Here is a 56,537-nt window from a genome sequence, read left to right on the forward strand (position 1 = left end):
AACCCCTGGCAGACGTTCTGGCGGGTGATGGTGCCGCTGGCAAAACCGGGAATCATCGCGTTGGTCGTGTTCACCGTGCTGTGGTCGTGGAATGATCTGCTGTGGCCGCTTGTGGTGACGACGGACCCGGCGAGGATGCCGCTCTCGGTGGGACTCGCACAGCTCGTCGGATTGCACGGCACCAACTATCCGGTGCTGATGGCGGGCACATTGTTGGCGACACTGCCCATGCTGATCACATTCATGATTTTGCAGAAGCAGTTCATTCAGGGCATCGCGTTCTCGGGATCGAAGGGTTAGTCCATGGAGGATCACTTGTCAGACCGAGAGTCGGGCCACGAGACGACGCCCCCGAAAATCGAGAAGCGCCCGACGCTGAAGATGGTGGCCGAGGCCGCCGGAGTGTCGACGGCGACCGTGTCCTACGTGCTCTCGGGTCGTCCCGGCGGCGACGCCCAGGGATCGGGCATCTCCGAAATCACGGCGCGCACCGTTCGGGATGCCGCGGCGCGGCTGCGCTACCACCCCAATCGTTCGGCGCAGGCGATCCGCACCGGCCGCACCGGCGTGGTGCTGCTGTCGCTGCACATGCTCAGCGACCCGTGGTCGCTGGCCGTCGCCGATGCGGTGAACACCGAAGCCAACAAGCACGATCTCACCACCATGATCCTCGCCGACGGCGATTGGTTCGGGGCGTTGGAGCGGCAAGCGAGTGACATCGCATACATCTACCATGTGGGCTCGGATGCGGCAGCTCCGGAGAAGCTGGCAAGCCTGGCCGCGCGCGGCCAACGTCTAGTGGTGTTCAGCGAGACCCTCGAAGCCGACGGCTACGACACCATCCGTTCGGACGCCATCCCCGGCTGCTATCTCGCGGTGGACCATCTGCTCGAGCGGCACACGAAGATCGCCTGCCTGGCCACCGAGGAGGAGGTCACCGGCGTCGGCGTCACCCGCTACACCCCGTATGTCGAGCGGCTCACCCACGCCGGCCTCCCGATCAACCCGCGCTATGTCGAGCTTTTCAGCGCGACACAGGCCAGTGCGTTCTCGGCGGCGATCCGGTTGCTCAGCCAGCCGGACCGGCCGACGGCGGTCTACGTCACCACTGACTTCGCGGCGATCCAGACCATCAACGCTGCGCACCGGCTCGGTCTGCGCGTGCCAGAAGACATCGCCGTGATCGGCGTCGGCAACACTCCGGATGCCCAGCTCGTCACCCCCACGTTGAGCACGGTCGGCCCCACCGACTTCTACGAGCGGCAAGCCGAGATCATCATCGGGCAGTCGTTCGCCGACGTGAGCGAGCTCGGCACCGTTCACGAGTTCGAGTGGACGCTGCACGCGGGCGAATCCACCGGTCTCGCGGTCGACGGCCTCCCCTCCTAGAAGCCTCTACTCACGCGCCCAGCACCCGTACCGCGCACCGCTTTCGACGCGCCCGCACCGCCGGCGCTCCCTCCGCAGCGCCCAAAAACGGCGCACCGAACCCAAGGAAACCCCATGGACCTCAGAATCGGCATCATCGGCTTCGGCGCTCGCGCCGGACTCTGGCGTGAAGCTCACCACCCCGGGCACGGCTCCCGTGTCACCGCAATCTGCGACACCAGCGAACGCTCCCGCGCCGACGCGGCATCCGTGCTGCCCGACGCCCTGATCACGGCCGATCTCGACGAGCTCCTCGCCTCCGGCGTCGATGCCGTGTTCGTGCTCACCCCCGATCATCAGCACGCCGAGGTGGCCATCCGCGCCCTCGATGCCGGCGTCGCCGTCTTCTGTGAGAAGCCGTTGGCCATCACCATCGCCGACGCCGACGCCATGCTCGAGACCGCGAAACGCACGGGCAGCCGCCTCTACATCGGCCACAACATGCGGCACATGTCGGTGATCACGCTGATGCGCCGCTTGATTCAGGAGGGGCGCATCGGCGAGGTCAAGGCCGTCTGGTGCCGTCACTTCGTCGGCAACGGCGGCGACTACTACTTCAAGGACTGGCACGCCGAACGTTCCAAGACCACCGGGCTGCTGCTGCAGAAGGGCGCCCATGATCTCGACGTGATCCATTGGCTGGCGGGTGCCTACAGTGAGAGCGTTGCGGCGATGGGTTCGCTCAGCGTCTATGGCGACATCGACGACCGTCGCGATCGGTCGAACGAGCGGATGTACGACTGGTTCAGCCTCGGGAACTGGCCGCCGACCGCACAGACCGGGTTGAACCCGGTGATCGACGTCGAGGACATCTCAATGGTGAATCTCCGGCTGCAGAACGGCGTGCTGGCGTCGTACCAGCAGTGTCATTTCACTCCCGACTATTGGCGCAACTACACAATCATCGGCACCGAGGGGCGGATCGAGAACCTCGGCGACGAGAGCGGCGACGAGGTGCGCCTCTGGAATCAGCGCCACACGCGGGCAGCCGAAGCCGATGAGACGTTCATCGTGCCGGAGCTGGACTCCGACTCCGGGCACGGCGGCGCCGACGGCCTGCTGGTTGCCGAGTTCCTGCGCTTCGTCAGGGACGGCGGGGTCACCGAGACGTCGCCGATCGCCGCGCGTGAGGCTGTGGCCGCCGGCATCCTGGCCACCGAATCGCTGCGTACCGGTGGCGGCGCCCTCACTGTGCCGCGCCTCGATCCCGCTCTGGTCGCCTACTTCGAGGCTGGCCAGCCCTCGCAGGTCTCGGCCTAGAGTCACCCCATTTGTTCGTGAGGTGCCAGCTTGTGCTCGTCGGCGAAGCCCGCAACTAGCACAAGTTGGCCCCTCACGGGCCTCGCTGCGTCGTCGGGCGAGGCGACACAATCGGGCGAGCAGCGGCGCAGTCCCGCAGAATGAGGTCATGTCCTCCTCGAATGCCGGTGCGTCGTCTGAACCGCGCACGCGCGTCGACGCGGGTGCTCACAGCCCCGCGCTCGCCCTCGTCGCCATTCCGCCCGGTGCGCTCGAGATGCGCGATGCCCGCTCGGAATCCTCGCGCCATGTCACCCTGCGCGCGTTCGAGATCGGACGGACTCCGGTCACACGAGCCGAGTGGGACGCGGTCGCCGGCAACTCTGCGTCGGCCGGTGCACCATCCGGCTCGACCTCGGCCTCGACCTCGACATCGACATCCACATCGACGCTCGCACCGGCGCATCCGGTGACCTGGTTTGACGCGGTGCGCTGGTGTAATGCGGCGTCTGTCGCCGCCGGCTTCTCCCCCGCCTATGGCGTTGACGGACGCGATGTGAAATGGCACGTCGACGCAGATGGCTACCGACTCCCGACCGAGGCTGAATGGGAGTGGTCAAGCCGCGCCGGAACGCTCGGCCCCACGTATGGGCCTCTCCCCGAGATCGCGTGGACGGCAGTCGATGACGTTTCGGGCCCGCAGGATGTCGCGCTCAAGCAGGCGAACGCGTTCGGACTCTTCGACACGATCGGCAACGTCTGGGAATGGTGCTGGGACTACGCCGATACCGCGCGCTATGCCGACTACCGCAGCCTCCGCGGTGGCGGATGGGCCGATCAAACGTGGAGCTGCCGGGCGTCGGTGCGCCGGGGAAGCGCGCCAGATGCCGTGCTCGAGGACGTGGGCTTTCGCGTCGCGCGTGGCCCGGTCGGCGAGGCGAACTCCCATGCCGCGCAGGGCTGGTCGCGGGTGGCGGACCTCAGCCGGGCTGACATCCGAGGCCCGCTTCCGGTCGGCTGGACTCCCCTCCGCCCACCGACCTCGTGAGGTGCCACGTTGTGCTAGTTGGGAGCGCCTCGCACTAGCACAAGGTGGCACCTCACGGACTCCGCGGTGCAGCGGCTACTACTCGGCCGACGGCCGCTGCCGGTTCCGTTTCGTTTCAAATCGCTGCCCCTTGGCGGCGAGCCGTCGTCGGTTCGAGCCACGTGTGGGTTTGGTCGCACGACGGCGAGGACCATCGGGCGCCAACCCCGCGGTCACCAATTCGGCGAGCTTCGCCAAGGCGATCTCGCGGTTGCGCAGCTGGGAGCGCTGTTCAGACGCGGTGACGGTGAGTGCCCCGGCGACGAGGCGACGCGCGAGACGCGAGAGCAGCAGCATCCGTTGCTCCTCGGATAACACCGCCGAGTCGGCGACACTCCAGATGAGTTCGACGCGACTGTCAGAGGTGTTCACGTGCTGGCCACCCGGCCCCGACGACCGCGAAAAGCGCCAGCCGAGTTCCGATGCGGGGATCGTCAGCGCGGGTGACACCTCCAGATCCATACCTCTAGGGTCGCACGACCACGGTCCTGTGATGTCCCCCGGACTAACTTGAGCAAAACAGAATGCGCTCCCCCTCGGCGTGGGCATCCTGCTGCTTGTCGCCGATTCGTTGCTCGCCTCCCGACGACGGGCACGTGCAGACTCGCGCGCCTGATCCGTCGCGCCGGGCAACATAGCTTGACGGCGCAGCACGCCCTGGCAACACTAGGGTGACGGGCCCCGAACACCGATTCCCAGCGCGGGACGACGGTGCGCCACGGCGCATCTCTATCCCAGTCTGAGCGGCGTCCCGCGAAGAGGAGGACGTCATGAGCGACCGAGTCGGCGCGACTGCGGGGCCGGCTTCGGCCGCTCCCGACACCTGGTTCTCGCTCTCCCCTGAACAGGTGGCCAGCCAACTGCAGGTCGATCCCGCCCGCGGGCTGACCGCGGCTGATACCCAGCAGAGGTTGCAACGGTATGGCCCGAACGTGTTGGCCGCCGCGAAGACGGAGCCGACCTGGAAACGATTTCTCAAGCACTACCGGGACTACATGCAGATCGTGCTCGTGGTCGCCGCGCTGGTCAGCCTGCTGATTCAGGAATACGGCACCGCGATCGGGCTCTTCGTGCTGACGCTGTTCAACGCGTGGCTGGGCTATCACCAGGAGGGCAAGGCCGAGGCGGCTGCGGCATCCTTGGGAAAAATGATGAAGTCGGTCGCCAAGGTGCGCCGCAACGGTGAGATCGCCGAGATCTCGGCCGAAGACATTGTGCCCGGCGACATCGTGATGGTGGATGCCGGCGACCGGGTTCCCGCCGACGGCCGAATCATCTTGGCGGCCACCCTCCAGATCGAAGAGGGTGCATTGACCGGCGAGAGCGTGGCGGTCGAGAAATGTACCGAGACCATTGACCGGCCCGACGTTGCGCTCGGCGATCGACTCAACATGGCGTTCATGAACACCAACGTGACTCGGGGCCATGGCGAGATCCTCGTCACCACCACGGGGATGGGGTCGGAGGTCGGCCGCATCGCCACCTTGTTGGCCGAGCAGAAGGTGGAGAAGACTCCGCTCACCAAGCAGGTGGACCGGTTGACGATCTTCATCCTGCTCGCCGCTGGATTCGCTTTCCTCGCGATCGTGGTGATGGGGCTCATCCAGGGCGAATCGTTCACGGTGCTGTTCGGCATCGGCGTGGCACTGGCCGTCGGCTCGATCCCCGACGCCCTGCCGGCCGTCGTGACCACGATCTTGTCCGTCGGCTCACTCAACATGGCCAAGAAGAACGCCATCATGAAGGTCTTACCGGCCGTCGAAACGCTCGGCTCCACCTCCGCGATCAACTCCGACAAGACGGGCACGCTCACTCTGAATCAGATGACGGTGCGCGAGATCTCGACCGTGCAGCACCGCTACACCGTGAGCGGTGAGGGCTACAGTTTTGACGGCCAGGTGCAGCGCACGGCCGGCGACCCCGAACGTGACCTCGACTACGTGATGTTCTCGTGCGCGCTCTGCAACGACTCCGACATCCAGAACGGGGCTGTCGTCGGCGATCCCACCGAGGGCGCCCTCTACGTGCTCGCGCAGAAGGGCGGCGTTGATGTGCGCGAGTTCCGCCGGAACAACCCCCGGGTGGCGTCGGTGCCGTTCGACTCCGACTACAAGTTCATGGCCACCTTCCACCGGATGCCGGGCGCCGACGGCCGGCCCGTCATCCGTGCGTATGTGAAGGGTGCGCCCGACGTACTGCTGGGCCGCTCGGCCTCCGCTCGACTGCCGGGCGGCAACACCGCCTCGCTCACCGCGGAGATGCGTACGCAGGTGCTCACCGAGAACGAGCGCATCGCCAGTCAGGGCATGCGGGTGCTCGGCCTCGCTCAGCGCGAATTCGACCCGGCGACGTTCGATCCAGCCGGTGATCTGATGGCGCTGATGCAGAACCTGGAGATGTCCGCGTTGATCGGCGAGGTCGATCCCCCGCGCGCCGAGGCCGTGGCCGCCATCGCCGAGGCGAAACGGGCCGGCATCCGTGTGCGGATGATCACCGGCGACCACGCCGTCACCGCTGCGGCGATCGCCGCGGAACTCGGCATCGAGGGCCGCGCGGTGACCGGCGCCGAATTCGCGGAGATGACCGACACGGAGGCGGACCGCCAGGTGGATGAGATCGGCGTGATCGCCCGGGTCGCCCCCGAGCACAAGGTCAGACTCGTCGAGGTGCTCAAGCGTAAGGGCAACATCGTCGCGATGACGGGCGACGGAGTGAACGACGCGCCCGCCATCGGCGCCGCAGATATCGGGATCGCCATGGGCATCACGGGCACGGATGTCGCCAAGGGCGCGGCGAAGATGATCCTCGCCGACGACAACTTCGCGACGATCATCAGTGCGGTCGAACAGGGCCGGCTCGTCTACGACAACCTGCAGAAGTTTCTGCGCATCCAGATCGCCAACCTGTTCATGTTCATTCTCGCTTTTCTCGGATCGTCGGCGTTCGCGATCGCCGGCACGGCCCTGCTCAGCCCGGCCCAGGTGCTCTGGATTCACATGGCCGTCGTCGCGCCGATCGGCGCGGTGATGGGCCTCGACCTTGCGACGCCAGGCATCATGGATCGCAAGCCCCGGCCGTTCAACCAGCCGATCATCGTGAGGTCGATGATGGTGCGTCTGTTCATCGCCGGACTGTTCATGGCTGCCGCGACACTGGTGCTCGTGCAGATCGGCAAGGTCTCCTACGACTCGCTCGAAGTCGGCCAGACCATGGCACTGGTGGGTCTCAGCCTGATGAACATCAGCGTGGCGCTCAACCTGCGGTTCCCTCAAGAAAGCGCCTTCGGGCCCTCGACTTTCTCGAACCCCAAGCTCCTCTGGGCCTTCGCCTGGGCCTTCGTCGGGGCGATGCTCATCACCCAACTCGACGTGTTGCGGAATGTTTTCGGCACCCTCCCGCTGACCGGCTGGCAGTGGGCGATCTGCCTCGCACCGGCGGTGCTGCTGTTGCTGCTCGGTGAACTGGGCAAGGTCGTGCTGCGGGCTCGGCGCCGGTAGCGCGCGGTGCGGCGGCAGTTACAACCTGAATTTGTGCTTCGCGAACTGTGCCCAGGCGAGCCGGAAATCCGTCTCGGATGCCGCCGCCCGGCTTGCTTCCAGGGCGTGCAGACGTCCGTAGCTGAAGCTGCTCTCTCCTCGCAGCTGTGCCGTCGCTGCCATGCGCAGCAGAAGGTCTCGTGCGACGATGCTGTCCTGGTGGTCGCCGAGAATGGATTGCAGTTCCTGAGTTGAGTTTGCCAACCGGCGAGCCGCTTCCCCGTACACCGGCAAAGCCGACTCCGCTGCATACCGGAGACGTTTTGCGCGCTTGCGCACCTCGTGCAGGGCCAAATCACGCACGTGGCTGCCCGCTGGCGCCGCCTCAGCGGCGCGGACGAGCGTCCTCAGTTCGTGCCATTCCTCCCGGATAAGCCCTGGCACAATCTTGCGGGCTGGCCTCCCCGCAGAGTCGACCAGCGGCGGCGCGATCATGAAGGCGTCAAGCGCGTCGACGAGGCGAACGTAGCGCACGGAATCGAGCGCGGCCACGCCCTCACGTCGGGCCTCCTGAAAATCGGCCTCAAGCTGTTCGGTGATCCGCTGCCTGATTGGTCCGACGATGACTTCTGGTCGTTCAGCGGCAAGCTGAACCGTGAGTCGTTCCCGAATGACCTGGATGTCCCGGGCGGAGCCTAATACTCCGGCGAGCCAGCGCAAGTCGGCCCGGAGCTGCTGCACCGCCGTGGCGTCCAGAAGGGAGCGGTAGGTGGTCAGGGTGGAACGCAGACGTCGGCACGCGACACGCATCTGGTGCACCGCATCCGGCTCGCCCTCGCGCACCCGCGGATCCTGCAGCTTGAGCTTTCCCACGTGCTCGTGCACGTAGCCGAGCAGCACGTCGGCAGCGGACTCCGTGCGGTGCGGGTTCGGCGGCTTCGCGCCTTCGGCCGAGATCGTCATGCGTTAATACTGGCCGGTCGTTGCGCCCCGGGCGCGTCAAAACGCAAAAGGACGCGATTTTGTACACGCGTGCAACGCGAAGGCGCCCCACCCGCGAGGGTGGGGCGCCTTGATGACGCTACGGCCTAGGCTGCGCTACGGCGCCGGCGGATGGCTCCGCCAAGCATGAGCAGCAGAGCGCCGGCGATCGCGAGACTCGCACCGGTCGCCGCTCCGAAACCGCCGTCAGCGCCGGTCGAAGCGAGGGCTGTCGAACCGACCTTCGCGGCGGGAACAGTCTGCGGGGCCACTGGGGTGGCGGGCGCAGGCTGCGGGTCAACATAGGCGACGGGCTCGGTGAGCGAGACGGCGCCGATGGTGCCATTGCGCAGCACGGTGAACCAGGCTGTCGAGGTCGCGGCAGTGCCGTCCAGAGCGATGCCTTCGAACACGAGGCGGTGAGCGCCCGCCTCCGCGTTCGCGGGGATGCGACCCTTCAATACAATCGTGCCGTCAGCCAGCACCGTGCCGGTCGCCAAAACGATCGGCGTCGAGTGCATTGTGATGGTTGCCGTGCTACCCGGAAGGAGGTTGCTGGCGGTTACTTCGAACGGTGCGTTTGCTGCCGCATCACCCGCCTTGAATCCGAGATCGATGACGATGGCGGGGGTCGGTGCCGTCTGGCGCGTCACGACGATGGTTGTCGTCTTCGTCGTCCCGTCCTGTGCCGTCGTCACGAGGGTGATCGAGTTCTCCCCGACAACGAGCGGAACGATAGCCGATGTCACGGATGTCGCGATCTTCCCGTTGATCGTCAGGCTGGCCGTCGCATCCGCGACCGAGGCTCCGACCGTGATCTGCTCGGTGAGGTAGTCCACCGTGGCCGTGTAGCCCGTGGTTGTTGCCAAGAAGGCAGGCGCAAGGGTGCCGTCCGAGAGCGTGATACCGCTCAGGTCGGCGTCGGTCGACGCAGCCTGTCGCGCAACGGCGACCGTGTACTGACGCGACTCGCCATGAGCCGCGGTCACCGTGACCGTGATCGTGCTTGACCCGACGGGAACTGCAACCGTCGATTCCTCGGTCTCGGTGCCGTCAATCTCGAGCGTCCAGTCCGGCTCAACGGCGGATGCCGCGACGTCGACCGAGGAGACCGAGAACGGCAGTGCAAGCGTGTACGCGGTGGTGTCCGCGTCGAACGCCGGCGAAAGCGTGCCGCCGGTGACGGTGAGAGCGCTCAGGTCAAGATCGGGTGCCTCACGGGTGACTGTGAGAGCGCGAGTTGTCGTCGAGACGCCGTCTTCGGCGGTCGCGGTGACCGTGATGGTGTTGGCGCCAACCACGAGGGCAACCGGTGCGGAGGCTGCTCCGGACACCGTGTCGTGACCGTTGACGCGAAGGATGGCTGTCGCATCCGCCGTGGTCGACGTGACCACCGTCGATGTCGTGAGATACGGGACGGTTGCGGTATAGGCGGTCTCGGAATTCGAGAATGCCGGCGACAGGGTGGCGTTCGAGAGCGAGAGGCCAGTCAAGTCGGCGTTCTGCGACGGCTGGTCGCGCGTGATTTCAACAATGTAGGTCTTCGTCACACCGTTTGCTGCAGTGACGGTGATTCCGAGTCCGTTGCTGGAGTTGAAGTTGAGGCGTACGGTCGCGGGCTCGCCCTCAACGACCGGCACATTGTTGATCGTCAGCGTGTTGCCGGGTGTCGACGCCGTCAGCGTGATCTGAACCGTTCTGTTGGCATACGGCACGGTTGCGGTGTAACGCAGGGTTGCCGGATCGAAGGCCGGGCTAAGTGTGCCGTTCGACAACTGGATGCCGGCGAGGTCAACATCCGCGGTGGGTGCAGGACCGCGCGTGATGATGACGTTGTATTGCTTCGAGGTGCTGTCTGGGGCGGTCACGGTGACGAGTGCCAAGTTGTTGCCGATTCCGAGGCGAATCACCTCGCCGACCTCTTGGCCACCGTTGGTCACGACGACCGTGTTGCCCGCAGCGCTTGACCCGGGAGTGACGGTGATGCTGGTCGTCGTGTACGGAACATCGACGGTGTATGCCGTTGTTGCGCTGTCGAAGGAGGGGCTGAGAGTGCCTTCGGAGACGGTCAGACCGTTGAGGTTGACGTCGGCGGGCGGCGGAGCCGCCTGCCTCGTGACAAACATGGTGTACTGCCGTGTTGTCGTTCCATCCGGTGCGGTGACCCCCGCTGTCATGATGTTCAGTCCGACCCGCAGAAAGGCGGGGGTGGTGGCCGTTCCACTCGCGGTCGAGGCGAATCCCTGACCGTTGTACGAAATTATGGTCGCAGCCGAATCATTCGCTGTCGGTGTGAACGCGAACGAAGACACACTGTTGGGAACAGTGACCCGGGAGATGACGTCCGAATTCGAGTCAAAGGGAGCGTCAAATGTGCCCGCCGAGACCGTGAGGCCGCTGAGCGTCGCGTCGTTCGGGAGGGCGGCCTGCGCCGCTGGTGCGGCGACGAGGGCCACCCCGGCGGCAAGCGTGAGTGAGAGCGCCAGCGCTAGGGCGCGGCGGAAGGGTTTGAGGGTCATGGCGCTTAGCCTATTGAAATCGCTCGGCCGGGGCGCTCCCCTTTTCAGGTGTCATCTGCGCTTTTACTGAGGATTCTCCGCCATGAACGGCTCCCAAACGGGGGTGGAACGGGACCTACTCCGCCACGAATCCGTTTGGCACGTTGCCGCTTTGGTGGCCTTCCGGCGTCTCGACGTACGTCGCCTGACCCAGGAGATACGTCGCCAGAACAGTGTTCGTCGGGATGAGGGCGGGCGCCTCGGACCGAGGGTCGCGGGCCAGTATGGCGAAGTCGGCGCTGTTGCCCACCTCAAGGGTGCCCCAGGGGTGCTCGGTCGTGTCGGCGAAGGCTTGGTATGCGGTCCCCCGGGTGTAGAGATCCATCGCCGACTCGAGGGGAAGGATCTCCTCGGGCATCCAACCACCGACCGGGTCGCCGTCGACGGTCGTGCGGGTTGCCGCGATCGCGATGCCCTCCCGCGGGTCCGCGGAGGAGCACGGCCAGTCGGAGCCGAAGGCGACCCTCGCCCCGGAATCGGCGAGCGTGCGCAGGCGGTACTGCCGATCGGAGCGTTCTGGCCCGAGACGAGGAACGGTGAGCACCGTCATGAGCGAGTCTTGCTGCGCCCACAGCGGCTGCATGTTCGCGATGACGCCAAGCTCGGCGAAACGGGCGAGGTCGATGTCTTCGGCCAGCTGCACGTGGGTGACGACCGGGCGCGTGTCCAGCTCGCCGAGCACGTGCTTGGCGGCCTGCATCGCATCGAGTGCGGTGCGCACGGCGTCGTCACCGATCGCGTGAACATACGGCTGGAAGCCTTCCGCCTGAACCGCGGTCACCGCGTCGGCAAGGTGCTGCGGCTGCCACACTCGCATCCCCCGGTGGTGACCGGTGCAGTACGGCTCCAGCAGGGAGCCGGTCTCATTCTCAATCACGCCGTCTGCGTAGAACTTGATCGTGTTCGCGGTGAGAAGCGGATGGTTCAGGGCACGCACACGGTCACGGGCCGCAACAAGCGCCGCAAGTCCCGAGGGGAACTCTCGGGGATCAGCGAGGAAAGCCAGATTCATCCGCACGCGCAGCATCCCGCGTCGGGCCGCCTCCAGGTACACGTCGACGTCACCGAGCGGCACCAGGGAGTCGTGCACATAGGTGATGCCCAACGACGTGAACATGTCGATGGCCCGGCCAAGAGCCCGAATCCGTTCCTCGAGCGGATGTCCCGGACTCACCTTCAGCATCAGGTCAAGAGCACCCACCTCGCGGAGCGTGCCGAGCGGTTCGCCGTCTGCGCGCCGTGGGATCTCGCCCAGCACGGGCTCCGGAGTGTTTCGGGTAATGCCGGCCCGGCGGAGGGCTTCGGAATTGCACCAGAGCGTGTGGTAGTCCCAGGCGTAGAGCACGACCGGCCGATCGGACACCGCGGCATCCAGCCAGCGAGCGTCAAAGAGGCCACCGTCGACGAGCGAACCGTTGTACGACGCCCCGAGAATCCACTCGTCCTCGGGATGTGCGACGGCATAACGTCGCACTTCGTCGACGATGGCCTCGACGCTCTCGAGACCCACGATTTGGGGACCGCGCTGCTCCAGACCTCCATCGATCGGGTGTGAGTGGCCCTCGTTGAAACCGGGCATCAGAAATCCGCCGTCGAGGTGCACCCGCGCGGCGTCAATCTGATCGGCACGTTCGGCGGCGGCCGCATCGAACGCGGTGATCACGCCGCCTTCGACGAGCACCGCCGTGTGCTCGGCCTGGTTCGTTCCCGACCAGATCGTGCCGCCGTGAAAATAGGTTGCGGGTGCGGTTGCAGCCATGGTTATCGTGTCTCCGTTGACTCGGATGTGGTCTTTCAGGTGGTCTTAGAGGCGGCGCTCGGAGTACCAGTGCGGCTGGCTCGTCAGCCCGTGCTCGATCCACACGTGCTTGGCCTCGGTATAGGCGTCGAATCCTTCTTCGCCGAGTTCGCGGCCGAGGCCGGCCTCACGGAAACCGCCGAAGGGTGCTGCGTAGTTATCGGGCAGCGGGTTGTTGATCCAGACCGTTCCGACCTTCAGCTCCCAGGCGGCCTTCATCGCCAGGCCGAGGTCGCCGACCAGAACGTTGCAGCTCAGGCCGAAGCGGTTGTCGTTGGCATACGCGATGCCTTCCTCGAATGTGGCGATCGGCACGATTGGTGCGACCGGCCCGAAGATCTCGCCGAGCTCGTTGATCTGCTCGTGGTTCAGGCCACGGATGAGCGTGGGCTGGAAATACGCGCCCGCTCCGTCAATCGGTTCCCCACCAAGCAGAAATTCAGCGCCGGCCTCACGGGCGCGACGGCAGTAGTCGACCAGACGCGCCTGGTGCGCGAAACTCGCCAGCGGCCCGACATCCGTGCCGGGGGCAAGCGGGTCGCCGACGAGGAGAGCGCTCATTCGAACGGCCAGCTTCGCGGTGAATTCGTCGACGATGGTGTCGCGCACGAAGAATCGCTCGGCCGCGGTGCAGACCTGGCCGTTGTTGGCGAACTTCGCAAACAGCGCGGCCTCGACCGCGAGGTCGAGATCGACGTCGTCCCAGACGATCATCGCGTCATGGCCCGACATTTCGACCGAGCAACGCTTCGCATCCTGGGCGCAGAGCGCCAGGATCTTCTTGCCCACCGCGGAGCTGCCGGTGAACGCGATCTTGTCGATGCCGCGGCTGAGCACGAGGGCCTCGCCGATGTCGGCGCCGCCCTGCAGAATCTGGTGCACGCCCTCCGGCAGATCCAACGCCGCGACCAGGAGCGGCAGTGACAGCATCGTCTCCGGCGACGGCTTGGCGATGATGGTGTTGCCCGCGGCCAGTGCGGGGGCGGCCTTCCACGACCAGAGCAGTAGCGGGTAGTTCCAGGGCAGGATCGCTCCGACGACACCGAGCGGTTCCTTGATCACCAGGCTCGTCGAGGTTGGAGTCGCCTGGGGTGCGAGCCGGCCACCTCGGGTGCGTGCCAGGCTCGCGTAGTAGTCGAAGACATCCGCTGCGGCCGCCACCTCGAACTCGGCCTCCATCAACGGCTTGCCGCTTTCGAGCGTCAACGCCCGGGCCACCTCACCGGCGACGGCGCGCATCTGGGCCGCGCAAGCCTGCAGCACGTTCGCACGCTCAACTGGGGTCTGGCTGGACCAGTTCTCGAACGCGTTGCGGGCGATGACGACGGCGGCCTCGACATCGCTCACGGTGGCCATCGGAACCTCGGCGATGAGCGCCCCATCGATGGGGCTGATCGCCTGGGCGGTGTGCTCGGAAATCAAACTCTGGGTCATGACTCACTCTTTCTGCGGCTGCACGGCAACGATGTAGGTTTCCGAGCTCTGGTGTTTGCCAGCTACTCGGGGTGAAGCAAGTTTGGCCGGGCTGTCAGTCAGCAGTGATGACAGGTCCAGATTCAGTAGCATATCCCTCACACGCGCCCTCTCAGTGGCGCAAACTGCAGCCACACTCGTGCTTCACCGGCGCACTCGCTGATCTCATCACGTTGCCGACCCTGTTCTGGGGGCGAATCAGGTTGCCATCTAGACAGCTGGTGGTGCGGTTACAAACGGTCGAGGTGTCTCCGGAGTGTGTCGCGGGATCCCGATGGTCGAGCTAGTCGAGTCACTGCATGGATGGCGACTGTGTCGTTGGTGGAGGAGGTCGCAACGACGTGGACTATGCCCTTTCCGGTGGTTGAGGAGCAGCCGACGGAGGAGGCCGCGTCTCGAAACCACGCGAGCCGACCTCTGAACCTGGGGTGCGTCTGAGGATCGGCCGGCGGTGGTCACTTCGACAAGCTCAGTACATCGCTCGAGACGGCCGCGGGCGGCCTCCTCGACCAGCGAGAGGGTGACGTCCGCCTCGGTCAGACCCGTTCCGGTGGTCGAGCTTGTCGAGACCGGGTGAGTGATTCTCGACCATTTCGGTGGTTGAGGAGCAGCCGACGGAGGAGGCCGCGTCTCGAAACCAAGCGAGCCGAGCTCTGAACGTGGGGCGCGTCTGAGGGGCGTCCGGCGGAGGCCACTTCGACAAGCTCAGTACATCGCTCGACAGGCTCGACCACCGGTCAGCCGGCCCGTCGGGCGGGCCGCGTCGTGGGGTGCTTCGGCGGGAAGAGTTCCAGCATCAGCGGGCTTTTGCTCGGCATCGGGATGGGGGTCTGGTCGGCGTCGAGGGCGGCCGGTGGGATGAGCCAGTAGTCGGCTCCGGTACGCCGGATGTGCCAGCCGTTGTTGTGCAGCAGCAGGTGGTGGGCTTTGCAGAGCAGGATGCCGTCGGCGAGATCGGTTTTGCCGTGTTCGGCTTTCCAGTGGTCGATGTGGTGTGCTTCGGTCCAGGAGGCGGGTTTGTCGCAGCCGGGCCAGCGGCAGCCGCCGTCGCGGGCGGCGAGCCCGACGCGTTGCCGTGCGGTGAAGAGGCGTTGGTCACGGCCGACGTTGATGCACTGACCGTCGTCGTCGAACTCGATGCCGGTGAGGCCGGAGCAGAGCAGGCGGTTCACGGTTTCCATCGAGACCGGGTCGGGGTGCCCCTCGATCTGTCCGTGCCCGGGAGGGAACGGGACGTCTCCGGGAGGGTCGGTGCAGGTGGGGGTCGGCCCGGTTGAGGATCTGGTCGGTGGGGATCCGGTCGATGGGGATCCGGTCGATGAGGATCCGGTCGGTGGGGATCCGGTCGGTGGGGATCCGGTCGGTGGGGATCCGGTCGGTGAACCGGTCATGTCCGATCCGACCGCGGCCGCTCCGGTCGGTGCAGACCCGGTTGAAGAATGGCCGGCCGAGGATCCGGCGGGCGCGTGACCGGCGGGTGTGCGACCGGCGGGTGTGCGACCGGCCGGGTTCCGGAAGGCCGGGCCCGGGATCGTCTGGGCGAGGTCACGTTCGGTGACGAGCACCCGCACGGTCGGCCGGCGGCCGAAGAACACCGTGTTCGGGTCGGCCTCGGCCGCGATCTGCAAGAGCGCGAGGATCGTGTCCGCGGCGATCTGCTCGATGCTGCGTTCGTCGTCGCGGAGCGCGTCGGCGCGGGCCTGGGTGCGCGGGTCGACGAAGCGGGGTCCGCCGCGGCGCGGCGACGTGGCGCCGTCGACGATCAACTCGACGAGGCGGCCGTCTTCCGGTGGCAGCAGCGCGGACACACGGTACATGCCGTCGGGTTGGCGCCAGATCCGGAAACTGCGCGCGTCCCGCTGGGTCTTCTCCCGCCGGGCGATCCCCTCCGCATCCAACTGGTCGCGGAGCCGCCGGGCCCGGCGGAGCAACTGGTCCGCGTTCAGCGTCCCGGCCTCACCGAGCAGGAACTCCGCGGCGGCCGCGAGCTTGTCGGCGGGCACGCCCGGGTCGATGTCGCCGAGGCCCTTCCGGATCGCCTCCGCCGCATCGACGGACAGAGTCCCGGACCGGACGGCCCCGGCGACGACGGCCAGCCACGGGGCGGCCAGACCGGCCAGTGCGGCCCGCTGCTCGTCGGTCAGCGAGTCCGGGTCGGCCTGCCGCAGCTGGTGCTGCAACTCCTCGTCGGCCTCGGTCTGGGTGAGCAGGGTGCCGACCGCGACCAGTTTCACGGCCTCGGTGCGGGTGCCGCCGGTCGCCGACTGGATCAACTCCACCGGGGAGAGAAACCCGTTGCGCTGCGCCAAACCCGAAAACCCGAGCTCCCGGGTGGAGCGCCGGGCGATCTCCCCGGCCGCCCACGCCGCATGCGTCTCAAACGACCGGCGAATCAGGCCAAGCTGCGTCTGCGACTCCAGCAAGTCCGCATCAGAAAGTGCCGCATACCCGGCCGCGCCATCACCGATCCGCGCGACCGCCGAGGCGGCGTCCCGGAGTTGATCAGGCAGAGGCTGATCGGTGAGATTTTGCATACTCCCAGACTAGAAAAAGGGGGAGAGTCGAAACCCGGATACTTCACATCCGTGAGTAACTTCTCGAACAGCCCACCTGTGGAGGAACGTTCCGGCACCGCGCCGATCGACCGGCAGACCGTGGTCGAGCCGGTCGAGAGAACGCACCCAGGTCTCGAGGCCGGCCCACCGGGTCTCGACGAGCTCGACCACCGAGGCATCCGAGGCAACCGAGGCAACCGAGGATCTCGTCGGCTCACAGTGCACAATCCGACCTCAAGACCGGCCCACCGGGTCTCGACAAGCTCGACGATCGAGATGGTCGCCGCGATCGCGGTTCGGCAGGAACCGAAGCGCGTGCCGGACCCAAGCTCCGGCCACGAGCAGGCGCGAGCTACCGTGCCGACACCCCACGCCGAGAACGCCGCAACCCGACCATGTACGGCAAGCCCAGACCGGCCGCCGCAAACGTTCTCCCGAGGCGTCCACGCCACGACGGCCCAGGCAACGGCGGGAGCGGGTCGTCGAGATCTTCGACGTCGACAAAGTACGCGCGCACGGTTCCGATCCCCTCGAGCTCGTGCGAGATCTCCTGCACAGTATCGGGCACCAGCGTCTCGCCCGTGCTGTAAAGCTCCTCGGAGAGCAGCACGTACTCCGGTATGTTCACCGGATTCTTTAGAAGGCGGTGCACAAGGATGACGTCGATCCCGACGAGCTTGCGCCGTTGCCGGATGGTCTGGGTCGCCACATCCCCGACGTGTGCCACGAACTTCAGCTTCAAATTGTCGGCTTCCTTGCACCCCGCGCACGGGCAGAGGTTTGTCGCGACATTCTGCCGCTCAAGATGGAATGCCCGATGCATGGCGACGGCAACCTGGAGAATCTGCGTGACGGTGGTGTCGGGATCGCTCGTGTCGGCCTGACGTGAGAGAAAGGCCGCATCACCCTCGATTTCGATGAGATCGTAGCCTGGAGCGGCGTCGATCATCTTGTCGAGCATCCGTGCGGTGTTGACTTCGGCGTGCGCGAGACTCATGCGGTGACTGCTCATGTAGTCGGTGTACCCACCAATGTCTGCGATCAGCAGCACTGCGCGCCCGGAATTCATGCCCCAAGGATCTACCCAAAGCCGGCGTTACTCAACCAGCGAGGCCCTGACGACCACGACCACGACAGCGACGACTCCTACTGTTTCGGCGCAGGCGGCGCCGGCGGCGGATCCTCGAACGGACTCTTCGGGTCAAAGCGATCCAACAGCACGTCGACGGCCGTCGACGCCTGCTGAGCGCTCGGCGTGTAGCCGAGCACAACGGGGAGGAACCGGTCCGATTCCAACGCCTGCAGCCGCAGGTCGCTTCTGGCCACCACGGTGGCCGTTCGGCGGGTGCGGCGAAGCAGCGCGATCTCACCGAAGCCCTCCCCTGGTCCGAGTGTTGCGATGACCCGACCGTCGCCCATCACATCCGCCTTCCCCGACTCGATCAGGTAGTACCGGTCGCCGATGTCCCCCTGGGCGAACACCACGTGACCCGTGGCCACGCTGACCGGTTCCAGACCCCGGGCCAGCCGCTCGACAGCGGGTAGCGGCAGAGGGCGGAACATCGGCACCCGCTGCAGCAGTCCGGTATCCAGGTCCAGGATGTCCACGGAGCGGTCGAGGGATCGCAATCGTCGCCAGGCAGCCGCCGCCAGAACCGGGCACACCAGTCCGATCGTCACGAGCGCGGTCTGCACACCGAACCAGTCGATCATCAACGACGCGACGATGGCCCCGATCCCGATGAACACGGTGACCAGACTCTCCAGCACGCCGAAGACCCGGGCCAGCACCTCGTCGGGGGCCATCCGACCGATCAGGGTGAACCCGGCGACATCGATCAGGGCATTGCCGACCCCGACTAGGGCCAACAGGCCGAGAGCCGCGGACTGCTGTGGCACCAGCCCGACAAGGGCGATCGGCAATCCCCACAGGCCGACCCCGACGGCGAACCACGCGCCCAGTCGTCCGGTTCCGACGAGAAGCGAAGCCGCGAGCGACCCCAGAACCGCGCCCACCCCGACGGCGGCCATCAGTGCACCCACGCCGGGCTCGCCGGTTCCGAGCAGCTCGATCGCCACCACAACCGAGAGCACGGTGAGCGCGCCCCGGGTGAGGGCCTGGGCCGCAGCGAGACCCAGGATGAGCGTCAGGTCACGATTCTGCGCAACTGCCCGAATCCCCTCAGCTGCCTCCCGAACCAGATTGGGGCGCCGCGGCGCCGGAGGTCGCGGTGGGGCGTCGTACCGCAGCCGCAGGAGCAGGGCGGCCGCCCAGAATGACGACGCGGCCGCGACCGCGAAGACGACGTCGACGCCGGTGAATTGGAGCAGCACCGCTGCCAGCAGCGGACCCACGAGGGTGGCTGCGGAGTCGAGCAGCCCCCGCACGACATTGGCGCTGGCGAGCTCGTACCCGGTGCGGCAGAGCGATGGCAACAGCGCAGAGTGCGCCGGGCGGTAGAGGGTGGCCGCGATCGTCGACAGCACGGCAAGCAGGTAGATGACCATCGGCGGACCCGCCACCGCAGCGACCACGGCGGCACCGGCGGTCGCGACTCCGCGAATCGTGGACACCAGGATGAGCACCCTCTCTCGGCGCCCGCGGTCGGCGATCGGAGACAGCAGCGGGGCGAGGATCGCGGACGGCACCATCCGAAGCAGTCCCACCAGCCCGAGCGCGGTCGCTCCGCCGTCGCGGTAGGCGACGATTCCGAGCGCGACGGTGAAGGCCCACTCGGCGGTCCAGGCTCCGAGAAAGCTCATCTGGGCGCGGCGCAGGTTGGGGTTGCGCGCATTGCTCGTGAAGGCAGCGGCTGCTTGGCCAAGCCTGCCCCGGCGTGCGTCGACTCCCATGGGGAGATCCTAGGCTGGTCCGCCGACGCTGTTGAGGCTTGGGCATGAAGGAAGGCCAAGGTCTCGGTGCCCTGAATCTCGAGCGTCCAGTCCGACTCGACGGCGGATGCTGCGACCGTCCACCGATGAGACCGGGAACGGCAGCGCGCGCGCGTGGTCGCAGCAGCGGTGATCTGCACCACGGCGATCGCAGCGATCGTCGTGGTGTTCGAGATACTGGGTGCATGCACACCACCATCGCCACGCAACGAGCCGGACAACTCACTTTCGACACTGCCGAGGGTTACGCCGACGACATCACTTTCCAAACCGACAACGGTCCTGTCCGGACGTGGTTGCATATCTTCGATGCCGTGAGCGACGACGACACCCTTCTGCTCCAAGTCAGCGACATCCTCGACGCATTCCCCGAACTACTTCGAACCGGCAACGATGCCCTTGAGGGTGACCTCGTCAACGGCGGCCAAGTGCTTCCCTTCGTCGAATTCCACGCCGAGGAACTGACCCGCCCCCACCTCGACGCCACCCTGCAGGACTTCCGCACCGGCCGGATCAACGCAGAACAAGTCATCACGCTGTTCATCCCCAAGTCGTTCGTCCTGACGCGCGACGACTCAAACCAATTGGCGTGCTGGATCGACTTCATTCTTCCCCCGTTCGAATCCGACCAAGTCTTGGCCGTCAAGTTCACTCCCGAGCGGACAGTGAAAAGCATCGATTGGGAGAGCTGATCACGACGATGCAGAGCAACAGGGGGCACGAAATGCTCACCAGCGATGCGATCGAAGGTCGCGGAGGAGCATGATGACCGAACCTGAATCCCACGCAGCACCCGGAGACGTCTTCGCGTTTCCGCTCGAGCGGATAGCACGATTCGGGGCGTGTCAGGTCGTCGCGATCGACGAGAACAGGGGTCTGGCGACCGTCGCGGTGCTGGCATGGACGGGAACCGCGGCGCCTGAGATCGCAGAGGTGGAGGGCGTGCCGCGGATGGTGCGGGACTTCATGTTCTGGCGCCCGGAGGAGATCCTCAAGAACGTTCCCCTCGCAGTGCCGGCCGCATACCGGCGAATCGGCACACTCCCGGTGACGGGCGAAACAGTCTCCCGCTCCTCCGCCTCGTGGGACTTCGCACGCCAGGTCGAGCGCCAGCATCGCTGGGACTCGATCCCGAGCGACACCAGGTCGGCGTTCAAGGCGGTGGTGGACAGCGAGGAGACGGCAATCACTCCGGGGCTCACCTACTCTCGCGAGCCGTACGCGGCCCGCCTGGGCGCGGCACTCAGCTTCAGCGATGACGCGGGGTACCAGATCGGTACCGACTTCCGCATGGATGCATTGCTCGCCTGGCCCGCGCTCCACCAGGTCACACTCCACTCTTGGCGCGATGATCTCCTGCAGTTCCTGGAGTCGTCACCCTTGGCCACAGAGCTGACCCTCACCGGACATAGCCAGCGTGAACTTGATTTCTCCCGTACGAACCTCAACCGGCTCTCACTGGACATCACGGGGCTCGAACGGCTCGTTCTTCCCGCGAGCCTGGACCTCCTTATTCTGCGCGGCGCGGGTGCCCCGTCCGACCCTGCGCTGCAGGTCAGGGCTGAGCAGGATGGTCGTTGGGTGTCCGTTCACCTCACCGGAGCCGTTCCGCCCGTACGTGGGCTCGACCGCGTGGAGGGACTGCGGATCGGGGCGATCGAGGCCTTGAGCCTCTCGGACGTGTCCGAATTCTTCCCCCTCGTCTCCTGGCTGCACCTCTTCGGTGCGCCGGGGCTCCTCGACGAGCTTTCAGAGCTGCGAGCGCTGCAGAACTTAGAGACTCTGTGGATGTGCGATCTATTCGGCTACGAGCCCAAGTCCTTCCCGAGCCCGGCCGAACTCCCCATGCTGACGAGCCTCGACCTCGACAGCGTGCCCGTCGATGTCGCCGCGAGCGTGCGCGCCGCGTACCGGAAATCTCCCCGCGTCGAGCTGACCGTGCGCCGACCCCGCAAATCCGAATGGCTGGCGGAGAACCTGCACAACCCGCTGCGCCGCTGGGACGGACGCGAGGGCATCCCTGATGCCACGGCGAAGAAGGCCACTGCCGCGTTCGTTGCTGCGCTACGGAAGGTGCGCGAGGCCGACACGACCCTCACCGATGTCACGGAGTATGCGACGGCCGTGGTCGCAGCGGTAACCGACTTCCTCGACATCATCGCCGCTCTCAACAGCAAGCGCCACTTCCTCTTCACTCTGGAGCGCGACGAGGCGATCGATGCAATCAACGTTCTCACCGCCGGCCTCTCCCCCGAGGCCTACCGCGCCCTCGAACCGCTCATCGAAGGAGCTCTCGACGACTGAGCGGCCGCGAGTTCAGGCTCGCGGCTGCGATCACGGCGCGCACGGTTCCGATTGTGATGCTGGCTCCGGACCCGACGCATCAACTTCCGGGCACGTTCCCCATCCAAGCGATGGGAATTCCACCCGTCGGAAGCGGCCGCCGATCTTCATCGAACAACGGGTTCGCCTTGCCACTTTCTGAGAAGGATGCGCGCAGGCGTTCTGCCCTGCGCCGAGCCCGAACTTCTCGGACGACTATGACGACGCCCCGGGCCAGCAGCGCAGCACCGCCGATCACTTCAAGCACCGGCAGCGCGGTAATCGATCCTGTCGTGAGCTGAGAGATGCCGAACGGCAGCAGGAACCATGCGCCCATGACAAGCACGATGCCGAGCACAATGCGAAGAGTGCCCAAGCGGAGTGCTCGAATTCGTCGCTCGTCCTCGACCAGTGCACGAGCTATGTCGGCCTGAGCCATGAGGACACTCTCCAGTCGTCATCCCTCGATTTCGAGCACGAGATTTTCGAAACACTGTGTGAAGTTCTTGCAGCCTACTGCCCTGGTGCGCCCGATCCACCTCAAATTTCTTTACCCGAGTTGAAGAGTTCTCTAGCTCGATAGCATCATCGGATGGCGAATCAAGCACAGCTGGTGGATCGCATACGGAAGTTGAACGCTGAGCGGGGTCGGATTGTGATTGGCATCTCCGGATTCTGTGGATCTGGAAAATCGACGCTTGCACGCGAACTCGCATCGCAATCGCCGGACTGGGTTCGGCTCCGCGGCGATGACTTCCTTGACCCCCAGAGATCTCATCGACGTTCGAGCGATTGGGACGGAGTTGCTCGCGAGCGACTGGCCGAGGACGTAATTCGACCGTTCGAATCGCATCGGGAAGTTCGGTTCCAGCGATACGACTGGACTCAGAGTCGGCTTGGCCCGTTCACGGTGCTTCCGCCGTGCGAGGTGCTCATTATCGACCTGATCGGACTGTTCCATCCAGATTGTCTCGAAATCATCGACCTGAGCATCTGGGTGGATGTCGACCTCCAGCGTGCGGTCGCTCAGGGTAAAGCTCGGGACAAGGATCTCGGTCGCGACCACGATCAGCTGTGGGACCGGGTCTGGGCTCCGAACGAGATTGATTTTGCTGAACGGTTTGACCCGCGCTCTTCGGCCGACGAGTTGTACGACTGGGTCGCCAACGTTCGCTCTGACGCTACGTAGTTGAGACAAATAGAGCCCCAATAACGGGTCAAACAGATCACGACTCCACAATTGGAGCGAATTTCAGAGGTACGACGGTTGAATGGATGTCTCTGTGCTCAACGAGCTTGGGAGGGCCGATAGGTATTGATCACAACACCAGAGGGCAGGGCGAGACTCTCGGCCAAGGAAAACCGAGTAAACGGAAACCCGTCGGAAAACAGCTTCTTGCCGGTGCCCAGCACAAGGGGGTAGACGACGAGGCGGTACTCGTCGATCTGGTTGTGTTCGGCCAGCGACTTGATCAGTTGGCTGCTCCCCCAGATGCGAATCTCTCCACCTGGCTGTTCGCGCAGCTTCGCAACTGCGGCCGGCACATCGGAGCCGAGGAGATGTGAGTTCTTCCAGCCGAGCTCGGTCAGCGTGCGCGAAGCAACGTACTTGGGGATGCGGTTGTATAGCCGAGTCAGCTCGCCCTCGAAGCCCTCGGCGTTCTCGTCCCACAAGCCCCACGCTCCGGCGAAGATCTCATAGGTCTTGCGCCCGAGCAGCAACGCTTCGGTCTTGCTCTCCCATTCTGCGACGATGCCGCCGCCGGCATCCCTGTCTTGCCACCCGCCGTACGCGAAGCCATCTTCCGTGTCTTCTTCCGGACCACCGGGTGCTTGGACGACGCCGTCGAGGGTGATAAACGATTGGACCACTACTGAGCTCATGTCGGTTCCTCCTTGTGTCGTGGCGGCACATCCCCGACCATATTCCGACATCACATTTCGTGAAATGACCTTGCCCCGACACCGCTCCATATGGTTCCGACTCGCTTGTCGAACGTCGGAGATGCTTCGCCTCTCAAGCGTCGGGAGATGAATCGTCGCCTTCAGCATGACTTTGGCGCACATGCGTGATGCGTTCGTTGAGAACGGAGACGATCGTCGCGCTGGCCGTGCCGATGATCGCGATACCGCCCGCCATTAACACCACCGCCAGCAATCGGCCCGTAACGGTGACGGGCGTATAGTCGCCGTAACCAACCGTGGCTACGGTCACACAGGCCCACCAGATCGAGTCTCCGAAACTCACGATCGTCGCATTTGGCGCATCGCGTTCGACCGCGAGCACCGCCAGAGCGATCACGTAGATGAAGAGCGTCGCGAATGCGAGCGCGGCCACGACCAGGCGGGATCGCACCGAGCCACCGCTGTTCCCCCGGAACCAGCGGAGGCGTGGCAGCAACGTCAGCAATTGAAACGGACGAAATATGGGCACCACGGCGGATGCTACCTCCGCACTATGCGTTCGGAGGAACCGTGTCCGGGAGCGTCGCGGAGTCAGCGACACCCGCACAATCAGGTCAACGATGTACGCCACCCAGATCAGACCGAGGATGACGGTCAGCGCGACCTGCCATGCTTGCGCCAGTTCGGGCACAAGCACCAAAACGGAGTACCCGAACAAGAAGAACGCCGACGCAATCAGAAGTGGCGTCCCGGTTCGGTTCTCCCACAGCTGCCGCCGGGCCGCATCCACTTTTTCGGTGTTCACCGGGGCAGCCTCCGTTTTCTAGCCGCCACCGCGCGGGGCGGGGCGGGAACGTTCATACGGAGGGCTGACCCGGCGAACTCTACGGGCAGAAGCCCGAGACCAAAGGTTGGTCTGGCGTCAAGCGTTTGCCAGCGTTTTGGACTTGAGTGCGTCGTACTCGGCTTGGGTGATCGCGCCCGAGTCGAGCAGTGACTTGGCCTTCTCAATTTCGGCGGTCGGACTCGAGGTGCTCGCAACCGTTCGAATGTAGTCATCCGTCGCCGCCTGCGATTGCCGCATCTCACCCGCTCGGCGCTCCGCCATACCCCGGCCGCGCGCGATCAGATAGATCAAGGCAGCCAAGTACGGCACGAGCACTAGGAAGATGACCCAGAGCGCCTTCTCCCAGCCGTTCAAGGTCCGGTCGCGGAAGACATCGATCATGACCGTGATGAAGATCCAAATGCAGGTGACGAAGATGTAGAACCAGAAAAACCAGACGAGGTAGTCCCAAAAACTCATGTGCTGCTGCCTTCCGCTTTGCGGCGTGCACCGCACGCCGAGTTTGACTGAATTCTTCGGGGCGGCCAGCAACCCTGCCTCATCCGAAATGGATGATTCCGGGGCCGGCTACTCCTCGTCGAGATCGTCCTCGAGTTCGGCAATCTCGATTTCGGCCGCAAGAGCCTCGACGATGTTGCTCGTTGCCTCGGCGATACGGGCAGTGCCGACAATCGGGGCGATGGCGGTGAGAACGCCGCGAAGGTCATCGGAATCGAGGCCTACTTCCCCGCCGGCCGAGAGGTTCAGCGCATATGACACCGGTGGCGCACCAACTGCGACCAGCGCGGCCACCCGCACAAGCATGAGGGTCTCGGAGTCGAGTACCGATGCTTCGACCGATGCCGCCGTCATGCTGGCCAGGAGGTCGAGAACCGGAGTGTCAAGTGTCGAATCGGACATTTTTTGCTTCCAATCGGTCGGTGATTCATGGGGCGACGACGCCACCCTCGATCATTGGAGCTTGACGCTCTGCGGCTTGCATCCTGCAAAGAGGGTGAGAAGCGGTCTCGGTCCTAGTAGTGATGCAGCTTGTACTGGTCAGTTGCTACAACTTGTGCTAGACATGTGGCACAACAAACGAAAGGTGTCACCGTGTCGTGGAGCACCATCTCTTCTCTCAGCCCGGGCGAACTTGTGGCTGCCGCCTTCACGCTGCCGCTATTTTCTCTGGCTGTCGCCTCACTCATCGTCACGGTTGTTCATCTCATGAGGCGGCGGCGCAACCGGCGCGCTCGTCTTGTGACGCGGACCGACGCCGGGAGTCCGTCGAACGCGGCGCGATACGTGCTTGAGCATCGCGCACTCAGCGTCGGCGCAATCGGGGTGATCCTGGTTTTCGCCATCGAGAACATCGTGCGCGGATACCTGTTGAACCTCGTCAACGTCGTCGAATGGTGGCAGTATGCCACCCCGGTGTTCGCCGCATCCCTCAGTCTCGCTATCACGCTGGGCCTCATCGTGTTCAGGGGTACGACGTATTCCGAACTACCGGTCGTGCCGACCGCACCACGAACTTGGACGAGCTTCAGCCCCCGCGCTGGGCTCATCGGCGCCGGCGCTGCGCTGGTCACCCTCCTCACGACGACCATTACCGCCGGAATGGCATCGTCAGCGGATGATGCCGGCCGGTACATCTATCTTGAAATCCCTGTGCCGAACGTGCCGATCGAAGCACTGCGCCCCTGGTTCTACGGATGGTCGTTCGGAGTGCCAGTCATCATCTGTCTCGCTGCACTCATTGCCGTGACGTGGGCGACGCTTCGCAGCAATGCGGCACGCCCCTACTTTCGGCCGGATACGGTTGGCGCCGAAAGGAAAGCACGGGTCGGGATCGCGACCGATGTAGTGCGAATCGCGACCGCTGGCATGCTGCTCGCACTCGGCGGCGCCTTTCGATTCATCGACCGGAGCGGCACGATCTCACGAATGATTGTCGAGCGTGACGGGCAAAGCAATTCGTATGACACCACGTGGCGGTATGCGGAGTTCGCGACAGCGGCAGGCTGGCTGGCTCCGGCGCTCGAAATCACGGCGTTCGCGCTGTTGCTGTTCGTCGCATGTCGTTCGTTTCGCGTGAAGACTGTCGGACTGCCGCAGGATCGCGTTGAGCGCAGCCCGGAATCGGAGTCCGTTCGATGAGCACGCAGCCCATCCTGCCGCCGGCTGACGAGTCGAGTCCTGCTCTCGACATTTACCGCCAGTTCCGCGGCCTGATTGCATCCGGCCAGCTCGGGGCTGGCGAACGATTGCCCACCGTGCGACAGACCGCAAGCGACCTCGGAGTGGCCCCCGGCACCGCGGCGAAGGCCTACAAGCTACTCGAACGAGACGGACTGGTTGTCACTCGCACTGCCGCCGGTACGCGTGTCGCCGCGTCAGCGGCCGTGCTCCCCGGGTCCGTCGTCCGGCGCATTCGCGAACTCGTTGCCGAGGCCGAAACGGTCGGCGCCAACTCTGACGATGTCATCGACGTATTGCGCGTCATCTGGCAGGCCGGATCTCACGCATCCGCGCCGCCGGACGCGGAGTCTCCCGTCCCTGGTTGAAGGTACAGCCTTGGTCAGCGCCGCCGACTATTGCAGCGCCGCCACCGACCCGATGAACCTGGACGGGCTCGCATAGTGCGATGATGCCATCACGGAAGGCAGAGGCAGAGTCGAACTCTGGAACCGCGCGTTCAACCGAGAAGCGGCTTGGCCAGGAGCGCTTGGCCGCAGACCAGTGATCAGGATGAGCGTTTGGGCCTCGCCCCCTACAGCCTTACCCATGCCGGAGTTAGTCAGGAGCGGACGAGTCGACTGATCGCGTCGCTGGCTTCCTTGATCTTAGCGGCGGCCTCGTCTTCACCGAGCTTCGCCGCGTCGAGAACGCAGTGCTTGAGGTGATCGTCGAGCAGGCCGAGCGCGACGACCTGCAGCGCACTGGTGAGTGCGCTGACTTGGGTGAGGATGTCGATGCAGTATTTCTCATCGTCGATCATCTTGGAGATTCCACGAGCCTGACCCTCGATGCGCCCCATGCGCTTGAGGTACTTGTCCTTGTCGCTGATGTACCCGTGGGTTTCTGCGGAGGTCTCGGAGGGTGACATCGTACGTTCCTAACGTTCCAGCGATCAGAATGGGCAGGGTGCGGGTGGAGTTGTGAAGTTCCCGGGGCGACGTTGCGGTCATCCCTGTGGTGACAGACTATCTGCCGCCCTGTGCCGCTTTCTGCTGATCTACGCGCTTCTCGCGTCGGGGTCCGCGGCACCAAAATCTCAGACCGCGAACCCCGCATCCGCGTGGTTACGCCATGTTGGCGGCGTACGTGGCCGGATCCGAGTCGAATGCCGGCCCGCAACCGCCGCAGCAGAAGTAGTACCGCTCGCCCTCGTAGTCGCGATAGAGACCGGTCGCTTCGGCCGCCGTCTTACTGACGGGGTTGCCGACCATGACCGGGCAGGTCGTCATGTCGTCAGCTGCGCCGCTGGCCATCAGGTTCTCGCTTGCGTCGCCGGCCGCAGTAAAGGTGGATGTGCTGGTGCTGGTGCTGGTGCTGGTGCTGGTGCTGGTGCTGCAGCAGCTGGAGGTCGCCTCGAGGTCGTTCGTCATTGTGGGTGATTCCCTTCGTGTTTTCTGTGGGTGGTGTGGGGTTGGTCGAGCTATTGCTTTGCGACACTCTTGAACCCGCGCAAGCGCAGGCTGTTGCCGACAACGAAAACGCTGGAGAGCGCCATCGCGGCCCCGGCGAGCATGGGGTTGAGCATTCCGAGCGCTGCGACAGGGATTGCCGCGACGTTGTAGGCGAACGCCCAGAAGAGATTGGTCTTGATGGTTCCGAGCGTCTTGCGGGAGAGCCGGATGGCGTCGACCGCACTGCGCAGGTCGCCACGCACCAGGGTGATATCGGATGCTTCGATCGCGACATCCGCGCCGGTGCCCATCGCCAGACCGAGGTCGGCCTGGGCCAGCGCGGGGGCGTCGTTGACGCCGTCGCCGATCATCGCGACGATCCGGCCTTCCTTCTGCAGCCGGACAATCACATCGACCTTGTCCTTCGGAAGAACCTCGGCGATGACTTGCTCAATGCCCACCTCGGTGGCGATTCGCCGGGCGACTGCCTCGTTGTCGCCGGTGAGCAGGATCGGTGTCAACCCGATCGCCTTGAATTGTGCGATCGCTTCGGCGCTGGTCGGCTTCACCGTGTCGGCGACGACGAGGATGCCTCGTGCCTGGCCGTCCCAGCCCACGGCAACCACCGTCTTGCCTTCGCCCTCGGCGCGCGCCTTCGTCGACGCGAGCTCACGGCTCAGATGCAGCGACCATTCGGCCAGTAGCGACTCGCGGCCAACCAGTACGGCGTGGCCATCGACAATGCCCTGAACGCCCTTGCCTTCGATGTTCGCGAAGCCTTCAGGAGTCGGCAGCGTTCCCACTTCCTGCGTCGCGCCCTTCGCGATCGCCTGCGCGATCGGGTGTTCAGAGGCATCCTCCAATGCTCCGGCCAGACGCAACAGTTCGGCGCGATCGATGCCGGCTTCGACGAACACATCGACGAGAGTCATCTTGCCGGTGGTGACCGTTCCGGTCTTGTCCAGCACGACGGTGTCGACGGTGCGGGTGGATTCCAGCACTTCCGGGCCCTTGATGAGCACGCCCATCTGTGCCCCGCGGCCGGTACCCACCAGCAGCGCCGTCGGCGTCGCCAAGCCCAGCGCGCAGGGGCACGCGATCACGAGCACCGCGACCGCCGCGGTGAATGCCGCAGTCACCGGAAAACCGGCGCCGAGCCATCCGCCGAGCGCAGCGAAGGCGATCACGATCACGATCGGCACGAACACGCCAGAGATCCGGTCGGCGAGGCGCTGTACTTCGGCCTTGCCGGTCTGGGCATTTTCCACGAGCTGGGCCATCTGCGCCAACTGCGTGTCCGACCCGACTCTGGTAGCACGCACCGAGAGCCGGCCGCCGACATTCGTCGTGGCCCCGGTGACGCTGTCTCCCTCGGCGACCTCGACCGGCACCGCTTCGCCGGTGAGCATGGATGCGTCCACTGCGCTCGACCCGGAGACCACGACGCCGTCGGTGGCGATCTTCTCCCCCGGGCGAACGATGAATTCGTCACCGACGTGCAAGTCCTCGACGGGGATCTTCGTCTCCACCCCACCGCGCAGCACCGACACCTCCTTCGCGCCGAGCTCGAGCAGTGCGCGCAATGCTGCGCCGGCCTGCTTCTTCGAGCGCTTCTCGAAGTAGCGGCCGCCGAGGATGAACATCGTCACACCGGCGCCCACCTCGAGGTAAATGTTTGCCGCGCCATCGGAGGGCGCCAACGCGAACTCGAACGGGTGCGTCATCCCCGGGGTTCCGGCGGTGCCGAAGAACAGCGCATACAGCGACCAGAGGAACGCAGCGGAGGTACCCATGGAAATCAGGGTGTCCATCGTCGCGGCGCCGTGCTTGAGATTCGTCCACGCCGCCTTGTGGAACGGCCACGCCGCCCACAGGATCACAGGGGCAGCCAGCGCGAGTGACGCCCACTGCCAGTAGGTGAACTGCAACGCGGGGATCATCGCCATCGCGATCACGGGAAGGGTCAGCACGATCGAACCGATCAGCCGATTGCGCAGTGACAGCAGCTCCGGGTCTGCGTCGTCGGCGTCAACGGAGCCCGCGCCATCCTTCGTCTTGCCCTTCGGGGCGGGCACCACGGCGCTGTATCCGGTCTTCTCGACCTCGGCGATCAGCAGCGCCGGGTCGTACCCGTCGGGCACAGTGACCTTCGCCTTCTCGGTTGCGTAGTTCACGGTTGCGGTGACGCCGTCGAGCTTGTTCAGCTTCTTTTCGATCCGCATCGCGCAGGAGGCGCAGGTCATCCCGCCGATCTCCAACTCGATGCCTGTGCCCACACTCGGGGGCGCTGTTGTGCTCATGTGCTGTTCCTTCTGCTAGCTGTAGAAAGGCGAGACCTGACGGTCAGTGCCCCTCCGGATGCGTTGCGCTCTCGGTGTTCGCGGATCCGTCGCTGTGGGCGTCGGTGGGAGCGGCGGCGTGGCCGGCGTCGAGCACGAACTCGGCGGTATGAACCTCGCCGTCGACCTGAAAGTCCAGGTACAGCAGGTATCGACCCGCGGTCGGAGCCTCTGCGGCAAACTCAATCTGCGGCCCTGCCGTCTCGCCCGCGACTGGTTCTTCACCCTCGGCGTGCACGTGCAAGAAGGCGAGGTCGCCCTCACGCAGCGCAACGAGGTGGCCGAATGCACCCAGGTAGGGCTCCAACGTTGTGACCGGTGCACCGTCACGGTCGACGGTGATCGTGAGCTCGCTGGCCGAGCCCGCCACCATCTCGCCGTCGAGTGAAACAGTGAAGCCGTCGACCTGATCGACCTGAATCGGCTGCGGCACCACCGGAGTGAACGCTCCGGCCACCTGCACGGTGCGGGTGAGCGTCAGAGCGGATGCGTCGGCAGTCGTGAAGTCCGCAAACACGCGGTAGCTGCCGGCTTCAGCCCATTCCCACGGCATCGACCACGTGCCCGTTGACTCATCCAACGTCGGGTGGACGTGACGGAACTGGCCGCCATCCGACCGCGCAACGATCAGATGCAGCTCCTTATCGTGGGAGGTCGTGTACGTCGCGACCGGAGCGCCGGAGGCATCCTGAATCTGGAAGCTCAGCTCACCGGGGTCGCCGACCGTTGCGGGTGCCTCGACCGGCGACAGCACATACCCGTCGGCGCCGAGCGCGAGGCCCTTCACGGCTGCCGCGACCGCTGCACTAATTGCGGTTGCGTTTGCGACTGCCGACGCGGTGCTTTCGGGATCGTGACCCTTGTTATGACCGTTCATTTCGCTTCCTTTCGTCCACCCTGTGACGACGCTGTCGGGAACGACAGCGCCGGCGATGCCGAACGCACCGCCACAGGCCACGACGAGTCCGAGCCCGTAGATGGCAAGACGTGCGCCAGTCTTCATGCAGCTCGCACCGCCCGGTAGCCTGCCTCCTCCACGGCGGCCAGAACGTGGGCATCGTTGACCGCATCGGAGCCCGTCACAACGAGCGTGCCCGTCTGTGCACTGACCTGAATGTCCTCAACCCCAGCGATCTCGCCGACCTCTTCACGGATCGACATCTCGCAGTGCCCGCAGGTCATCCCTGTCACCTGGTACTCGTTCGTAGCCATCGCGCATCCTCACTTCTTGGGTACCCCTACCGGGTATCTGTAAAGGTCACCGTATACCCCACCAGGGTATTAAGCAAGCTAAAGGTGACCGGTTGAAACATGTACCCCCCAGGGGTATAAGGTATACCCCTACCGGGTATTACCGGCCGTTTCTCAGGAGGAAAATCACACATGTCAACCCATCCACCCCTCTCACCGGCGAAGCGGTGGCTCGGCCTCGTGCTGATCGCCACAGCGCAGTTCGTTGTCATCATGGACACCTCGATCATCGGTGTCGCCCTGCCCGACATTCAACGAGATCTCGGCTTCACGCCGGAGTCTCTCTCGTGGGTGTTCAACGCCTATGTGGTCGCCTTCGGTGGCCTCCTCCTGCTGGGCGGTCGTCTCGCCGATGTCTTCGGCGCGCGCAAGATCTTCGTTCTGGGCTGGCTTGTACTGATCGCCGGATCGTTGATGGCGGGAGCCGCCAGCACGATCGGCCTCGAGATCGCGGGCCGCGCCATTCAGGGTGCCGGTTCAGCACTGATCGCGCCGGCGGCTCTGACCCTGCTGATGATGCTCTTCGGCGGCACATCTGACCTTCCCAAGGCCTTCGCCGTCTATGGCGCAGCAGCTCCAATCGGTGGCACCGCCGGAGTCTTCCTCGGAGGCGTGCTGACCGAGTACGCGAGCTGGCCGTGGGTGTTCTACGTCACGATTCCGATCGCGGTCTTCGTGCTCGCATTCACCGCAACGGCACTCCCCCGAACCGTGCGGAAGGCATCGGGTTCTATCGACATCGGCGGCGCCCTCACCGTGACAGCCGGCCTCGCCGCAATCGTCTATGCCGTCGTCAACGCCCCGGATGTTGGTTGGCTCACCGCGCAGACCCTCAGCGTGCTGGCCGTCGGCATCGTGCTGCTGGTGATCTTCTTCATCATCCAGGCACGGAGTCAGAGCCCCCTGCTGCGTCTCGGACTGCTTCGCACACCCCTGCTTGCGGCCGCCAACAGCGCCCAACTCCTCCTGGGTGCGGCATGGGTATCGATGTGGTTCTTCCTGAACCTGTACCTGCAGCAGGTACTCGGCGCGTCTGCCTTCGCCGCCGGTGCCGCACTTCTCCCGATGACCGGCCTTGTCGTAGTCGTCATGATTGCGTTGGCGCCACGGCTTCAAGCGAGATTCGGCGCGAAATCGCTGATTGTCGCCGGCCTCCTTGTGCTGTCGGCCGGACTCCTGTGGCTTTCCCTGGTGCGTCCCGACGGAAGTTATGCCGTCGACGTTCTTCCCGCCTCGCTCCTGGCGGCCCTCGGAATGTCACTCGCGTTCGTTCCCTCTCTCGGCACCGCCATCAACGCGGCACCGCCCGCCGAAACCGGCGTTGCCTCGGGGCTCGTGAGCACCAGCTACCAGATCGGGTCAGCGCTTGGACTCGCCGTGCTCACGGCAATCGTCTACGGCATGTCCGGAACCGACCCGTCACGGGTCGAGCTGACCGAGGGTTACTCCGCCGCCTTCCTGGGCGCAGCAATCCTCGCCCTCGTCGGAGCAGTGATCACCGCCCTTGCGATGACCAAGCCACCGGCATCCGTCCCTGCGTCCCAGGAATCGGTCTCGGTGTAACAGCCGCCTGGGTCGATGAATCGGCGCGCCTCACGGCCGCCGATTCATCGACGCAGGACACCGGCTCGTCGCAGGTCACCGGCCGAGTCGGCAGTGAGAGACTTCACATGGAGGGCTGCTCAACCGCCAGCGCGAGCGAGCGTTGAGCCTCGTGGCGAAGTGGCGCTATCGAACCGCATCTTTCAATCACGCTCAGTAGTGAGAGGCAATCCGGATGATTGAAGCTCTCGAAAGCACGCGCGACCTTCCATTGCACGAGTTCGTCGTTCGGGTTCTCGTGAAAGGTGTCAATCAGTGCGCGCAATGCCGCTAATCGGTCCGTTGGCGTCACTGCCGCATAGAAGCACATGAACCCAATCGCATCGATGACCTCCGCGACCTCATCGCGCGGCCGCTCGCGAAGAACGGCGATGAGCATCGGCAGAATCAGCGGATCCATCCGAGCAAGAGTTCGAGCCACGATGTCTCGCGGAAGCGGATAGCTAGATTTCCTAAACACCTCAGCTGAGGGATGCTTGTGCTGGTTCTTCCCAATCTTGCCGAGCAGCAGGGTGAGCAATCGCGCGCTGGGTACCCCTCCACCCTGAAGCGCCTCACAGATCTCGAGCTTGGTGTAGAGCTTGGTTTCGCGGGTGAGTCGTTCCACGAAGATATGGTTCAACGAATCACCCGCGGACGTCGTGCGTGCGAGCAAACGGATGGCTGCAGATCGCTCGACGGCGTCGTCGGAGTCGACCTTCCGAATGAGGTCTTCGGTTGACATCTGACCAAACGAGGCCAGGTCCTCGGCGCTCAGGAATCCGCGACTTCGCAATGCGCTCGTTTGACTTTTCATCTGGCCTTGACTCTATGGGGAGTTGCTCGTGCTTGAATCGAGACCACGTTCGTAGGCGGCTCCGGTTGGGGCTGCAGAACAAGTCTGCGAGGGGTGTACATGACGAAGGTGCCCAAACCGTTCGAGGTCCACGAGTCCGGGGCGCTGTTCCACGGGACAAAAGCGAACCTCGCCGTGGGCGATCTCCTCGTGCCCGGGCGCCGTTCGAACTTCGGTGGGGGCCGGACGGCGAACCACATTTACGTGACGGCAACTCTGGATGCCGCAACCTGGGGCGCCGAACTTGCCGTGGGCGACGGGCCCGGCCGGATCTACATTGTGGAACCACTCGGCGACCTTGAAGACGATCCGAATGTGACGGACAAGCGGTTTCCCGGAAATCCGACCCGTTCGTTCCGCACCCGGGAGCCGGTGAAGGTCGTCGGTGAACTGAGGGACTGGGTGGGACATTCGGCCGACCAGTTGCAGGCCATGCGAGATGGTCTCGCCGATCTGGAGCGCCGGGGCGAAGCGGTGATCGACGACTAGACGGCCCGAACGCAGGATGGAACCACGGGTCCCCCCGTCCTGCAGCTAGCCTCGAAGCGCATCCATGACCGCCTGCACCCGACGCGTTCGGGTGTCGTCGCTCTTCGCACCTGCAACCGACTCAGCATGCGCGCGCTGCTTGCTGTACGAGAGCGCCGACCATGCCTGCGTCGCCACCGGGTCCGTATCGAGTTGCGCTGCCAGCGCTGCGGGGATATCGACGGTGCGCGGTGCGTCGTCGACGTCGAGGGTGACTTCGATCTCATCGCCCGCGCCCTTGCCAGTGGCAGCCCGGGTCTCGGCGTTGAACGAGATCAGAAACTGACCGCCCATCGATGCGATGGTGCTGCGGTACGAATAGTCGCCATCGATGGTCACGACGACGGGAACGCGTTTGCCGCGGCCGAAGCCGAGCACGACATCCTCGGGCACGACGATGCCCACGTTGTTGCCGCCGGCGGCCCACAGTGTTGTTCGGAAGCTGACCACGATTTATCCTTTCGCGGATGCCGATCGTGCGATCGCGTTGCACGTGCTGCGGTCAGCGACGGTCGGCATCGGGTGTGAGACGGTGCGGTTGGCATCAACGGATGCGTCCAACAGCGATGCTAACGCGGCGACCGGATCAACGCGCCGCAGGCACCCCTTCGCGAAGCTGAAGCGCGGATGTCAGCGTGCGGATGCCGAAGGCGAAGGCTTCGTCGACGTTCCCGCCGAGGTTGAAAGCGCCCGCCAGCTCCATGCCGATGAAACCGTTGGCCCACGCCGTCAGTGTGCGCGCAGCCTCGAGCGCATGGTCCGGCCCGGCGAGCGCGCCCGCAACCTCAAGGAGTGGCTCGCTCGATGCGACGATCAGGTCGTGAGATGGACGCGTTCCGACCGGCCCGAGCGCGAAGATGAGGTGAAAGCCGGCCGGGAAGCGATGCGCGAATGCGCGGAATGCCAACGCGAGCGCGGCGACTCGCGATGCGGCATCCGTCGGCTCGGCTGCGGCGCTCCGCAGATGCTCTCCGAGGTCGTTGAGGGTCGCCTCGGTGATGAGCCGAACGAGCTCGTCGCGATCTCGCACTCGCTTGTAGAGTGACGGAGCTTTGACGCCGACACGGTCGGCGACCGCCCGCATGGTCAGCCCGGCGAGACCCTCCACTTCCAGGAGGTCGCGGCCAACGGCAATGATCGCCTCGCGAGATGTGCGTTCAGGTGTTGGCATTGTGCTCCGCGGCTCTCTTGAGAATCGATAGCTATTGACTATAGCCATGATGGCTATGTATCGTAGCCATGTAGCCAGCGTAGCAATCCGAAAGGTGCAAGACAATGCAACTCGCTCCAGGCCTCCGTCGCGTCGGCAACGACATCGTGGCATTTCACCTCATCGAGACCCCCGACGGAATCACCATGATCGATGCCGGCCTGCCCGGCCACTGGACGGATCTTCGTGCAGAACTCGCGGACATGGGCCGCGATCTCACAGACATCCGCGGGGTGGTGCTCACTCACGGCGACAGCGACCATATCGGCATCGCAGAACGGCTCCGCCGCGAGCACGGCATCCCCGTGTACGTGCACTCCGCCGATGCCGCCCGGGCACGCGGAGAAGCGACCTCGCACGCCCCGGGCGGACCCAAGCGATTCGGCGCGATGCTCGGCTTCGCCGCGTACGCCGTGCGCAAGGGCGGCGCGATGACGAAGCACCTGAGCTCGGTGGTCGAGATGCGCGACGGCGAGACGCTCGCCCTCCCCGGCTCGCCGCAGATCATCGGGATGCCCGGCCACTCACCGGGCAGCGTCGCCGTCTTCGTGCCGTCAGTCGATACCGTCTTCGTCGGCGATGCGCTCACCACCCGCAACGTGCTCACCGGAGTGACGGGCCCGCAGCCGGCCCCGTTCACCGATGATCCGGCCGAAGCTCTCCGCTCCCTCGACGCGCTCTCCGCGGTCGCGGCGCATCGCATCGTGCCGGGTCACGGCCCGGCCTGGTCGGGATCCATCCCCGACGCCATCCGTCAGATTCGGACCTAAGGCCACCACCAGGCACCACTCGGCACCGTCGAAAACCTAGGCGGCCCGCGTGATCAGCCCCTCACCCCCGGCCTCGACCGACGACAGCACATTCGCCGTCTCAATGATCAAACTCTGCATCGCCTCAGCAGCACGCGTCAAAGTCACATCATTGCGCTGCGCAAGGCTGATCGACCGGGCAAGGCGCGGCGCGGTGAGCCGAACGGAGCGCAGGCCAGGCCGGTCTGCCAAGACCATGGCGGGTACGACCGCCACACCCAGACCGCGTTCTACACAGCGCAGCACTGAGTCCATCTCCCCACCCTCGAGGATCACGGTCGGAACCAGCTCGGCCTCCTGAAATGCGCGCATTGTCATGGCCCGCAAATCGTAGCTTTCGTGGAACGTGATCAGTGGGAGCGCAGCGAGTTCCGTGAGCGTGAGAGCCTGAAGATCGTGCAGAAGCGGGCTCTCGGCCGCGGCAATGACCACCAGTTCCTCGGTGAGAAGAGGAAGCCGGCGGAGGCTCGTGGCAGATGGGCGGCCATCGGATGTGGTGACGAGCGCCAGGTCGAGCGTCCCGCCGGAAAGCTCGTCCAGCAGCCCGTGCGAGCCACCCTCTGTCAGGTGCAGGTCGATACCCGGGTACGTCGCGTGGAAGGACGTCAGCACCTCGGCGACCAGACTGATGCACAGCGTCGGGGTGGCCCCGAGGCGCACCCGGCCTGTTCGGAGGCCGGCCAGCTCCTGCATCTCGTACCTGACGGTGTCGGCATCCGCGAGCATTCGCTTGGCCAGCGGAAGCAGTGACTCGCCGGCCGCGGTCAGGGTGATGTTGCCCCTGGCTCGGTGAAAGAGCGGCGCGCCGAGATCCGCTTCGAGGGCTGAAATCTGCCGGCTAAGCGACGGCTGGGCCAAATGCAGATGCGCGGCGGCACGGGTGAAGTGCCCGATGCGGGCCACTTCCACGAAACTTTGGAGCTGCTCCAGGTTCATTTTCAATAGCCTAAACGCATTGAAACGACTCGAATGATTCATTGGACTAATCATGAGTCGATTCTTAGCGTTGAAGCATGAACGCATCGAAAGCGATTGAAAAGCAGATTTCCACCACGGTTCTGGTGATCGGCACCGGTGGCTCGGGGCTTCGGGCCGCCATCGAGCTGGCCGAAATGGGAGTCGACGTGCTCGCGGTGGGCAAGCGCCTCCGCAACGACGCGCACACCTCGCTCGCCGCGGGCGGTATCAACGCGGCGCTGGGCACCATGGACGAGGACGACTCCTGGCAGCAGCACGCCGCCGACACCATCAAGGAAAGCTACTTCCTGGCCAATCCGCATACTGTCGAGATCGTTGCCCGCGGTGCTGCGCAGGGCATCCACGACCTGGAGCGCTACGGCATGAACTTCGCCCGCGAAGACGATGGGCGCATCTCGCAGCGCTTCTTCGGCGCGCACACCTTTCGTCGCACGGCGTTTGCCGGCGACTACACAGGCCTCGAGATCCAGCGCAGCCTGGTCAACCGCGCCGCGCAGTTGGATGTCCCGATCCTCGACGAGGTCTACATCACCCGGCTGCTGGTCAAGGACAACCAGGTCTTCGGCGCCTACGGATTCGACCTCAACACCGGCACCCGCTACCTCATCCACGCCGACGCGGTGATCCTCGCCGCCGGCGGCCACAACCGCATCTGGCGCCGCACCTCGTCCCGCCGGGACGAGAACACCGGCGACTCGTTCCGCCTGGCCGTGGACGCCGGGGCCCGGCTGCGCGACCCCGAGCTCGTGCAGTTCCACCCGTCCGGCATCATCGAGCCCGAGAACGCTGCCGGGACCTTGATCTCCGAGGCTGCCCGGGGTGAGGGCGGCGTCCTGCGCAACTCATCCGGTGAGCGTTTCATGGAGCGCTACGACCCGGTGCGCAAGGATCTCTCCACCCGCGACCGGGTGGCCCTGGCTGCGTACACCGAGATCAAGGAGGGCCGCGGCACCGCGAACGGCGGAGTCTGGCTTGACGTCTCGCACCTGCCGCGCGAAACCATCATGGAGCGATTGCCACGCGTCTACCAAACGATGATGGAAGTGCAGATGCTCGACATCACCAAGGAGCCGATCGAGGTGGCCCCGACCGCGCACTATTCGATGGGTGGGGTGTGGGTGCGCCCGGAGGACCACAGCACGGATGTCGACGGCCTGTACGCGATCGGTGAGGCATCCAGTGGCCTGCACGGCGCCAACCGTCTGGGCGGCAACTCGCTCATTGAGCTGCTCGTCTTCGGCCGGATCGTCGCCCACGCCGCGGCGGAGCACTCGGCGTCACTCGAGGCCCAGCCGCGCTCCGCCGCGGCGCTGGCCGAGGCGCGCGCGGAGATCGACGACCTGCTCGCGGCCGACGGCCCTGAAAACGTGCGGGCGTTGCAGCGGGCCATCCGCAACATGATGACCGAACACGCCGGGGTGGTGCGCGACGAGGAGGGCCTGACGGCCGGCCTCGCCAAGCTCGACGACATTGAACAGCGCATGCAGAACGTCGGAATCCACCCGGACATCGCCGGCTTCCAGGATCTCGCACACGCCTTCGACCTCAAGGCGTCGGCGCTGGCTGCCCGCGCCACCCTCGAGGCGGCCGTGGAACGCCGCGAGACCCGCGGCTGCCACAACCGCAGCGACTACCCGGAGACTGATCCGGCTCTGCAGGTCAACCTCGTCTGGTCCCCCACGACCGGCGTGGTCCGCGAAGAAATCCCGGAGATTTCGGAGGAAGTCGCCGAGCTGATCCGTGAGGTGTCGACGGCCGGGAAGCTCGTCGAGTAACCGTCGCCGGAGGGGGTCGTGCGGCTCATGACGGGGTCGTGCGGTTCATCGAGTACACAATTGGACCCCCGGGGATCGCGGTCGTGGCGACGGTGAAGAATCCGAGCCTCTGGTAGAGACGCACATTCTGTTCGTTCGAGGTCTCGAGGGCAACAGGTGCGGCGCGCTCGTCGATCATCGCGAGGCCGGCCGCGGTCACGGCTGTTCCGAGTCCCGTCCCCTGGCGGGCCGGATCAACACCGACAGTTTCAAGAGTCCACGCTCCAGCTGGTGCATCGGGCAGTGACAGCTCGGTGAGCAATGCAAGGCGCGCTCCGAGCAGGTCGGCGACGTGCTGTTGTGTCTGCTCAGTGGGATCAGGAGAATCTGGCGGAAGGAACGCTGCGACCGCGCTCAGTTGTTCGTCTACGAGCACGATGCCATGCTCCAGGGCGTGGGACAGATACAGGCGCTGAAGCTTCTCGAGGCGATTCGCGTATCCGTCGTGGGGAATGGACCATCGCGTCCAGGGGTACGCGTCGAAGGCGGCGGCGAGCACGCGGGCTGCGGCGTCGAGGTCAGACGAGGTGGCAAGTCGGATCTGACAACTCATTGCTTCAGACCTGTCCGTTGGAGTGCACGCCGACCCGTTCGGGGGCGACGGGGTAATGGCTCGAGATCGCCACGCGGTTCCAGGCGTTGATCACAATGACCAGCCAGGAGACTGCGGCGATCTCCTGCGTCGTGAGTACGGCATCGACATCAACTGTGTTGTGCGCGCCGGCCGAACCGAGGGAGATGTTCGTGAGCCGCTCGGCGAGGATGAGCGCGGCCTGCTCCTTGTCACTGAAGTACTGTGACTCCCACCAGGCCGCGACGACCGCGAGCCGGTCGGCGGACTCGCCGATTGAGAGTGCATCGCGCGAGTGCATCCGTAGGCAGAACGCACAGCCGTTGATCTGCGACGCCCGGATCTTCACGAGTTCGATGAGCAGCGGGTCGAGTCCGACTGCAACTGCCTCCGCCGCGGCCGTCGCATCGAGTGCTGAGAGTCGTTGGTAGCTTGCCGGGCTTGTTTTACCGAGGTTGACGTGCGAAATGATCGTTTCTGCTTTCTTTTTCGAATCCGGTGAGCGAGGGACGCAGTGCGGCGAGTGTGGCGCGAATGATCCGTCGCTGTTCGGCCGGAGCGCGGTCAGAGGAAAGCACAGCCACTTCGTTGACGGCAGCAAACACTGAACTCACAACGGCGCACAGGATTATCCGGTCATCAGGGTCGCTCGGCTTCGTTCCGGAAGCCGGATTGCCACCCGTATTGACGTGGTTCGTGTGCCAGCGGACCCAGAGTGCTTCCCCGATGCTCCGATGAAACGCCTGAACGTGAGTGAAATAACTTGCTTGCACATGGGGTGACTCTGCTGTGATTCGCTGAAAGAGCGCCGACCTCCTCTGCGCATCGCTATCGAGCCGATCCAGCGCCGCTTCCACCACCGCGTGCAGAGAGTCCCAGGGGTCCTCACCCCGTGGCCGGGCGTTGACGGAATCAATCGCCCACTGTGTATCAGCGTCGAAGCTCGAAAACAGGAGATCATCCTTCGTCGCGAAGTAGCGGAAAAAGGTGCGTTCGGAAATACCCACCACCTCGGCGATATCACCCACGGTCGTCTCTCGAAACCCACGCTCGTCAAAGAGCCGCTCCGCAACCTCCTGAATCCTGTTGCGAACCGCCTCGCGAGCAATCTCGCGCGACGAAAGACTCGGCTCTTTCACTCGTTGATCCTCTTGTGTCATAGGCTGTCATAACTGTCAGTCCTGCCATCAACTCTAAACCCATGGAGACAAGCTCATGACACGCTTTTCCGACGTCGTCACTGAATTCTGGAGAAAGCCGTTCGCCGGTGAAGTTCTCTACCGCGATGAACGCCTCAGTCTCACGATCAACCCAGATCTCGGAGACGATGAGCGTGTCATCGTCCTCCACACCATCGACGATTCCCATACCGCGATCGCAGTTCTTCCGGAGCTCGCTCAAGCGCTTGCGGCTCACGGCATCCGCGCGGGGGCGCCCCTCCTTGAGGAAGCGTGCGTGCGGGAAGCCTTGGTGCAGGTCGGAGTTGTGCTCCACGGCGCCGACAATCTTTACTACTTCCCCGACCGCTGTCACCCTTCTGGGGACACGGAATCAGACTCATTCGTCATTCGGCAATTGACTGCAGAAGATCGAGACCTGTTCGCCGATTTTGAAGATCGCGCATCCGAGCAGGACCGTGAAGATGCACAGGTCGATCTCGACGATTGGGCGGCCTTTGGTGTGATCTCTGACGATCAGCTTGTGGCTGTCGCGAGTACCTATCCGTGGAAGGATTCGACGCTCGCCGACATCGGCGTTCTCACTCTCGCGACCGAGCGCGGTCGGGGGAACGGACGTCGCCTCGTTCAGGCGATGGCACGTCACGCACACGATCTGCATCACGAACTGCAATACCGGTGCCAGCTCGACAACAGTGCGTCACAAGCTCTTGCCGACTCCGCTGGGCTGCAGGTCTTTGGGCGGTGGGAGGTGCAGACGCCCTCAGGCGACGACAACGACTGACCGTTCACCCACGCGGCAGCGAACTCAGCATTGCCGACCCCCGCTCACCGGATCATTCAACCCGCGCGGGATCCTCCGCGGCGCTCGGCGAGGTAGTCGGCCGGCATACCCGGCCCGATGCGGATGGCAACCTCTTCCGCCGGCACGATGCCGCAGGTTTCGCACAGGGCGACCGCGTGCACCTCGCCATCACCGCAGGTGGCGTGTCGGTACAGGATCGGCGGGTCGACGGGAGACGCCCAGGCGTCGCCCCATTCGGTGAGGGCGATGAGTGCGATCGCGAGTGCTCGGCCTTTGTCGGTGAGGCGATAGTCGACAGAACCTTCGCGTTCCATGATGCCGCTGCCGACGAATGAATCCAGTCGCGATGTGAGCACGTTGGTCGCGATGCCGAGGTTGTGCTGAAAATCACCGAACCGCGTCACCCGAGCGAACATTGCATCACGAATGATGAGCAGGCTCCACCGCTCGCCGACGAGTTCGAGTGATCGCGCAATCGAGCACACCTGCGTGTCATAAGTCTTTCCCAACATGAGCCGACTCTACCACTTGCATGATGCAAGCAGTCGGTCTACGCTCACTTTCATCACGCAAGTTACGGAGTCCTCCCACCCAGGGAGGCGTGCAAAGGAGCAGAGAATGACCGAGAACTTCACGACAACGATCACCGTGGATGCCACGCCGCAACAGGCGTTCGATTCGATCAACGACGTGGCCGGCTGGTGGGGGCGCATCACCGGCTCGACCACCGCCGTCGGCGACGAGTTCGTTTACGTCGTGCCCGGGCTGCACTACAGCGGATTCCGGATCACCGAGGTCGAGCCGGCGCGACGCATCGAATGGCTCGTCACAGGCAGCTACCTCGATTTCGTCGACGACAAACAGGAGTGGAATGGCACGACCGTGCGTTTCGACATCGAACAGGCCGACGGCGCCACGCGGGTCACCTTCACCCACGCGGGCCTTGAGCCCGAGGTCGAATGCTACGACGTGTGCTCGAACGCGTGGGGCATGTTCGTGAACGGCAGCCTCAAGGCGTTCATCGAGACCGGCGAAGGCATGCCGTACACGTTCGGTGGCGACGAGGAACTCAGCGCCGCCGATCACTCTGAGCTGCACCAGCAGGTCGCCGAGGCCGCCGGACGCGCAGACAACGCCGGCTGACGCGAACGAGGGCTCGCCGAACGCGACACTCTCGTCTGGCGAGGTCTATCCCCGTCGGCGCGGGGTAGAGCGTGCGCCAGCGGGGATGCACCGCGCCCAGATGGTTGGGGCACGTGAATCCGACCTCGCAAGTTGATCCTCGAACGGACCCAGAGGTCTACACAGATTCAGCCGCAAACCAGGTTTGAGGATTGGCTCACGAGGTTTCGAGACGCAGCCTCCTTCGTCGGCTGCTCCTCAACCACCGAAATGGCCCGCCGGCAGGTCGAAGTGCACCGATGTGCGCACCAGTTCGGTGCCGCACTCTGAACACAGCAGGACCGGGCCGAGCGGTGAACCGCACGACGTATGCCGGATGGTCAGCTCGTGTGCCGACTCGGGCGAGTACCAGCGCTGAGCCCAGTCGACGAGAATCGCGAAGACGGGAAAGAAGTTCATTCCCTTGGTAGTGAGCCGATACTCGCCCTCCGACGAGGGAGCACTCAGCACCCCGGCCGCGACGAATCGGCGAAGCCGGTCGGACAGAATCGACGGGGCGATACCAAGCTCCGCTTTGAAAGCGTTGAACCGGCGTATACCGAGAAAAGCAGCCGCGAGAATCGCCGTGCTCCAGCGGTCGCCGAGAATCTCCATTGTCTCCGGGTAGTAGGAGAGCGCATCCGCTGGAGTGCCGGACTCAGCGGCGCGCCGGTGCAATCGAGGCACGGCGATCTTCGTGAACTCCGCCTCAGCACCTCGCTCCGCAGAAGTCTCGCGGGCCGTGATCGGAGACACTCCACACACGCCGCACCCCAGGACAGGAAGCGTCGCGTGCCCACAGACGTCGTGAATGAGCACCGGTGCGCCTTCGACGCCCGGCACGGAAACCTGTTCCCACCCCCAGATCGCAAGGAGCAGACTCGACAGCTCCAGCGCGCGTGGAGTGAGCTTGTACTCCTCGCGCGTTCGACCGTTGTCGTCGTAGGGAACCCGCTCCATCAGCTCGGCCGCGACAAGATCACGCAGGCGTGCCGCCAGCGTCGATTCGCTCAGCCCGAGCTGTGCAACCCAGTCGCCGAAGCGGCGGGTACGCAAGACGAAGGCTCGCTGCAGGATGAGAAGCGTCCAGCGGTCGCCGAGGGCGAGGAGCGCGATTCCGATCGCGCTCCCGTTCGTGGGGATTGTCGCTGTCACTCCGTCAGCCTAGTGATCGCGCGCCGGCCAGCCTGCCGACCCGATCACACGCCGCGCCATACTCGATGACCAGACGATCGACGATTTCCGCCGTCGTTTCGATCGCGTTGATGTTGTCGAGCCCCTGACCCGCGGCCCAGGTGTCTTTCCACCGTCGAACGTTCGAGGCCTCGGTGTTGTAGTTGCGCGAGATCGGGGCAGCCGCGTCGGGGTCGATTCCGACCGCGGTCAGCGAGGCACGCAGCCAGGATGCCGGGGTGCCGGTGATCGCCGCCGAAACGACAAGGTCATCGATCGAGCTGTCGACCACCATCTGTTTGTGCGCCTCGAGGGCGATGCTCTCTGGCGTGGCCAGGAAGCGGGTGCCCATGTAGACGAGGTCGGCACCCGCAGCAATGGCACCGGCAATGCCGGCTCCGGTAGCCACGCCTCCGCCGACACAGACGAGGCCGTCGAAGCTGTCACGTACCGCCGCGATGAAAGGCAATGGCGACAAGTGGCCGGTGTGACCGCCGGCACCGGATGACACGCAGACGAGGCCGTCGGCACCGGCATCCGCAGCTTTGCGGGCCAACTTCAACGAGACAACATCCGCCAGCACAATGCCACCGTAGGAATGCACCACGTCAACGACGGGGCGCGGCGAACCAAGGGCGGTGATGACGACCGGCGGGCGGTGCTTCGCCACCATCTCGAGGTCATCGCCCAGGCGTGCATTCGTGGAGTGCGTGATGAGGTTCATCGCCCACGGCGGCGCATCCACTCCGGTACCCAGTGCCGTCGTGATCTGCGTGAGCCAGGCGTCGAGCTCGTGCATCGTGCGACAGTTGGGCGTGGGAAAGGAGCCGACGATTCCGGCGCGGCTCGCAGCAATGACGAGCTCCGGCCCCGAGGCCAGAAACATGGGGGCCGCGACGACGGGAAGGCGCAGGCGCTCAAGCAGTTCAGAGGGAATCATGTCGTGGGGAACCTTTCATCAGATGCTTCGGTGAGCGGATGCTTCGCGGCAGTGAGCGGGTCGGCGGCGGGCCGCATGGCAGTTGGCTGCACGGTGGCCTGAAGCTCAACGAGCCGCGCGGTGATGGCACGGCGGTCGATCTTGCCCGTCGCCCCGAGCGGAAACTCGGTGTGAAAATGGGACGATTTCGGCCTCTTGTGCGGCGCCAGTGCACCGAGGCGGTCGTGAAGAGACTGACCTTCGGTTGCCGTCAGATCGTCACCGGACGTCGTCGTGTAGGCGAGCACGATTCGCTCGCCCCAGCGTTCATCGGGAAGGCCGACCACCACGGCAGCGCGCACGCCAGGACTCGACACGACCACCGACTCAATCTCGCCGGGATAGACGTTGTATCCCCCACTGATCAGCATGTTGTTCTTGCGATCCGCGAGATAGAGATAGCCGTTGGTGACGACGCCCACGTCACCGGTGAGCAGGGCGGCGCCGTCGAATGCCTTGCCGAGGTCAGTTCGCTCGTCGGCATTCCAGTAACCGGGGGTGACCATCGGCCCGCTCACAGCGATTTCGCCGAGCGCCGTCTCGCCGAGAACTCCTGCATCGCCGCGTTCCACGGCGCCGGACTCGGGTTCCCCGACAACTTCGATTCGGGCCTCACGAACCGCACGGCCGGCCGAACTGAGCAGGCGCGGTTCGTCGCTCAGCCCTCGAGCATGATCCTCGATACTGAGCACCGTCAGCGGCGGGATCGCCTCGACCAGCCCGTAGTACTGCACGAGTCGATCGGTGAGAAGTTCAGATGCCCGTCGAATCTGAGCCGCTGGCATCGGCGCACCGGCATACGCGAGCATCCGAACCCGCGCAAACGACGCTCGCGCCGACTCGGGAAGGTGCGTGAGCGCGTCGATCACGCTCGGCACAAGCGCGAGATGGCTGATTCCCTCCGCTTCGACGAGCTCGGCAATTTCCGCGGGACTCGGATGATGCACCATCACCTGGCAGATACCGAGCGCCAGCATCGGAAGCACAAAGAGTCCGCTCGTGTGAATCGCCGGTCCCGCATGCAGATAGGCCCGCGCCTCCCCCGTCGGTTCCACCACGTCGCGCACCATGGCGCGCATCGAGGACAGTCGCATCCGGTGCGTGCGCAGCGCGCCCTTCGGCATGCCGGTTGTGCCCGAGGAATAGGCGAGACCCACCACGTCGTGCGGCTGCGCAGCCGGGAGACGAGACTCCACAGAACCCGAGGCAACAAGCGATTCCAGGTCACCCGCATCCGCTCGAACCGTGATCTCGCAGGAAATGTGCTCGATGATGCGGGCACCATCGGCGCCCTCGAGACGCCCATCGACGAGGAGCCCGTGCGCGCCACTATCGGCATGAATTCCGGCCCATTCCCGCGGTCCGAGGCGCGGATTCAGCGGCACCCGGATGAGTCCGGCGAACGCAAGCGCCATCTCGCTCACGAGCAGATCACAGCTGTTGGGCAGCGCCTCCAACACCCGATCGCCCGGGCGAAGCCCGATGCTCAACAGGCCGTCGGCAAGCCGCCGCGCGCGGTCCCGGAGCTCGGCGAACGTCAGCAGGCCCGTCGCATCCTGCACTGCCGGCCGACTGCCGTAACGCTCGGCCGCGCATTCGAGCACGTCTCCGACCGAGAGTGCATCATCCAACACCAGTGTTGCCATGATCGGTACTATAAGCGAAGTTTGACAGTGAGGTGAAGTATGACGAAGACGTCTGCAGAACAGAACCATGCCTATATCGTCGATGCCGTCCGCACTCCGTTCGGGCGCTATCGCGGTTCGCTCTCCCGCCTGCGAGTGGATGATCTCGCCGCGATTCCCCTCCGTGAGCTCGCTCTGCGCAACCCAGAAATCCTGCAAACGGGTATCGACGATGTCATCCTCGGCGACGCGAACGGCGCAGGTGAAGACAACCGCAACGTGGCACGGATGGCCGTGCTGCTGGCCGGCCTGCCCGTCACGACCCCGGCGTCCACCGTCAACCGCCTCTGCGGGTCAGGCGCTGAATCGATCGTTCTCGCCTCGCGAGCAATCCGAGCCGGAGACGCCGACGTCATCATCGCCGGCGGAGTCGAGGGAATGAGCCGGGCACCGCACGTTCTGGCTCCGATCGACGAGCGCCTGCCTACCCGGCCCGAGCTGGTCTCTACCGCCGTGGGCTGGCGCATGGTCAACCCGCTGTTTCCGGCGCCGTGGGTGGACTCATTGGGGCGGTCAGCCGAGCTGATCGCCGACGAGGTCGGCATCGACCGGGTCGCGCAGGATGCCTGGGCGCTGCGGTCTCATACCCTCGCCCTCGACGCGTGGAACGCCGGGTTTCACGCCAACCGGGTGATCGCGACGGCTGGGCTGCAGCGCGACGAAGGCATCCGCGCCGACACGAGCGCATCCGTCCTGGCCGGGCTTCGTTCAGCGTTCTCGCTCAACGGCTCGGTCACCGCGGGAAACTCGTCGCCGCTGTCCGATGGTGCCGCGGCGACCCTGATCGTCTCGGGCCGACGGCTCGCCGAGTCCGGCGCTCGTCCGCTTGCCCGCGTCCTCGGTTCCGCCGTCGTCGGGGTCGACCCGGCGCGGTTCGCTCTCGCTCCCGTCGATGCCGTCAACAAGCTGCTGCATCGACTGGGCCGCGCGCTCAGCGACGTCGCCGTGCTTGAAATCAACGAGGCCTTTGCCGCAGTGGTTCTGGCCTGCCTTCAGAAGCTGGCCCCGCCCGAAACGGTGCAGGTCAACCCCCACGGCGGGGCGATCGCACTCGGGCATCCGCTCGGCGCCTCCGCGACCCGCGCCCTCGTCGACTGCGCCCACGCGGTGCGCGAGCGCGGTGGCGGCATCGGCATCATGACCGCGTGCATCGGCGTGGGACAAGGAATCGCGATCGCTGTGGAGGTCGACGATGAGTGACGATCGAGCACCGCGCCCGACCCCGACGAGCACCGCCGAGGGGTTCCCCGAACCGGCCGAGCTGACCGCGCTGGGCGTGGGGCGACTGCCCGGCCTGCTGGGAATCGAGGTCACCGCCGTTGCCGCGGGGCGCATCGAGGCCCAAATGGAAGTGACACCGGCCGTGCTGGCACCCAACGGCTACCTGCATGCCGCCTCGGTCGTCGCACTGGCCGACACCGCCTGCGGTCTCGGTTGCCGCCTCGCGTTGCCGCCCGGGGCATCCGGATTCACAACCATGGAACAGAAGACCTCCTACCTCGGCACGGCCCGCGCAGGCACGGTGCGCACCGATGCCGTGCTCGTGCACGGCGGGAGTCGCACGCAGGTGTGGGACGCCGAAGTCTTCGACGGTGCCGGCAAGCGCATTGCCCTGTTCCGGTGCACACAGCTGGTGCTCTGGCCCTAAAACAATCTCTTGCCCAGCCACCTAACTTCGCTTATGGTACTTGCCAGAGGAGTTCTCAATGACGACGATCACCCCAGCACTGGCATCCACCTGCACGCCCAGCGAGCTTGCGGCCCGACACGGCCGCCTGCTCTCCGCGGCCGCACGGGCGGTCACGACCCGCGCCGCGTTCAGCGCGTTCGCCGATCGTGCGCCGTCGGGCCCGCAGGGCGATGAAGCGACAGCGCGCTTCGAGGCACTCCTCGAGACGCCTCTGAATCTGCCCGGGCACCGTGGCACCGTCACACTGCAGACCGACGAGATCTCACCGTGGACCAGGCTCCCCCTCGGCGTCAGCTACCCCCGCGCCGAGGCGGCCGCGCTGATCGACAACGCACAGAGGGCGCAAGCCACCCTGAGCTCGCTCAGCATCGACGAGCGCGCGGGGCTCTGTGTCGAAATGATCGAGCGGATGTTCGCGGACAACGTCGTTTTGGGTCTCGCGGCGATGCACACCACCGGCCAGGGCCGGGGTATGAGCCAGTCCGGCAGCGGAACGAATGCCCTCGATCGGGGCCTCGAAGCCGTCGCCGCCGCCTGGCAGGTACTCTCCCGCGTGCCATCGAATGCGACCTGGGAGCAGACATTCGGCGCCGAGTTGGTCGCATTGGAAAAGACCTATCGCATCGTTCCGATGGGGCCCGCACTCGTCGTCGCCTGCGCCAGCTTTCCCGCCTGGAACGTCTACCCCGCCGTGTTCGCCAACCTCATGGCCGGAAACCCCGTCATCGTGAAGCCGCATCCCTCATCGGTGCTGCAAATGGCCCTCGCCGTTTCCATCATGCGCGAGACATTGACGGATGCGGGCTGCGCAGCAGACGCCGTGCAGCTCGCGGTCGACTCTGCCGCCAAGCCCGTCACCTCGGTACTCGCCACGCACCCGGCCATGCGCATCGTCGACTTCACCGGCTCCGCCCGATATGGCTCCTGGGTCGAAGAGAACGCTCGGCAGGCACGCGTGTACACCGAGACATCCGGCCTCAACTCGGTCGTGCTCGATTCGTTCAGCGACACCGACGCGGCCTTCCGCGCGATCGCCGGCGCCGTCTCACTCTTCTCAGCGCAGATGTGCACTGCGCCGCAGAACATCTACATCCCCGAATCCGGCGTGGTCACACCCGACGGCATCCTCTCGGCCGACGAGGTCGAACAGGGCCTGGTCGCGGCGGTCGAGGCGATTGCCGAGAGCCCCCGGCGGGCCGCCGCGGTGCTGGGCGCCATCCAGTCCGACCGCACGCTCGATGAGATCGCCGCGCTCACCACCACGCTGCGCGCCCAGGCGAACGAGCAGGCGCTCGGGCAGGTGCAGGTGCAGGTGCTCAGCGAGCCGCGCAGCTGGCCGGCTCCCGATTTTGCGGATGCCCGCACCAGCACTCCCCTGATCGCGCGCGTCGGCCTCGACAACGAGAACCTCTTCACCCACGAATGCTTCGGCCCGGTCGTGTTTCTCATCCGGGTGCCGGATGCGCGCACCGCGCTCAAGCGCGCGGCGAACGATGCCGCCACTCACGGCGCCATCACCGCTTTTCTCTATTCCACCGATGACAACCTGATCGACTCGGCCGAAGACGCTTTTGCGGCAGCCGGCGCCTCGCTCACGATCAACGTCACCGGCGCGATGCCGATCAATTTCTCGGCCGCCTTCAGCGACTTCCACGTTTCCGGCCTCAACCCGGCCGGCACCGCCACCCTCACCGACGATTCGTTCGTCGCCGGACGCTTTCGTGTCGTCCAGTCCCGTCGTCCCCTGCGTCCGTCGCACAACTGAGATCCGAGGTCACGATTCATGTCCACGCACACCCCTGACCAGCCCATCGCGGTCGCCCGAGCCGTCGCACCCGACAGCTCGTTCGACAATCCCTACCTGCTCGGCGTCTACGCTCCCGTGCAGACCGAGCTGTCGCTGGAAGACCTCGAGGTTATCGGCGAGGTGCCGCGCGACCTCAACGGCGTCTACCTGCGCAATGGGCCCAACCGCCGCTTCGACGCTCCGGGCCGGTACCACATGTTCGATGGCGACGGCATGATCCATGCGGTGCACTTCGACAACGGCAAGGTGCGCTACCGCAATCGCTGGATCCGCACCAAGGCATTCCACGAGGAATCCGCCGCCGGCAAATCGCTCTGGACCGGCCTGATGGAGAACCCGGAGGGCAACCCCTTCGGCAACGGGCACGGCCTCGGCATCAAGGACTCGGCGAACACCGACGTGATCTTTCACCGCGGGCAGGTGCTCGCCACCTGGTACCTCTGCGGAGACCCGTACGCAGTCGATCCGCTCTCGCTCGAGACGCTGGGCGCACAAGACTTTCTCGGCACCTTCGCCGGCGACATGATGGCGCACCCGAAGGCCGACGAGCGCACCGGTGAACTGCTGTGGTTCGACTACGGCCCCGATATGGACTACCTGCGTTACGGCATCATCGGTGCCGATGGCGCGCAGACCCACCTCGCGCAGGTCGACCTGCCCGGCCCGCGCCTGCCGCATGACATGGCCATCACCGACAACTACACGGTGCTGATGGACTTGCCGCTGGTGCAGGATCAGGAAGCCCGGCGCAACGGCAAGTACCGCATCTTCTACGACAAAGAACTCGTATCCCGCTTCGCCGTGATCCCCCGCTACGGCAGCGGAGCGGATGTGAAATGGTTCGAGGCCAAGCCCTGCTACATCTACCACGTCGTCAACTCGTGGGAAGAGGGAACGAAGATCATCATGGAGGTGTGCCGGGTCAAGAATCCGCAGCACCAGTCGACCTTCGAGCACCCGCTGGCCAATATGCTCTCGTACATGAGACTGGATGCGCAGCTCTACCGCTATGAGTTCGACCTGGTCACCGGCAAGACCTCCGAGCGCCCGATCGATGACCAGAACATCGAGTTTCCGAGCATGGACCAGCGCATCGTCGGCACCAAGCACCGCTACTCCTACAACATGAGCCTGGCGAACGAGCCCACTCTGCTCTTCGACGGCATCGTGCGCTACGACTCGCAGACCGGCGAGAAGGAGAGCTACCAGTTCGGGGCCGGCCGCTGGGGTTCGGAGAGCCCGTTCGCCCCGCGCGACGGATCCACGAGCGACAGCGATGGCTACCTGGTGACCTTCGTCAACGACGAGGTCGAGGGGCGCGGCGAGATTCTCGTGCTCGCCGCCGATGACCTGGCCGCCGGCCCCGTCGCCCGCATCAAGCTCCCGCAGTCTGTACCGGCAGGGTTCCACGCCACGTGGATCCGAGCAGAGCAGCTTTCCTGACCCGACGTACCACCTGATCACCGTGTTCTGCCTGGCGACAAGGCTGTCGCCCGGCAGAACCATCACCGAACACGCAAGGAGACCCATGTCCGACAGTCGTCTGAACCTGCACCCCCAGTCCCGTGTTGACCAATTCGTTGACGGGGGCCAGTGGACATCCGAAACCATCGACGGGATGTTCCGTGCCACCGCCGCGCGGCGCGGAGATGCGCCCGCACTCGTCGATCCCGCCAACCGCGCCGCTCTGGCCGGTGACGCAGCCCGGCGCCTGAGTTGGCGCGAGGTCGACAGCGAGGTGACGGCGCTGGCCGCACGCCTGGCCGAGGCCGGGGTGCGTCGTGGCGACACGATCGGTGTGCAGCTCGCCAACGGCATCGAGCTCACCGAGATGCTCCTCGCCGCCTGGACTCTCGGCGCAACGGTGTCGGCCCTCGCGATGCAGTACCGCGACCACGAGATCACCACGATGGGCAATGCCGCCCAGTTCACCTGGGTGGTCGCCGCCCGCGCCTTCGGCGAGCGACACCCGGCCGACGACTTCGCGCGTCTGCGCGACGAGCTCCCGACCGTGCGCGGCGTGTTCAGCTACGGTCTGCCCGGCGACGCCCTCTGCGAGAACAGCACCGGCGTGACCCACCTCTTCCCGGCCGCAGCCACCGCCGCGGATGAAGAGGCCGTGGCCGCCTACCGCGAAACCCACCCGAACGATCCCAACGACTGCGTGACGATCTGCTGGACCTCGGGCACCGAGGGGGTGCCGAAGGGTGTCATGCGGGCGCACTACGACTGGCTCGTGTTCAGCCAGGTCTGCCAAGACGCCTCGGCGACGAGCGAAAACGACGTCATCCTGAATGCGTTCCCGATGATCAATATGGCCGGGATCTGTGCCATGTTGCTGCCCTGGGTGCGCACCGGCTGCGTGCTCGTGCAGCACCATCCGTTCGATGCCCCCACGTTCTTCGGCCAGATCGCTCGCGAACGCGTGACCTACACGCTCGCCCCGCCGGCACTGCTCTCGATGCTGCTGCACAACGAAGACCTGCTGAGCAAAATCGACCTGACCAGCCTGACCCGCATCGGCTCGGGTTCCGCTCCGCTCAACCCGGCGATGGTACGCGGATGGCAGGAGCGGTTCAATATCCCGATCATCAACTTCTTCGGTTCCAACGAGGGCGTCGGCCTGCTCTCCAGCAGCGTTGACCTGCCGAGCCCCGACGACCGCGCCCGGTTCTTCCCGCGCTACGGCGCCGAGGGGACGCGTTGGTCGATGCAGCTGTCGGAGTGGGCAGACGTCAAGATTTTCGACTTGGATTCCGGCGAGGAGATCACCGAGCCCGGACGCCCGGGCGAGCTGCACATCAGCGGCCCGCAGTTGTTCGCGCGGTACCTCAACGCGGAGACACTGTCACACCCGTTCGATGAGGCTGGCTATCTGAAGACCGGTGACATCTTCGAGATCGCCGGCGACCAGGGCCAGTATCTGCGTTACGTCGATCGTGCGAAAGACATCATCATCCGCGGCGGCATGAATATCGCTCCCGTCGAGTTGGAGACGCTCATCCTGCGTCACCCCTCGGTGGCGGATGTCGCCGTCGTCGGCGATCTGGACGAGACGCTTGGCGAGAAGGTCGCGGCCTTCGTCGCGCTGCACCCGGACACGACCCTGGATCTGCCGGAACTCGTGGCGTTCCTGCGCGAACAACACATCGCGTCGTACAAGCTGCCTGAGAACTTGCGGATCATCGCTGTTCTGCCGCGCAACCCCGTCGGCAAGGTCGTCAAGAACGAGCTGCGCAAGGTGCTGGCCGAGGCGCAGGCGTGAACAACGCCCTGATTCTCGACGCCGTTCGCACCCCGCGCGCGCGAGTTCGGCGGGGCGGCGGCACACTCGCCGATCTGCCGCCGGCCGAGCTGTTGGCCGTCGTGCTGCGCGAACTTGCTGCGCGCGGACTGCCCTCCGATCGCGTTGACGACCTGATCGTCGGAGTGAGCACAACCGTCGGGGAACAGGGCGGAAACGTCGGGCGCGTGGCTGCCCTGTTGGCCGGTTGGTCGGATGCGGTGCCGGCCGGCGTGACCTCGCGCCTCTGCTGCTCAGGCCTCGACGCTCTCAGCGCCGGTGCGGCACAGATCGTCTCCGGCGGCGCCGATCTGATCGTCGCCGCCGGGGTCGAGTCGATGTCGCGCGTACCGATGCTCGCCGACCAGCCGGCGTTTGCGCTCGACCCGGCGGTCGGAGAGGCGACCGGGTTCGTCTCAATCGGCGTCTCGGCGGATGCCACGGCGATCCGGGCCGGAATCTCCCGCGCCGAACTCGACGCCTATGGAGCGCGCTCCCAGCAGCGCGCGAGCGCCGCGCCGACCTGGGAATCGATCGTGCCGGTCACGACGCCCTCCGGCACGGTGCTCAGCCACGACGAGGGCGCACGCGGCGACACCACTCTCGAGACGGTCGCGGCGCTTGCACCGTTGTTCGCCGACGACCCGCTCTGGGAACGCGTGGAACGCCGACTTAACATGACCGGCGGCGAGGATCGCGGCCGGCACACGGTAGCCACGGCTCCCCAATTCGCGGATGCCGCGGCGGCCGTGGTGCTCGCCTCGGCGGCGTGGGTCGAGGAGCACGATCAGAAGCCGCGCGGTCAGATTCTCGGCTGGGCGCAGGCTGCGGTTCGCTCCCCCGGACTCGAAGCCACTGTTCCGGCCAGCCAGAAGGCGCTGGTTCGTGCCGGACTGCGGGCGAGCGACCTGTCGATCGTCGAGGTGAACGAGTCGTTCGCGGTGACTCCGCTGCTGCTGATGCGCGAGCTTGGCCTGTCAGAAGACGTGGTCAACCCGAACGGCGGGGCCATCGCCGTCGGACATCCGCTCGGCGCCACCGGCGGCATCCTCATCGCCAACGCGCTCGACCAGTTGCACCGCCGGGGCGGCGGCTTCGGGCTCGTGACGATCCCGGCCGCGCTGGGCCTGGCCACCGCGGTCGTGATCGAGGCGTTCGCATAGAACCATCCCGGTGGTTGAGGAGCACGCGACGAAGGAGCGCGCGTCTCGAAACCTAGCAAGCCGACCTCCAGACGTAGCCACAGTTCACAGATCAGCTCACGCGGTTTCGAGACGCGGCCGACTCCGTCGGCTGCTCCTCAACCACCGAAGCCAGTAAGGAATCGCACATGAACAATCCAAGCGGCGTGTATCTCCTGGGCGGAACCCAGACCGATTTCAAGCGCAACCTCGCCACCGAAGGCGTCGACGACGCGGTGTTCTCCTTGATTCGGGAGGCGGCACTCGGTGCGATCGCGGATGCCGAGATCGACCCAGCGGATGTTCAGCGCGCGCACGTCGGCAACCACTCCAGCGAGATCTTCACCGGGCAGTCACACCTCGGTGCCATGCTCCCGGCAGTGCGGCCGGAGTGGCGCGAGTTGCCATCGTCGCGCCACGAGGCGGCGTGCGCCTCCGGCAGCATGGCCGCCCTCGGCGCCATGGCCGACATCGAGGCCGGTTTCTACGACGTTGTTCTCGTGCTCGGCGTCGAGCAGATGCGCAATGTCCCCGGCACCGTCGCTGCGAACAACCTTGGCTGCGCGAGCTGGCGTTCCCGAGAAGACCTCGGCGAGCTGGCCTGGCCCACCGCATTCGACCGCGTCGCCGACGAGATTTCGCGGCGCTACGGCGGCATGACCACCGAACACCTGGCTCGGCTCGTGCAGAACAGCCGTGCCAACGCGCGCAACAACCCGCTGGCGCAGGCACGCGACTGGATCGAAACCGCGGCCTCCTTCGCCGACGACGACGAGACCAATCCGCTCGTGCAGGGGTCTCTGCGCAAGAGCGACTGCGGCCGGATCAGCGATGGTTCGAGTGCCGTCATTCTGGCCAGCCGCGCCTATGCCGAACGCTGGCGCGCGCGGCACGGACACGCCGACATGCCGCCGCGCATCAAGGGCTGGGGGCATAAGACCTCCACGATGGCACTCGACGAGAAACTGCGCGCATCCGCCGACAGCGAGTATCTCTTTCCGCATCTGCGGACCGCCATCACCGACAGCTACGGGCGCGCCGGGATCGCGGGCCCGTACGACCTCGATGCCATCGAACTGCACGACTGTTTCTCGATTAGCTCGTACCTGGCGATCGATCACCTCGGCATCACCGGGCCGGGCGCAGCCTGGCAGGCGATTGAAGACGGCCGCATGGAGATGGGCGGATCGATTCCGGTGAATCCCTCCGGCGGGCTGCTCTCGGGTGGCCACCCGGTGGGCGCCACCGGGGTACGGATGCTGAACGACGCGCGTCGTCAGGTGATCGGCCAGGCCGGCGCCATGCAGGTCGAGGGTGCGACCAATGTGGCCACCCTGAACTTCGGCGGAAGCGTGGCGACGGTGGCCAGCTTCGTGGTGGGGCGGGACTAACCCTCGTCCTCCCCCTCCGTCCCAATTCACCATTTCGTTGGTCGAGGAGCTCGCGACGAAGGAGCGCGCATCTCGAGCGATGTGCTGAGCTTGTC

52 protein-coding genes (1 of these 52 only partly in view) are annotated in these 56,537 nt (G+C 65.3%); 23 read left to right on the plus strand and 29 right to left on the minus strand.

Annotated elements, in window-relative coordinates:
• From AB4Y63_RS01055 to AB4Y63_RS01070, 4 genes are all read left to right on the plus strand, one after another.
• On the plus strand, positions 1-300 hold the 3' end of the coding sequence (locus AB4Y63_RS01055; RefSeq protein WP_441789174.1) for a carbohydrate ABC transporter permease. It extends 639 nt beyond the left edge of the window; only the last 300 of its 939 coding nucleotides appear in the window; its start codon lies beyond the left edge, outside the window; it ends in the stop codon at positions 298-300.
• 15 nt (positions 301-315) lie between these two features.
• Positions 316-1,389 (plus strand): LacI family DNA-binding transcriptional regulator, encoded by a 1,074-nt coding sequence (locus AB4Y63_RS01060; RefSeq protein ID WP_441789175.1) that lies wholly within the window; start codon positions 316-318, stop codon positions 1,387-1,389.
• Positions 1,390-1,503: 114 nt separating this feature from the next.
• A complete protein-coding gene (locus AB4Y63_RS01065; RefSeq protein ID WP_441789176.1) occupies positions 1,504-2,688 on the plus strand; it encodes a Gfo/Idh/MocA family protein in 1,185 nt (394 codons plus the stop codon).
• Positions 2,689-2,836: 148 nt separating this feature from the next.
• On the plus strand, positions 2,837-3,715 hold the full coding sequence (locus AB4Y63_RS01070) for a formylglycine-generating enzyme family protein (RefSeq protein ID WP_441789177.1): 879 nt from the start codon (positions 2,837-2,839) through the stop codon (positions 3,713-3,715).
• Between the two features lie 78 nt (positions 3,716-3,793).
• Here AB4Y63_RS01070 and arfB read toward each other — a convergent pair whose 3' ends face one another.
• The gene (gene arfB / locus AB4Y63_RS01075; protein WP_441789178.1) at positions 3,794-4,216 is read right to left on the minus strand and encodes an alternative ribosome rescue aminoacyl-tRNA hydrolase ArfB; all 423 of its coding nucleotides are present in this window, start codon (positions 4,214-4,216) and stop codon (positions 3,794-3,796) included.
• Positions 4,217-4,524: 308 nt separating this feature from the next.
• Here arfB and AB4Y63_RS01080 point away from each other — a divergent pair, with 308 nt between their 5' ends.
• Positions 4,525-7,251 (plus strand): cation-translocating P-type ATPase, encoded by a 2,727-nt coding sequence (locus AB4Y63_RS01080; RefSeq protein WP_441789179.1) that lies wholly within the window; start codon positions 4,525-4,527, stop codon positions 7,249-7,251.
• A gap of 18 nt (positions 7,252-7,269) precedes the next feature.
• Here the strand turns inward: AB4Y63_RS01080 and AB4Y63_RS01085 are convergent, their stop codons facing one another.
• The 7 genes from AB4Y63_RS01085 to AB4Y63_RS01115 form a co-directional block, all read right to left on the minus strand.
• Positions 7,270-8,193 carry a CHAD domain-containing protein gene (locus AB4Y63_RS01085; protein WP_441789180.1) on the minus strand — a complete coding sequence of 308 codons (924 nt, stop codon included), beginning with the start codon at positions 8,191-8,193 and terminating at the stop codon, positions 7,270-7,272.
• A 125-nt stretch (positions 8,194-8,318) separates the two neighbouring features.
• Positions 8,319-10,730, minus strand: a complete 2,412-nt coding sequence (locus AB4Y63_RS01090; RefSeq protein WP_441789181.1) for a cadherin-like beta sandwich domain-containing protein — start codon at positions 10,728-10,730, stop codon at positions 8,319-8,321.
• A 115-nt stretch (positions 10,731-10,845) separates the two neighbouring features.
• Complete coding sequence (locus AB4Y63_RS01095) at positions 10,846-12,528, minus strand: amidohydrolase (protein ID WP_441789182.1); 1,683 nt, start codon at positions 12,526-12,528, stop codon at positions 10,846-10,848.
• Between the two features lie 45 nt (positions 12,529-12,573).
• The gene (locus AB4Y63_RS01100) at positions 12,574-14,001 is read right to left on the minus strand and encodes an aldehyde dehydrogenase family protein (protein ID WP_441789183.1); all 1,428 of its coding nucleotides are present in this window, start codon (positions 13,999-14,001) and stop codon (positions 12,574-12,576) included.
• Between the two features lie 776 nt (positions 14,002-14,777).
• Positions 14,778-16,574, minus strand: coding sequence for a DUF222 domain-containing protein (locus AB4Y63_RS01105; protein WP_441789184.1), 1,797 nt, complete (start codon positions 16,572-16,574; stop codon positions 14,778-14,780).
• Between the two features lie 373 nt (positions 16,575-16,947).
• On the minus strand, positions 16,948-17,664 hold the full coding sequence (locus tag AB4Y63_RS01110) for a DUF2652 domain-containing protein (protein WP_441789185.1): 717 nt from the start codon (positions 17,662-17,664) through the stop codon (positions 16,948-16,950).
• A gap of 77 nt (positions 17,665-17,741) precedes the next feature.
• Positions 17,742-19,448, minus strand: coding sequence for an MFS transporter (locus AB4Y63_RS01115; protein WP_441789186.1), 1,707 nt, complete (start codon positions 19,446-19,448; stop codon positions 17,742-17,744).
• Positions 19,449-19,486: 38 nt separating this feature from the next.
• Here AB4Y63_RS01115 and AB4Y63_RS01120 point away from each other — a divergent pair, with 38 nt between their 5' ends.
• Positions 19,487-20,179, plus strand: a complete 693-nt coding sequence (locus AB4Y63_RS01120; protein WP_441789187.1) for a hypothetical protein — start codon at positions 19,487-19,489, stop codon at positions 20,177-20,179.
• 73 nt (positions 20,180-20,252) lie between these two features.
• The gene (locus tag AB4Y63_RS01125; RefSeq protein WP_441789188.1) at positions 20,253-21,791 is read left to right on the plus strand and encodes a hypothetical protein; all 1,539 of its coding nucleotides are present in this window, start codon (positions 20,253-20,255) and stop codon (positions 21,789-21,791) included.
• 79 nt (positions 21,792-21,870) lie between these two features.
• Here AB4Y63_RS01125 and AB4Y63_RS01130 read toward each other — a convergent pair whose 3' ends face one another.
• The gene (locus tag AB4Y63_RS01130) at positions 21,871-22,167 is read right to left on the minus strand and encodes a hypothetical protein (protein ID WP_441789189.1); all 297 of its coding nucleotides are present in this window, start codon (positions 22,165-22,167) and stop codon (positions 21,871-21,873) included.
• Between the two features lie 234 nt (positions 22,168-22,401).
• Here AB4Y63_RS01130 and AB4Y63_RS01135 point away from each other — a divergent pair, with 234 nt between their 5' ends.
• A complete protein-coding gene (locus tag AB4Y63_RS01135) occupies positions 22,402-22,998 on the plus strand; it encodes a uridine kinase family protein (protein WP_441789190.1) in 597 nt (198 codons plus the stop codon).
• A 98-nt stretch (positions 22,999-23,096) separates the two neighbouring features.
• On the opposite strand, the gene AB4Y63_RS01140 is transcribed toward AB4Y63_RS01135, so the two are convergent.
• The 4 genes from AB4Y63_RS01140 to AB4Y63_RS01155 all read right to left on the minus strand — a co-directional run bounded on the left by AB4Y63_RS01140 (position 23,097) and on the right by AB4Y63_RS01155 (position 25,461).
• Complete coding sequence (locus AB4Y63_RS01140; RefSeq protein WP_441789191.1) at positions 23,097-23,693, minus strand: dihydrofolate reductase family protein; 597 nt, start codon at positions 23,691-23,693, stop codon at positions 23,097-23,099.
• A gap of 133 nt (positions 23,694-23,826) precedes the next feature.
• Positions 23,827-24,519, minus strand: a complete 693-nt coding sequence (locus AB4Y63_RS01145; RefSeq protein WP_441789192.1) for a potassium channel family protein — start codon at positions 24,517-24,519, stop codon at positions 23,827-23,829.
• 117 nt (positions 24,520-24,636) lie between these two features.
• The gene (locus AB4Y63_RS01150) at positions 24,637-25,020 is read right to left on the minus strand and encodes an SHOCT domain-containing protein (protein ID WP_441789193.1); all 384 of its coding nucleotides are present in this window, start codon (positions 25,018-25,020) and stop codon (positions 24,637-24,639) included.
• Between the two features lie 108 nt (positions 25,021-25,128).
• On the minus strand, positions 25,129-25,461 hold the full coding sequence (locus tag AB4Y63_RS01155; RefSeq protein ID WP_441789194.1) for a carboxymuconolactone decarboxylase: 333 nt from the start codon (positions 25,459-25,461) through the stop codon (positions 25,129-25,131).
• A gap of 192 nt (positions 25,462-25,653) precedes the next feature.
• Between AB4Y63_RS01155 and AB4Y63_RS01160 the strand changes: the two genes are divergently transcribed.
• Together AB4Y63_RS01160 and AB4Y63_RS01165 are read left to right on the plus strand one after the other, a co-directional pair.
• Positions 25,654-26,700: a hypothetical protein gene (locus tag AB4Y63_RS01160; protein WP_441789195.1), complete on the plus strand. Its 1,047-nt coding sequence runs from the start codon at positions 25,654-25,656 to the stop codon at positions 26,698-26,700.
• Positions 26,697-27,107 carry a GntR family transcriptional regulator gene (locus AB4Y63_RS01165; RefSeq protein ID WP_441789196.1) on the plus strand — a complete coding sequence of 137 codons (411 nt, stop codon included), beginning with the start codon at positions 26,697-26,699 and terminating at the stop codon, positions 27,105-27,107. Before AB4Y63_RS01160 ends, AB4Y63_RS01165 begins: the two co-directional genes overlap by 4 nt.
• A 233-nt stretch (positions 27,108-27,340) precedes the next feature.
• On the opposite strand, the gene AB4Y63_RS01170 is transcribed toward AB4Y63_RS01165, so the two are convergent.
• The 5 genes from AB4Y63_RS01170 to AB4Y63_RS01190 form a co-directional block, all read right to left on the minus strand.
• Positions 27,341-27,649 carry a metal-sensitive transcriptional regulator gene (locus AB4Y63_RS01170; RefSeq protein WP_441789197.1) on the minus strand — a complete coding sequence of 103 codons (309 nt, stop codon included), beginning with the start codon at positions 27,647-27,649 and terminating at the stop codon, positions 27,341-27,343.
• 196 nt (positions 27,650-27,845) lie between these two features.
• Positions 27,846-28,151: a YHS domain-containing protein gene (locus AB4Y63_RS01175; RefSeq protein ID WP_441789198.1), complete on the minus strand. Its 306-nt coding sequence runs from the start codon at positions 28,149-28,151 to the stop codon at positions 27,846-27,848.
• 50 nt (positions 28,152-28,201) lie between these two features.
• A complete protein-coding gene (locus AB4Y63_RS01180; RefSeq protein ID WP_441789199.1) occupies positions 28,202-30,472 on the minus strand; it encodes a heavy metal translocating P-type ATPase in 2,271 nt (756 codons plus the stop codon).
• A 43-nt stretch (positions 30,473-30,515) separates the two neighbouring features.
• The gene (locus AB4Y63_RS01185; protein ID WP_441789200.1) at positions 30,516-31,514 is read right to left on the minus strand and encodes a heavy-metal-associated domain-containing protein; all 999 of its coding nucleotides are present in this window, start codon (positions 31,512-31,514) and stop codon (positions 30,516-30,518) included.
• Positions 31,511-31,723, minus strand: a complete 213-nt coding sequence (locus tag AB4Y63_RS01190; protein ID WP_441789201.1) for a heavy-metal-associated domain-containing protein — start codon at positions 31,721-31,723, stop codon at positions 31,511-31,513. Before AB4Y63_RS01190 ends, AB4Y63_RS01185 begins: the two co-directional genes overlap by 4 nt.
• Positions 31,724-31,894: 171 nt before the next feature.
• Here AB4Y63_RS01190 and AB4Y63_RS01195 point away from each other — a divergent pair, with 171 nt between their 5' ends.
• On the plus strand, positions 31,895-33,325 hold the full coding sequence (locus AB4Y63_RS01195; RefSeq protein ID WP_441789202.1) for an MFS transporter: 1,431 nt from the start codon (positions 31,895-31,897) through the stop codon (positions 33,323-33,325).
• 103 nt (positions 33,326-33,428) lie between these two features.
• Here the strand turns inward: AB4Y63_RS01195 and AB4Y63_RS01200 are convergent, their stop codons facing one another.
• Entirely contained in the window at positions 33,429-33,764 is a 336-nt protein-coding gene (locus AB4Y63_RS01200; protein ID WP_441789203.1) for a hypothetical protein, read from the minus strand.
• Between the two features lie 495 nt (positions 33,765-34,259).
• Between AB4Y63_RS01200 and arr the strand changes: the two genes are divergently transcribed.
• Positions 34,260-34,688 (plus strand): NAD(+)--rifampin ADP-ribosyltransferase, encoded by a 429-nt coding sequence (gene arr, locus AB4Y63_RS01205; protein ID WP_441789204.1) that lies wholly within the window; start codon positions 34,260-34,262, stop codon positions 34,686-34,688.
• A 45-nt stretch (positions 34,689-34,733) separates the two neighbouring features.
• Here the strand turns inward: arr and AB4Y63_RS01210 are convergent, their stop codons facing one another.
• Positions 34,734-35,177 carry a YdeI/OmpD-associated family protein gene (locus AB4Y63_RS01210; RefSeq protein WP_441789205.1) on the minus strand — a complete coding sequence of 148 codons (444 nt, stop codon included), beginning with the start codon at positions 35,175-35,177 and terminating at the stop codon, positions 34,734-34,736.
• Between the two features lie 136 nt (positions 35,178-35,313).
• Positions 35,314-35,898, minus strand: coding sequence for a TetR/AcrR family transcriptional regulator (locus AB4Y63_RS01215; RefSeq protein ID WP_441789206.1), 585 nt, complete (start codon positions 35,896-35,898; stop codon positions 35,314-35,316).
• Between the two features lie 104 nt (positions 35,899-36,002).
• Between AB4Y63_RS01215 and AB4Y63_RS01220 the strand changes: the two genes are divergently transcribed.
• The gene (locus tag AB4Y63_RS01220; RefSeq protein ID WP_441789207.1) at positions 36,003-36,707 is read left to right on the plus strand and encodes an MBL fold metallo-hydrolase; all 705 of its coding nucleotides are present in this window, start codon (positions 36,003-36,005) and stop codon (positions 36,705-36,707) included.
• 36 nt (positions 36,708-36,743) lie between these two features.
• On the opposite strand, the gene AB4Y63_RS01225 is transcribed toward AB4Y63_RS01220, so the two are convergent.
• Positions 36,744-37,682, minus strand: a complete 939-nt coding sequence (locus AB4Y63_RS01225) for a LysR family transcriptional regulator (RefSeq protein ID WP_441789208.1) — start codon at positions 37,680-37,682, stop codon at positions 36,744-36,746.
• Positions 37,683-37,759: 77 nt separating this feature from the next.
• Between AB4Y63_RS01225 and AB4Y63_RS01230 the strand changes: the two genes are divergently transcribed.
• On the plus strand, positions 37,760-39,499 hold the full coding sequence (locus AB4Y63_RS01230; RefSeq protein WP_441789209.1) for an L-aspartate oxidase: 1,740 nt from the start codon (positions 37,760-37,762) through the stop codon (positions 39,497-39,499).
• 25 nt (positions 39,500-39,524) lie between these two features.
• Here AB4Y63_RS01230 and AB4Y63_RS01235 read toward each other — a convergent pair whose 3' ends face one another.
• Genes AB4Y63_RS01235 through AB4Y63_RS01245 form a run of 3 tightly spaced genes read right to left on the minus strand, consistent with a single transcriptional unit; the run spans position 39,525 to position 41,248 of the window.
• Positions 39,525-40,091: a GNAT family N-acetyltransferase gene (locus AB4Y63_RS01235; RefSeq protein ID WP_441789210.1), complete on the minus strand. Its 567-nt coding sequence runs from the start codon at positions 40,089-40,091 to the stop codon at positions 39,525-39,527.
• Between the two features lie 4 nt (positions 40,092-40,095).
• Entirely contained in the window at positions 40,096-40,581 is a 486-nt protein-coding gene (locus tag AB4Y63_RS01240; protein WP_441789328.1) for a carboxymuconolactone decarboxylase family protein, read from the minus strand.
• Positions 40,556-41,248 (minus strand): TetR/AcrR family transcriptional regulator, encoded by a 693-nt coding sequence (locus tag AB4Y63_RS01245; protein ID WP_441789211.1) that lies wholly within the window; start codon positions 41,246-41,248, stop codon positions 40,556-40,558. Before AB4Y63_RS01245 ends, AB4Y63_RS01240 begins: the two co-directional genes overlap by 26 nt.
• Before the next feature lie 76 nt (positions 41,249-41,324).
• Between AB4Y63_RS01245 and AB4Y63_RS01250 the strand changes: the two genes are divergently transcribed.
• Positions 41,325-42,071: a GNAT family N-acetyltransferase gene (locus tag AB4Y63_RS01250; protein ID WP_441789212.1), complete on the plus strand. Its 747-nt coding sequence runs from the start codon at positions 41,325-41,327 to the stop codon at positions 42,069-42,071.
• 56 nt (positions 42,072-42,127) lie between these two features.
• On the opposite strand, the gene AB4Y63_RS01255 is transcribed toward AB4Y63_RS01250, so the two are convergent.
• Complete coding sequence (locus AB4Y63_RS01255) at positions 42,128-42,604, minus strand: winged helix-turn-helix transcriptional regulator (RefSeq protein ID WP_441789213.1); 477 nt, start codon at positions 42,602-42,604, stop codon at positions 42,128-42,130.
• A gap of 106 nt (positions 42,605-42,710) precedes the next feature.
• Between AB4Y63_RS01255 and AB4Y63_RS01260 the strand changes: the two genes are divergently transcribed.
• The gene (locus AB4Y63_RS01260) at positions 42,711-43,235 is read left to right on the plus strand and encodes an SRPBCC family protein (RefSeq protein WP_441789214.1); all 525 of its coding nucleotides are present in this window, start codon (positions 42,711-42,713) and stop codon (positions 43,233-43,235) included.
• Positions 43,236-43,472: 237 nt separating this feature from the next.
• On the opposite strand, the gene AB4Y63_RS01265 is transcribed toward AB4Y63_RS01260, so the two are convergent.
• The 3 genes from AB4Y63_RS01265 to AB4Y63_RS01275 are packed head-to-tail and all read right to left on the minus strand — an operon-like array spanning position 43,473 to position 47,051.
• Complete coding sequence (locus tag AB4Y63_RS01265; protein WP_441789215.1) at positions 43,473-44,408, minus strand: winged helix-turn-helix transcriptional regulator; 936 nt, start codon at positions 44,406-44,408, stop codon at positions 43,473-43,475.
• A gap of 4 nt (positions 44,409-44,412) precedes the next feature.
• Positions 44,413-45,366 carry an NAD(P)H-dependent flavin oxidoreductase gene (locus AB4Y63_RS01270; protein ID WP_441789216.1) on the minus strand — a complete coding sequence of 318 codons (954 nt, stop codon included), beginning with the start codon at positions 45,364-45,366 and terminating at the stop codon, positions 44,413-44,415.
• Entirely contained in the window at positions 45,363-47,051 is a 1,689-nt protein-coding gene (locus AB4Y63_RS01275) for a class I adenylate-forming enzyme family protein (RefSeq protein WP_441789217.1), read from the minus strand. The genes AB4Y63_RS01270 and AB4Y63_RS01275 overlap by 4 nt, the downstream gene beginning before the upstream one ends.
• Before the next feature lie 39 nt (positions 47,052-47,090).
• On the opposite strand from AB4Y63_RS01275, the gene AB4Y63_RS01280 reads away from it, so the two are divergent.
• The 7 genes from AB4Y63_RS01280 (at position 47,091) to AB4Y63_RS01310 (ending at position 56,442) form a co-directional block, all read left to right on the plus strand.
• A complete protein-coding gene (locus AB4Y63_RS01280) occupies positions 47,091-48,290 on the plus strand; it encodes a thiolase family protein (RefSeq protein ID WP_441789218.1) in 1,200 nt (399 codons plus the stop codon).
• Positions 48,283-48,738, plus strand: coding sequence for a PaaI family thioesterase (locus tag AB4Y63_RS01285; protein ID WP_441789219.1), 456 nt, complete (start codon positions 48,283-48,285; stop codon positions 48,736-48,738). The genes AB4Y63_RS01280 and AB4Y63_RS01285 overlap by 8 nt, the downstream gene beginning before the upstream one ends.
• A 58-nt stretch (positions 48,739-48,796) precedes the next feature.
• Positions 48,797-50,545 carry an aldehyde dehydrogenase family protein gene (locus tag AB4Y63_RS01290; protein ID WP_441789220.1) on the plus strand — a complete coding sequence of 583 codons (1,749 nt, stop codon included), beginning with the start codon at positions 48,797-48,799 and terminating at the stop codon, positions 50,543-50,545.
• Positions 50,546-50,563: 18 nt separating this feature from the next.
• Positions 50,564-52,030 carry a carotenoid oxygenase family protein gene (locus AB4Y63_RS01295; RefSeq protein ID WP_441789221.1) on the plus strand — a complete coding sequence of 489 codons (1,467 nt, stop codon included), beginning with the start codon at positions 50,564-50,566 and terminating at the stop codon, positions 52,028-52,030.
• 85 nt (positions 52,031-52,115) lie between these two features.
• Positions 52,116-53,852, plus strand: coding sequence for a class I adenylate-forming enzyme family protein (locus AB4Y63_RS01300; RefSeq protein WP_441789222.1), 1,737 nt, complete (start codon positions 52,116-52,118; stop codon positions 53,850-53,852).
• Positions 53,849-55,033, plus strand: coding sequence for a thiolase family protein (locus AB4Y63_RS01305; RefSeq protein WP_441789223.1), 1,185 nt, complete (start codon positions 53,849-53,851; stop codon positions 55,031-55,033). The genes AB4Y63_RS01300 and AB4Y63_RS01305 overlap by 4 nt, the downstream gene beginning before the upstream one ends.
• Positions 55,034-55,200: 167 nt before the next feature.
• Complete coding sequence (locus AB4Y63_RS01310) at positions 55,201-56,442, plus strand: acetyl-CoA acetyltransferase (RefSeq protein WP_441789224.1); 1,242 nt, start codon at positions 55,201-55,203, stop codon at positions 56,440-56,442.
• The last annotated feature ends 95 nt before the right edge of the window (positions 56,443-56,537 follow it).

The organism is Leifsonia sp. YAF41, from assembly GCF_052113185.1.
Taxonomy (GTDB): domain Bacteria; phylum Actinomycetota; class Actinomycetes; order Actinomycetales; family Microbacteriaceae; genus Cryobacterium.

Excerpts from the sequence above, each read along its gene's own strand:
- AB4Y63_RS01065 (WP_441789176.1), top strand. The coding sequence starts at position 1,504 with ATGGACCTCAGAATCGGCATCATCGGCTTCGGCGCTCGCGCCGGACTC.
- AB4Y63_RS01070 (WP_441789177.1), top strand. The coding sequence starts at position 2,837 with ATGTCCTCCTCGAATGCCGGTGCGTCGTCTGAACCGCGCACGCGCGTC.
- arfB (WP_441789178.1), bottom strand. The coding sequence starts at position 4,216 with ATGGATCTGGAGGTGTCACCCGCGCTGACGATCCCCGCATCGGAACTC.
- AB4Y63_RS01080 (WP_441789179.1), top strand. The coding sequence starts at position 4,525 with ATGAGCGACCGAGTCGGCGCGACTGCGGGGCCGGCTTCGGCCGCTCCC.
- AB4Y63_RS01085 (WP_441789180.1), bottom strand. The coding sequence starts at position 8,193 with ATGACGATCTCGGCCGAAGGCGCGAAGCCGCCGAACCCGCACCGCACG.
- AB4Y63_RS01090 (WP_441789181.1), bottom strand. The coding sequence starts at position 10,730 with ATGACCCTCAAACCCTTCCGCCGCGCCCTAGCGCTGGCGCTCTCACTC.
- AB4Y63_RS01095 (WP_441789182.1), bottom strand. The coding sequence starts at position 12,528 with ATGGCTGCAACCGCACCCGCAACCTATTTTCACGGCGGCACGATCTGG.
- AB4Y63_RS01100 (WP_441789183.1), bottom strand. The coding sequence starts at position 14,001 with ATGACCCAGAGTTTGATTTCCGAGCACACCGCCCAGGCGATCAGCCCC.
- AB4Y63_RS01105 (WP_441789184.1), bottom strand. The coding sequence starts at position 16,574 with ATGCAAAATCTCACCGATCAGCCTCTGCCTGATCAACTCCGGGACGCC.
- AB4Y63_RS01110 (WP_441789185.1), bottom strand. The coding sequence starts at position 17,664 with ATGAATTCCGGGCGCGCAGTGCTGCTGATCGCAGACATTGGTGGGTAC.
- AB4Y63_RS01115 (WP_441789186.1), bottom strand. The coding sequence starts at position 19,448 with ATGGGAGTCGACGCACGCCGGGGCAGGCTTGGCCAAGCAGCCGCTGCC.
- AB4Y63_RS01125 (WP_441789188.1), top strand. The coding sequence starts at position 20,253 with ATGACCGAACCTGAATCCCACGCAGCACCCGGAGACGTCTTCGCGTTT.
- AB4Y63_RS01135 (WP_441789190.1), top strand. The coding sequence starts at position 22,402 with ATGGCGAATCAAGCACAGCTGGTGGATCGCATACGGAAGTTGAACGCT.
- AB4Y63_RS01140 (WP_441789191.1), bottom strand. The coding sequence starts at position 23,693 with ATGAGCTCAGTAGTGGTCCAATCGTTTATCACCCTCGACGGCGTCGTC.
- AB4Y63_RS01150 (WP_441789193.1), bottom strand. The coding sequence starts at position 25,020 with ATGAGTTTTTGGGACTACCTCGTCTGGTTTTTCTGGTTCTACATCTTC.
- AB4Y63_RS01155 (WP_441789194.1), bottom strand. The coding sequence starts at position 25,461 with ATGTCCGATTCGACACTTGACACTCCGGTTCTCGACCTCCTGGCCAGC.
- AB4Y63_RS01165 (WP_441789196.1), top strand. The coding sequence starts at position 26,697 with ATGAGCACGCAGCCCATCCTGCCGCCGGCTGACGAGTCGAGTCCTGCT.
- AB4Y63_RS01170 (WP_441789197.1), bottom strand. The coding sequence starts at position 27,649 with ATGTCACCCTCCGAGACCTCCGCAGAAACCCACGGGTACATCAGCGAC.
- AB4Y63_RS01175 (WP_441789198.1), bottom strand. The coding sequence starts at position 28,151 with ATGACGAACGACCTCGAGGCGACCTCCAGCTGCTGCAGCACCAGCACC.
- AB4Y63_RS01180 (WP_441789199.1), bottom strand. The coding sequence starts at position 30,472 with ATGAGCACAACAGCGCCCCCGAGTGTGGGCACAGGCATCGAGTTGGAG.
- AB4Y63_RS01185 (WP_441789200.1), bottom strand. The coding sequence starts at position 31,514 with ATGAAGACTGGCGCACGTCTTGCCATCTACGGGCTCGGACTCGTCGTG.
- AB4Y63_RS01190 (WP_441789201.1), bottom strand. The coding sequence starts at position 31,723 with ATGGCTACGAACGAGTACCAGGTGACAGGGATGACCTGCGGGCACTGC.
- AB4Y63_RS01195 (WP_441789202.1), top strand. The coding sequence starts at position 31,895 with ATGTCAACCCATCCACCCCTCTCACCGGCGAAGCGGTGGCTCGGCCTC.
- AB4Y63_RS01200 (WP_441789203.1), bottom strand. The coding sequence starts at position 33,764 with ATGGATCCGCTGATTCTGCCGATGCTCATCGCCGTTCTTCGCGAGCGG.
- arr (WP_441789204.1), top strand. The coding sequence starts at position 34,260 with ATGACGAAGGTGCCCAAACCGTTCGAGGTCCACGAGTCCGGGGCGCTG.
- AB4Y63_RS01215 (WP_441789206.1), bottom strand. The coding sequence starts at position 35,898 with ATGCCAACACCTGAACGCACATCTCGCGAGGCGATCATTGCCGTTGGC.
- AB4Y63_RS01220 (WP_441789207.1), top strand. The coding sequence starts at position 36,003 with ATGCAACTCGCTCCAGGCCTCCGTCGCGTCGGCAACGACATCGTGGCA.
- AB4Y63_RS01225 (WP_441789208.1), bottom strand. The coding sequence starts at position 37,682 with ATGAACCTGGAGCAGCTCCAAAGTTTCGTGGAAGTGGCCCGCATCGGG.
- AB4Y63_RS01230 (WP_441789209.1), top strand. The coding sequence starts at position 37,760 with ATGAACGCATCGAAAGCGATTGAAAAGCAGATTTCCACCACGGTTCTG.
- AB4Y63_RS01235 (WP_441789210.1), bottom strand. The coding sequence starts at position 40,091 with ATGAGTTGTCAGATCCGACTTGCCACCTCGTCTGACCTCGACGCCGCA.
- AB4Y63_RS01250 (WP_441789212.1), top strand. The coding sequence starts at position 41,325 with ATGACACGCTTTTCCGACGTCGTCACTGAATTCTGGAGAAAGCCGTTC.
- AB4Y63_RS01255 (WP_441789213.1), bottom strand. The coding sequence starts at position 42,604 with ATGTTGGGAAAGACTTATGACACGCAGGTGTGCTCGATTGCGCGATCA.
- AB4Y63_RS01260 (WP_441789214.1), top strand. The coding sequence starts at position 42,711 with ATGACCGAGAACTTCACGACAACGATCACCGTGGATGCCACGCCGCAA.
- AB4Y63_RS01270 (WP_441789216.1), bottom strand. The coding sequence starts at position 45,366 with ATGATTCCCTCTGAACTGCTTGAGCGCCTGCGCCTTCCCGTCGTCGCG.
- AB4Y63_RS01275 (WP_441789217.1), bottom strand. The coding sequence starts at position 47,051 with ATGGCAACACTGGTGTTGGATGATGCACTCTCGGTCGGAGACGTGCTC.
- AB4Y63_RS01280 (WP_441789218.1), top strand. The coding sequence starts at position 47,091 with ATGACGAAGACGTCTGCAGAACAGAACCATGCCTATATCGTCGATGCC.
- AB4Y63_RS01285 (WP_441789219.1), top strand. The coding sequence starts at position 48,283 with ATGAGTGACGATCGAGCACCGCGCCCGACCCCGACGAGCACCGCCGAG.
- AB4Y63_RS01290 (WP_441789220.1), top strand. The coding sequence starts at position 48,797 with ATGACGACGATCACCCCAGCACTGGCATCCACCTGCACGCCCAGCGAG.
- AB4Y63_RS01295 (WP_441789221.1), top strand. The coding sequence starts at position 50,564 with ATGTCCACGCACACCCCTGACCAGCCCATCGCGGTCGCCCGAGCCGTC.
- AB4Y63_RS01300 (WP_441789222.1), top strand. The coding sequence starts at position 52,116 with ATGTCCGACAGTCGTCTGAACCTGCACCCCCAGTCCCGTGTTGACCAA.
- AB4Y63_RS01310 (WP_441789224.1), top strand. The coding sequence starts at position 55,201 with ATGAACAATCCAAGCGGCGTGTATCTCCTGGGCGGAACCCAGACCGAT.